55 protein-coding genes (2 of these 55 running past the window's edge) are annotated in these 55,432 nt (G+C 71.8%); 29 read left to right on the plus strand and 26 right to left on the minus strand.

The genetic code is table 11. The annotated features are described in order from the left end of the window. On the minus strand, positions 1–69 hold the start of the coding sequence (locus ACFYW7_RS28315) for a geranylgeranyl reductase family protein (protein WP_389507355.1). Its footprint begins 1,230 nt before the window's first position; the window shows 69 of its 1,299 coding nt (coding positions 1–69); the start codon lies at positions 67–69; the stop codon falls past the left edge of the window. Between the two features lie 176 nt (positions 70–245). Here ACFYW7_RS28315 and ACFYW7_RS28320 point away from each other — a divergent pair, with 176 nt between their 5' ends. Further along, positions 246–1,601, plus strand: coding sequence for a dipeptidase (locus tag ACFYW7_RS28320; RefSeq protein ID WP_389507357.1), 1,356 nt, complete (start codon positions 246–248; stop codon positions 1,599–1,601). 174 nt (positions 1,602–1,775) lie between these two features. Here the strand turns inward: ACFYW7_RS28320 and ACFYW7_RS28325 are convergent, their stop codons facing one another. The 3 genes from ACFYW7_RS28325 to ACFYW7_RS28335 all read right to left on the minus strand — a co-directional run bounded on the left by ACFYW7_RS28325 (position 1,776) and on the right by ACFYW7_RS28335 (position 4,981). After that, the gene (locus ACFYW7_RS28325; RefSeq protein WP_389507963.1) at positions 1,776–2,816 is read right to left on the minus strand and encodes an NUDIX domain-containing protein; all 1,041 of its coding nucleotides are present in this window, start codon (positions 2,814–2,816) and stop codon (positions 1,776–1,778) included. A gap of 131 nt (positions 2,817–2,947) precedes the next feature. Then, a complete protein-coding gene (locus ACFYW7_RS28330; protein WP_389507359.1) occupies positions 2,948–3,145 on the minus strand; it encodes a hypothetical protein in 198 nt (65 codons plus the stop codon). Positions 3,146–4,027: 882 nt separating this feature from the next. Further along, positions 4,028–4,981, minus strand: a complete 954-nt coding sequence (locus ACFYW7_RS28335) for an ROK family protein (protein WP_389507362.1) — start codon at positions 4,979–4,981, stop codon at positions 4,028–4,030. Positions 4,982–5,208: 227 nt separating this feature from the next. Here ACFYW7_RS28335 and ACFYW7_RS28340 point away from each other — a divergent pair, with 227 nt between their 5' ends. Then, positions 5,209–6,291, plus strand: a complete 1,083-nt coding sequence (locus ACFYW7_RS28340; RefSeq protein WP_389507364.1) for a LacI family DNA-binding transcriptional regulator — start codon at positions 5,209–5,211, stop codon at positions 6,289–6,291. A 373-nt stretch (positions 6,292–6,664) separates the two neighbouring features. Here the strand turns inward: ACFYW7_RS28340 and ACFYW7_RS28345 are convergent, their stop codons facing one another. Further along, positions 6,665–7,969, minus strand: a complete 1,305-nt coding sequence (locus ACFYW7_RS28345) for a DUF6986 family protein (RefSeq protein WP_389507366.1) — start codon at positions 7,967–7,969, stop codon at positions 6,665–6,667. A 281-nt stretch (positions 7,970–8,250) separates the two neighbouring features. On the opposite strand from ACFYW7_RS28345, the gene ACFYW7_RS28350 reads away from it, so the two are divergent. Then, entirely contained in the window at positions 8,251–9,138 is an 888-nt protein-coding gene (locus ACFYW7_RS28350) for an endonuclease/exonuclease/phosphatase family protein (protein ID WP_389507965.1), read from the plus strand. Between the two features lie 56 nt (positions 9,139–9,194). Here ACFYW7_RS28350 and ACFYW7_RS28355 read toward each other — a convergent pair whose 3' ends face one another. The 4 genes from ACFYW7_RS28355 to ACFYW7_RS28370 all read right to left on the minus strand — a co-directional run bounded on the left by ACFYW7_RS28355 (position 9,195) and on the right by ACFYW7_RS28370 (position 12,424). Continuing rightward, the gene (locus ACFYW7_RS28355) at positions 9,195–10,157 is read right to left on the minus strand and encodes an electron transfer flavoprotein subunit alpha/FixB family protein (protein ID WP_389507368.1); all 963 of its coding nucleotides are present in this window, start codon (positions 10,155–10,157) and stop codon (positions 9,195–9,197) included. A gap of 98 nt (positions 10,158–10,255) precedes the next feature. Continuing rightward, positions 10,256–11,041, minus strand: a complete 786-nt coding sequence (locus ACFYW7_RS28360) for an electron transfer flavoprotein subunit beta/FixA family protein (protein ID WP_389507371.1) — start codon at positions 11,039–11,041, stop codon at positions 10,256–10,258. A 217-nt stretch (positions 11,042–11,258) separates the two neighbouring features. Further along, positions 11,259–11,720, minus strand: a complete 462-nt coding sequence (locus tag ACFYW7_RS28365; protein WP_389507966.1) for a flavin reductase family protein — start codon at positions 11,718–11,720, stop codon at positions 11,259–11,261. 290 nt (positions 11,721–12,010) lie between these two features. Continuing rightward, positions 12,011–12,424: a TlpA family protein disulfide reductase gene (locus tag ACFYW7_RS28370; RefSeq protein WP_389507968.1), complete on the minus strand. Its 414-nt coding sequence runs from the start codon at positions 12,422–12,424 to the stop codon at positions 12,011–12,013. Between the two features lie 75 nt (positions 12,425–12,499). On the opposite strand from ACFYW7_RS28370, the gene ACFYW7_RS28375 reads away from it, so the two are divergent. Together ACFYW7_RS28375 and ACFYW7_RS28380 are read left to right on the plus strand one after the other, a co-directional pair. Further along, positions 12,500–12,916, plus strand: a complete 417-nt coding sequence (locus ACFYW7_RS28375; RefSeq protein WP_389507374.1) for a DUF4395 domain-containing protein — start codon at positions 12,500–12,502, stop codon at positions 12,914–12,916. Between the two features lie 186 nt (positions 12,917–13,102). Further along, positions 13,103–13,831: a lysophospholipid acyltransferase family protein gene (locus tag ACFYW7_RS28380; RefSeq protein ID WP_389507376.1), complete on the plus strand. Its 729-nt coding sequence runs from the start codon at positions 13,103–13,105 to the stop codon at positions 13,829–13,831. A 34-nt stretch (positions 13,832–13,865) separates the two neighbouring features. Here ACFYW7_RS28380 and ACFYW7_RS28385 read toward each other — a convergent pair whose 3' ends face one another. The 5 genes from ACFYW7_RS28385 to ACFYW7_RS28405 form a co-directional block, all read right to left on the minus strand. Beyond that, a complete protein-coding gene (locus ACFYW7_RS28385) occupies positions 13,866–14,558 on the minus strand; it encodes a B3/4 domain-containing protein (protein WP_389507378.1) in 693 nt (230 codons plus the stop codon). Between the two features lie 13 nt (positions 14,559–14,571). Continuing rightward, positions 14,572–15,144 (minus strand): transglutaminase domain-containing protein, encoded by a 573-nt coding sequence (locus ACFYW7_RS28390; RefSeq protein WP_389507380.1) that lies wholly within the window; start codon positions 15,142–15,144, stop codon positions 14,572–14,574. 104 nt (positions 15,145–15,248) lie between these two features. Beyond that, on the minus strand, positions 15,249–16,322 hold the full coding sequence (locus ACFYW7_RS28395) for a threonine aldolase family protein (protein ID WP_389507382.1): 1,074 nt from the start codon (positions 16,320–16,322) through the stop codon (positions 15,249–15,251). Continuing rightward, complete coding sequence (locus ACFYW7_RS28400; protein WP_389507970.1) at positions 16,319–17,074, minus strand: SDR family NAD(P)-dependent oxidoreductase; 756 nt, start codon at positions 17,072–17,074, stop codon at positions 16,319–16,321. The genes ACFYW7_RS28395 and ACFYW7_RS28400 overlap by 4 nt, the downstream gene beginning before the upstream one ends. Positions 17,075–17,115: 41 nt before the next feature. After that, complete coding sequence (locus tag ACFYW7_RS28405) at positions 17,116–18,513, minus strand: DUF6421 family protein (protein ID WP_389507384.1); 1,398 nt, start codon at positions 18,511–18,513, stop codon at positions 17,116–17,118. A gap of 497 nt (positions 18,514–19,010) precedes the next feature. Between ACFYW7_RS28405 and ACFYW7_RS28410 the strand changes: the two genes are divergently transcribed. Beyond that, positions 19,011–19,694, plus strand: a complete 684-nt coding sequence (locus ACFYW7_RS28410) for a glycerophosphodiester phosphodiesterase (RefSeq protein ID WP_389507387.1) — start codon at positions 19,011–19,013, stop codon at positions 19,692–19,694. A 252-nt stretch (positions 19,695–19,946) separates the two neighbouring features. Here the strand turns inward: ACFYW7_RS28410 and ACFYW7_RS28415 are convergent, their stop codons facing one another. Continuing rightward, the gene (locus ACFYW7_RS28415) at positions 19,947–20,489 is read right to left on the minus strand and encodes a GNAT family N-acetyltransferase (protein ID WP_389507389.1); all 543 of its coding nucleotides are present in this window, start codon (positions 20,487–20,489) and stop codon (positions 19,947–19,949) included. 69 nt (positions 20,490–20,558) lie between these two features. Between ACFYW7_RS28415 and ACFYW7_RS28420 the strand changes: the two genes are divergently transcribed. Together ACFYW7_RS28420 and ACFYW7_RS28425 are read left to right on the plus strand one after the other, a co-directional pair. After that, positions 20,559–20,945 (plus strand): VOC family protein, encoded by a 387-nt coding sequence (locus ACFYW7_RS28420; protein WP_389507391.1) that lies wholly within the window; start codon positions 20,559–20,561, stop codon positions 20,943–20,945. A gap of 142 nt (positions 20,946–21,087) precedes the next feature. Beyond that, complete coding sequence (locus tag ACFYW7_RS28425) at positions 21,088–21,852, plus strand: VOC family protein (protein WP_389507393.1); 765 nt, start codon at positions 21,088–21,090, stop codon at positions 21,850–21,852. 46 nt (positions 21,853–21,898) lie between these two features. Here ACFYW7_RS28425 and ACFYW7_RS28430 read toward each other — a convergent pair whose 3' ends face one another. Both ACFYW7_RS28430 and ACFYW7_RS28435 read right to left on the minus strand, forming a co-directional pair. After that, positions 21,899–22,450: a MarR family winged helix-turn-helix transcriptional regulator gene (locus tag ACFYW7_RS28430; protein WP_389507395.1), complete on the minus strand. Its 552-nt coding sequence runs from the start codon at positions 22,448–22,450 to the stop codon at positions 21,899–21,901. Then, a complete protein-coding gene (locus ACFYW7_RS28435) occupies positions 22,447–24,090 on the minus strand; it encodes an FUSC family protein (protein WP_389507397.1) in 1,644 nt (547 codons plus the stop codon). Before ACFYW7_RS28435 ends, ACFYW7_RS28430 begins: the two co-directional genes overlap by 4 nt. 237 nt (positions 24,091–24,327) lie before the next feature. On the opposite strand from ACFYW7_RS28435, the gene ACFYW7_RS28440 reads away from it, so the two are divergent. The 3 genes from ACFYW7_RS28440 to ACFYW7_RS28450 all read left to right on the plus strand — a co-directional run bounded on the left by ACFYW7_RS28440 (position 24,328) and on the right by ACFYW7_RS28450 (position 26,917). Next, the gene (locus tag ACFYW7_RS28440; protein ID WP_389507399.1) at positions 24,328–24,876 is read left to right on the plus strand and encodes a DUF5134 domain-containing protein; all 549 of its coding nucleotides are present in this window, start codon (positions 24,328–24,330) and stop codon (positions 24,874–24,876) included. Between the two features lie 227 nt (positions 24,877–25,103). Next, a complete protein-coding gene (locus ACFYW7_RS28445; protein WP_389507401.1) occupies positions 25,104–26,039 on the plus strand; it encodes a M56 family metallopeptidase in 936 nt (311 codons plus the stop codon). A 179-nt stretch (positions 26,040–26,218) separates the two neighbouring features. Then, positions 26,219–26,917 carry an HAD family hydrolase gene (locus ACFYW7_RS28450; RefSeq protein WP_389507403.1) on the plus strand — a complete coding sequence of 233 codons (699 nt, stop codon included), beginning with the start codon at positions 26,219–26,221 and terminating at the stop codon, positions 26,915–26,917. Between the two features lie 230 nt (positions 26,918–27,147). Here the strand turns inward: ACFYW7_RS28450 and ACFYW7_RS28455 are convergent, their stop codons facing one another. Next, positions 27,148–27,393, minus strand: coding sequence for a DUF2630 family protein (locus tag ACFYW7_RS28455; protein WP_389507405.1), 246 nt, complete (start codon positions 27,391–27,393; stop codon positions 27,148–27,150). Between the two features lie 349 nt (positions 27,394–27,742). Between ACFYW7_RS28455 and ACFYW7_RS28460 the strand changes: the two genes are divergently transcribed. Together ACFYW7_RS28460 and ACFYW7_RS28465 are read left to right on the plus strand one after the other, a co-directional pair. After that, positions 27,743–27,967 carry a hypothetical protein gene (locus ACFYW7_RS28460; RefSeq protein WP_389507407.1) on the plus strand — a complete coding sequence of 75 codons (225 nt, stop codon included), beginning with the start codon at positions 27,743–27,745 and terminating at the stop codon, positions 27,965–27,967. Positions 27,968–28,149: 182 nt separating this feature from the next. After that, positions 28,150–28,827: a TetR/AcrR family transcriptional regulator gene (locus ACFYW7_RS28465; protein WP_389507409.1), complete on the plus strand. Its 678-nt coding sequence runs from the start codon at positions 28,150–28,152 to the stop codon at positions 28,825–28,827. Here the strand turns inward: ACFYW7_RS28465 and ACFYW7_RS28470 are convergent. Beyond that, a complete protein-coding gene (locus ACFYW7_RS28470; protein WP_389507412.1) occupies positions 28,815–30,317 on the minus strand; it encodes an LVIVD repeat-containing protein in 1,503 nt (500 codons plus the stop codon). The genes ACFYW7_RS28465 and ACFYW7_RS28470 overlap by 13 nt on opposite strands. Positions 30,318–30,579: 262 nt before the next feature. Between ACFYW7_RS28470 and ACFYW7_RS28475 the strand changes: the two genes are divergently transcribed. Then, positions 30,580–31,161 carry a DUF305 domain-containing protein gene (locus ACFYW7_RS28475; protein WP_389507972.1) on the plus strand — a complete coding sequence of 194 codons (582 nt, stop codon included), beginning with the start codon at positions 30,580–30,582 and terminating at the stop codon, positions 31,159–31,161. A 117-nt stretch (positions 31,162–31,278) separates the two neighbouring features. On the opposite strand, the gene ACFYW7_RS28480 is transcribed toward ACFYW7_RS28475, so the two are convergent. Further along, positions 31,279–31,749, minus strand: coding sequence for a DUF6214 family protein (locus tag ACFYW7_RS28480; protein WP_389507974.1), 471 nt, complete (start codon positions 31,747–31,749; stop codon positions 31,279–31,281). A 213-nt stretch (positions 31,750–31,962) separates the two neighbouring features. Between ACFYW7_RS28480 and ACFYW7_RS28485 the strand changes: the two genes are divergently transcribed. Further along, complete coding sequence (locus ACFYW7_RS28485; RefSeq protein ID WP_389507414.1) at positions 31,963–33,315, plus strand: FAD-dependent oxidoreductase; 1,353 nt, start codon at positions 31,963–31,965, stop codon at positions 33,313–33,315. A 444-nt stretch (positions 33,316–33,759) separates the two neighbouring features. Here ACFYW7_RS28485 and helR read toward each other — a convergent pair whose 3' ends face one another. Next, the gene (gene helR, locus ACFYW7_RS28490) at positions 33,760–35,907 is read right to left on the minus strand and encodes an RNA polymerase recycling motor ATPase HelR (protein WP_389507416.1); all 2,148 of its coding nucleotides are present in this window, start codon (positions 35,905–35,907) and stop codon (positions 33,760–33,762) included. Between the two features lie 376 nt (positions 35,908–36,283). Next, the gene (locus ACFYW7_RS28495; RefSeq protein ID WP_389507418.1) at positions 36,284–36,640 is read right to left on the minus strand and encodes an ArsR/SmtB family transcription factor; all 357 of its coding nucleotides are present in this window, start codon (positions 36,638–36,640) and stop codon (positions 36,284–36,286) included. A 152-nt stretch (positions 36,641–36,792) separates the two neighbouring features. Here ACFYW7_RS28495 and ACFYW7_RS28500 point away from each other — a divergent pair, with 152 nt between their 5' ends. Then, the gene (locus tag ACFYW7_RS28500) at positions 36,793–37,875 is read left to right on the plus strand and encodes an NADH:flavin oxidoreductase/NADH oxidase (RefSeq protein ID WP_389507420.1); all 1,083 of its coding nucleotides are present in this window, start codon (positions 36,793–36,795) and stop codon (positions 37,873–37,875) included. 148 nt (positions 37,876–38,023) lie between these two features. Here ACFYW7_RS28500 and ACFYW7_RS28505 read toward each other — a convergent pair whose 3' ends face one another. Both ACFYW7_RS28505 and ACFYW7_RS28510 read right to left on the minus strand, forming a co-directional pair. Next, positions 38,024–38,677: a sigma-70 family RNA polymerase sigma factor gene (locus ACFYW7_RS28505; protein ID WP_389507422.1), complete on the minus strand. Its 654-nt coding sequence runs from the start codon at positions 38,675–38,677 to the stop codon at positions 38,024–38,026. Between the two features lie 132 nt (positions 38,678–38,809). Continuing rightward, positions 38,810–39,592, minus strand: a complete 783-nt coding sequence (locus ACFYW7_RS28510; RefSeq protein WP_389507424.1) for a hypothetical protein — start codon at positions 39,590–39,592, stop codon at positions 38,810–38,812. 270 nt (positions 39,593–39,862) lie between these two features. Between ACFYW7_RS28510 and ACFYW7_RS28515 the strand changes: the two genes are divergently transcribed. Together ACFYW7_RS28515 and ACFYW7_RS28520 are read left to right on the plus strand one after the other, a co-directional pair. Beyond that, positions 39,863–40,096 (plus strand): hypothetical protein, encoded by a 234-nt coding sequence (locus ACFYW7_RS28515; RefSeq protein ID WP_389507426.1) that lies wholly within the window; start codon positions 39,863–39,865, stop codon positions 40,094–40,096. Between the two features lie 425 nt (positions 40,097–40,521). Further along, positions 40,522–42,582, plus strand: coding sequence for a HEAT repeat domain-containing protein (locus ACFYW7_RS28520; RefSeq protein ID WP_389507428.1), 2,061 nt, complete (start codon positions 40,522–40,524; stop codon positions 42,580–42,582). A 52-nt stretch (positions 42,583–42,634) separates the two neighbouring features. Here the strand turns inward: ACFYW7_RS28520 and ACFYW7_RS28525 are convergent, their stop codons facing one another. Further along, positions 42,635–43,213 (minus strand): hypothetical protein, encoded by a 579-nt coding sequence (locus ACFYW7_RS28525; protein ID WP_389507430.1) that lies wholly within the window; start codon positions 43,211–43,213, stop codon positions 42,635–42,637. A gap of 237 nt (positions 43,214–43,450) precedes the next feature. On the opposite strand from ACFYW7_RS28525, the gene ACFYW7_RS28530 reads away from it, so the two are divergent. After that, positions 43,451–44,536, plus strand: a complete 1,086-nt coding sequence (locus ACFYW7_RS28530) for a WD40/YVTN/BNR-like repeat-containing protein (protein ID WP_389507432.1) — start codon at positions 43,451–43,453, stop codon at positions 44,534–44,536. Positions 44,537–44,626: 90 nt separating this feature from the next. Here ACFYW7_RS28530 and ACFYW7_RS28535 read toward each other — a convergent pair whose 3' ends face one another. Next, positions 44,627–45,955, minus strand: a complete 1,329-nt coding sequence (locus ACFYW7_RS28535; RefSeq protein ID WP_389507434.1) for a Rieske 2Fe-2S domain-containing protein — start codon at positions 45,953–45,955, stop codon at positions 44,627–44,629. A gap of 709 nt (positions 45,956–46,664) precedes the next feature. On the opposite strand from ACFYW7_RS28535, the gene ACFYW7_RS28540 reads away from it, so the two are divergent. From ACFYW7_RS28540 to ACFYW7_RS28585, 10 genes are all read left to right on the plus strand, one after another. Then, the gene (locus tag ACFYW7_RS28540) at positions 46,665–47,474 is read left to right on the plus strand and encodes a helix-turn-helix domain-containing protein (protein ID WP_389507436.1); all 810 of its coding nucleotides are present in this window, start codon (positions 46,665–46,667) and stop codon (positions 47,472–47,474) included. A 351-nt stretch (positions 47,475–47,825) separates the two neighbouring features. Then, positions 47,826–49,073: an ATP-grasp domain-containing protein gene (locus tag ACFYW7_RS28545; RefSeq protein WP_389507438.1), complete on the plus strand. Its 1,248-nt coding sequence runs from the start codon at positions 47,826–47,828 to the stop codon at positions 49,071–49,073. An 86-nt stretch (positions 49,074–49,159) separates the two neighbouring features. Continuing rightward, positions 49,160–50,422, plus strand: a complete 1,263-nt coding sequence (locus ACFYW7_RS28550) for an ATP-grasp domain-containing protein (RefSeq protein WP_389507440.1) — start codon at positions 49,160–49,162, stop codon at positions 50,420–50,422. Between the two features lie 74 nt (positions 50,423–50,496). After that, positions 50,497–51,156 (plus strand): 7-cyano-7-deazaguanine synthase, encoded by a 660-nt coding sequence (locus ACFYW7_RS28555; RefSeq protein ID WP_389507976.1) that lies wholly within the window; start codon positions 50,497–50,499, stop codon positions 51,154–51,156. Then, a complete protein-coding gene (locus tag ACFYW7_RS28560) occupies positions 51,153–51,518 on the plus strand; it encodes a 6-pyruvoyl tetrahydropterin synthase family protein (RefSeq protein ID WP_389507442.1) in 366 nt (121 codons plus the stop codon). Before ACFYW7_RS28555 ends, ACFYW7_RS28560 begins: the two co-directional genes overlap by 4 nt. Positions 51,519–51,642: 124 nt before the next feature. Further along, a complete protein-coding gene (locus ACFYW7_RS28565) occupies positions 51,643–52,293 on the plus strand; it encodes a 7-carboxy-7-deazaguanine synthase QueE (protein WP_389507444.1) in 651 nt (216 codons plus the stop codon). Positions 52,294–52,296: 3 nt separating this feature from the next. After that, positions 52,297–52,899, plus strand: coding sequence for a GTP cyclohydrolase I (folE, locus tag ACFYW7_RS28570; RefSeq protein ID WP_389507446.1), 603 nt, complete (start codon positions 52,297–52,299; stop codon positions 52,897–52,899). A 106-nt stretch (positions 52,900–53,005) separates the two neighbouring features. Beyond that, positions 53,006–54,022: an isopenicillin N synthase family dioxygenase gene (locus ACFYW7_RS28575; protein WP_389507448.1), complete on the plus strand. Its 1,017-nt coding sequence runs from the start codon at positions 53,006–53,008 to the stop codon at positions 54,020–54,022. A 52-nt stretch (positions 54,023–54,074) separates the two neighbouring features. After that, positions 54,075–55,328: an ATP-grasp domain-containing protein gene (locus tag ACFYW7_RS28580; protein WP_389507451.1), complete on the plus strand. Its 1,254-nt coding sequence runs from the start codon at positions 54,075–54,077 to the stop codon at positions 55,326–55,328. An 81-nt stretch (positions 55,329–55,409) separates the two neighbouring features. After that, positions 55,410–55,432: the start of an ArpA protein gene (locus ACFYW7_RS28585; RefSeq protein WP_389507454.1), read on the plus strand. It continues 751 nt past the right edge of the window; only the first 23 of its 774 coding nucleotides appear in the window; the start codon lies at positions 55,410–55,412; the stop codon falls past the right edge of the window.

Genomic DNA, 55,432 nt, shown 5'->3' on the forward strand with positions numbered 1-55,432 from the left:
GTCCCACACCCGCTGCCCGTCGTCCGCCGTACGCCGCCCGTCGTCCGCCGAAGAGTTCTCGCTGCTCACGTTGGTCTACTGCTCCCAGTCCAGCCGTCTGCCGCACCTGTCCCCCGCATCCTACGGCGGGCATCGCCGCGGTCCGCTGTGGGAGGATCGGCAGCGTATGCGTACTGCACATCAGTACGCATCACCCGATCATCTGTACACAGAAGTACAACGTCGCACCCACAAGGAGCGTGCCCATGTCGTCGAATCCGGTCGCCGAGACCGTCGCCTCGCTCATGCCCCGGGCGAAGGCGGAGCTCACCGAGCTGGTGGCCTTCAAGTCGGTGGCGGACTTCGACCAATATCCCCGGAGCGAGAGCGAGGGCGCGGCGAACTGGATCGCCGACGCGCTGCGTTCCGAGGGTTTCCAGGACGTGGCACTGCTCGACACCCCGGACGGCACGCAGTCGGTGTACGGGTTCCTGCCGGGACCCGAGGGCGCCAAGACCGTGCTGTTGTACGCGCACTACGACGTGCAGCCGCCGCTGGACGAATCGGCCTGGGCGACCCCGCCGTTCGAGCTGGTGGAGCGTGACGGCCGCTGGTACGGGCGGGGCAGCGCGGACTGCAAGGGCGGTGTCGTCATGCATCTGCTCGCCCTGCGCGCCCTGAAGGCGAACGGCGGCGTGCCGGTGCACGTCAAGGTGATCGTCGAGGGTTCGGAGGAGCAGGGCACCGGCGGTCTGGAGCGGTACGCCGAGGAGCACCCGGAGCTGCTGACCGCCGACGCCGTCGTCATCGGAGACTCCGGCAACTTCCGGGCGGGTCTGCCGACGGTGACCGCGACCCTGCGCGGCATGACCCTCGTACGGGTGCAGGTGGACACCCTCGAAGGGAACCTGCACTCGGGTCAGTTCGGCGGTGCGGCGCCCGACGCGCTGGCGGCGCTGATCCGCGTCCTGGACTCGCTGCGCGACGAGGACGGTTCGACGACGGTGGACGGCCTCGCGGGCGACTCCGCCTGGGACGGCCTGCAGTACGAGGAGCAGGCGTTCCGCAAGGACGCCAAGGTGCTCGACGGGGTGGAACTCATCGGCTCCGGCACCGTCGCCGACCGGGTCTGGGCGCGCCCGGCCGTCACGGTGCTCGGGATCGACTGCCCGCCGGTCGTCGGCGCGACGCCGTCGGTGCAGGCCGGTGCCCGTGCGCTGGTCAGCCTGCGGGTGCCGCCGGGCGTCGACGCCGCGCAGGCGACGAAGCTGCTCCAGGCGCACATCGAGGCGCACACGCCGTGGGGCGCCCGGGTGACCACCGAGCAGATCGGCCAGGGCCAGGCGTTCCGCGCCGACACCTCCAGCCCCGCGTACGCGTCGATGGCCGAGGCCATGGCGGTGGCCTACCCGGGCCAGGAGATGCAGTCGGCCGGTATGGGCGGCTCCATCCCGCTGTGCAACACGCTGGCCGCGCTGTACCCGGAGTCGGAGATCCTGCTCATCGGCCTGAGCGAGCCGGAGGCGCAGATCCACGCGGCGAACGAGAGCGTGTCGCCGGACGAGCTGGAGCGGCTGTCGGTCGCCGAGGCGCTGTTCCTGCGGAACTACGCGGCGAGCTGATCCGCCACCACACACGGCAGGGGCCCGCGTCGTCGGACGCGGGCCCCTGCCGTGTTCCATTCCACGGCGCGGCTACGCGGCGGACGTGCTCCCGCGGCACCTGTCGAGCAATCGCAGAGCACTTGTAGAGCACTTGTAGAGCACTCGGCGGACGAGGACGACGAGGCCGCGAGGTCAGCCGAGCGGTACGCCGGCCTCCAGATACAGGGCCGCGCCGCGCTCGCGGGCACGCAGGGCCCAGCGGAGCCTCTCGTAGCGCACGGGCGGGAGGAGGTCGGCCGCCTCCTGCTCGGTGACGAACCTCCAGCCGCGGAGTTCGGGCCCGGGAAGCAGGAGCCCCCGGACGGTCCGGTCGTCGAGGCGTCCGCCGTCGAACAGGAGCCGCAGCCCGCCGTAGCCCGGAGGCACCGGCGATTCCCAGTCGACGACGAGCAGACGGGGCACCTCGTCGAGGGTGATCCCGGTCTCCTCGGTGACCTCGCGCATTCCGGCGCGTGCGGGGGCCTCCCCGGCCTCGACGACACCGCCGGGGAACTCCCAGCCGGCCTTGTACGTCGGGTCGACCAGCAGGACCCGGTCGTCGGCGTCGAAGAGGAGCACTCCGGCCGCGACCGTCTCGGCGGTGGGTTCGGGGGTCTGCACGATGGCGCACACGGGCGCCTCCCCGGTGCGTACGGCCTCGGCGACGCGCACGGCGGTGTCGTACGGGGTGAGCGCGCTGGTGTCCACGGGGTGGGCGTCTGCCGTGAGCCAGGCGAGGGCGGCACGGTAGGGCTCGATGTGGTCGTAGGACCACTGGCGCACCCGCATGTCGCCGTCGGGCAGGTCCGGGGGCACCTCGCGCCCGGCTATTCGCTCACGCAGGATCGTTTCCGCCGGGGCGAGGAGCACATGGCGCACCGGGATCCGGCGCGCGGCCAGCCCGCCGAAGATCTCGTCCCGGTACTCCTGGCGGAGCAGGGTCATCGGGACGACGAGGACGCCACCGAGCTCGGCGAGCATGGCGGCCGCCGTGTCGACCACGAGCCGGCGCCAGATCGGCAGGTCCTGGAAGTCGCCGACCTCGGCGAGGTGTTTGGGCGGGAGCAGGTGCGTGAGTGCGCCCCCGATGACCTCGGGGTCGAAGAGCGTGCTGTTCGGGATCAGCTCGATCAGTTCCCGTGCGGTGGCGGTCTTTCCCGCACCGAACGCACCGTTGATCCAGACGATCACGATTCCCCCTCTTCTGTTGGCCCCCTGAGGCTTGCCCGCTCCACCCTGCCATGGAAACCAGCGGCTGATGAGGGCGCCTGCAGCGCGGCGCCGGTGCCCCCGTGGCGGGGACACCGGCGCAGGGTACGGATCCGTCAGCTCTCCTGGCCGCCGAGGGCGCCGTCGTCGACCGCGAGGCCGTCGGCGTCGATCGCGTGATCCATGGTGCTGAGCGTGTCCTTGACGTTCAGATCGCCCAGGGCGTCCACGTGCTCGGCATGGGACGGGGTGATCGCCGCGACGACGAACCCGGTGGCGAGGGAGGCGAGGGCGAGCATGCTGCGCTTCTTCATGCCCGGTTCAACTACGGAAGCCGGACGGAGTCACGGGTGGATCGAGCACCTTTCACATCCGGCCCGGTGCCGGCCCCGTCGGACGGGGTGCCCGACACGGGTGCCCGGGGAGCTGCGCCGGCGCGGGTGCCCGACGGGATGTGACCGGCACGGGGCCCGGCAGGATGCGTCCGACGCGGGGGCCCAAGGAATGCGCCCGACACGGGGGCGCCTGGCGCGAGTGCCCGAGGGAATGCGCCCGACGCTGATGTTCGGAACTGGAGGGCCCGGCACGGGGGCGGCACGGGGGCGTGGCGCAGGTGCCCAACGCGGTCGCCCCGCACGGATACCCGACCGGGATTGCCCAAGGAGGTGTCCCGGGCGAATGCCCTACGGGGGTGCCCGAGGCGGGTGCCCCACGGAGGTGCCCGAGGCGGGTGCCCCGACCGGAACACCCGCCGAAGGGCTGCCCCCACGCCCGGGCACCCTCGCGGCACCGCCGACCAGGCCGCCGCGCTCTGCCCCCGTCGCCCCCCACCCCGGCACCCCCACGAGGGCCCACCCCGAGGCGGACACCGCCCGGCCACGGAGGCACGCCCGTCCGAGGTGTGCGCGTCGCGAGCGGCGCACCCGCCGCCGGAGGCGCCCCCGGCAGGCAGGCCGGGCGTGCTCGACGCGGCAAGCGCCGCCCACCTCACCCCGGGCACGCCCGGGACGTACGGCGTGTCGGGGTGGGCCCGTCAGGTGCGGGCAGGATCGGCTCGGACGGGAGCGAGTCGGACCCCCGGAACAGGACCGACGCGGAACCACCCTGGCACCGGTGCGTCGCGGTCCCTCCGCCCCGAGGCCCCGTGGCCCCGCCACCCCGACGTACCGGGGCCCCGAGGCGCCGAGGCGCCGCCGTCAGACGCTGGCCGCGGGCGCCTTCGCCTTCCGGGAGAGTGCGGCGGCGGCCGCGCCGACCAGCCCGGCGTCCGTGCCCATCAGCGCGGGCGCGACGGTCAGCCGCTGGACGAAGGACAGCGTCGCGTAGTCGGCCAGCGCCCTGCGCAGCGGCGCGAAGAGCACGTCGCCCGCTTTGGCCACTCCCCCGCCGATCACGGCGATGTCGATCTCGACCAGGGTCGCGGTCGCCGCGATGCCCGCCGCGAGGGCCTGCGCGGCCCGCTCGAAGGAGGCCAGCGCGACCGGGTCGCCCGCGCGGGCCGCCTCGGCCACCGCCGCGGCGGAGCTGTCGCCGTCGGGGCCCGGCCGCCAGCCGTCCTCCGACGCCCTGCGGGCGATGTTCGGGCCGCTGGCGATGCGTTCGACGCAGCCACGGGAGCCACAGGGGCAGGGATCGCCGTCCAGGTCGACGCTGATGTGCCCGATGTGGCCCGCGTTGCCGCTGGGACCGGGGTGCAGTCGTCCGTTCAGGACCAGCCCACCGCCCACGCCGGTGGACACCACCATGCACAGCGCGTTGTCGTGGCCCCGGGCGGCGCCCTGCCAGTGCTCGGCCGCCGTGATGGCGACGCCGTCCCCGATCAGTTCCACGGGGAGTCCGCCCGTCGCCTTGGAGGCCCGCTCGACCAGGGGGTAGCCGCGCCAGCCGGGCACGTTCACCGGGCTCACCGTGCCCGCGGAGGCGTCCACCGGGCCCGCGCTGCCGATGCCGAGGGCCCCGGCCCTGCTCCAGAGCGGGGAGACCGTCAGCTCGCCGATCACGTCCTCGACGGCACGCATCACGGTGTCGCCGTCCTCCTGCGCGGGCGTCGCCCTCTGCGCGCGCAGCAGGATCCGGCCGTGGCCGTCCACCAGCGCTCCGGCGATCTTGGTGCCGCCGATGTCGAGCGCGGCCACGAGGTCGGTGTGCATCAGGTCAGGTCTCCCATGGAGTGTCTGGACGGGCCCGCCGCGCCGCGGGCCCGGGGTCCCCGGCCCGGGAACCGGCCCCTGCCGCACGCCACGCGGAGGAACCGGCGGACGACAAGGGCCGTGCGCCCTGGGGAAGGCGCAGGCCGGAGAATGCGGTGGACAGTGTCTCCCGCACCTGACAACGTTGTCCAGGCTCTATGCTCGACGCCACATCCTCATACAACCCCATGGACCTACGCATCCCCGTGGACGACAGGACAGGACAGCGCATCGTGGCCGAGACCGCCCGCCGATCCGAGAACCGCTACGGAAACCGTCCGACCATGAAGGACGTGGCGGCGCGTGCGGGAGTCGGCCTGAAGACGGTCTCCCGCGTGGTCAACGCCGAGCCCGGGGTCACCCCGGACACCGAGCGGCGGGTCCAGGAGGCCATCGAGGCGCTGGGCTTCCGCCGCAACGACAGTGCCCGCGTGCTGCGCAAGGGCCGCACCGCGAGCATCGGGCTGGTCCTGGAGGATCTCGCGGACCCGTTCTACGGTCCGCTGAGCCGCGCGGTGGAGGAGGTGGCCCGCGCGCACGGCGCCCTGTTGATCAACGGTTCCAGCGCGGAGGACCCGGAGCGCGAGCAGGAACTGGTGCTCGCGCTGTGCGCGCGTCGCGTGGACGGACTTGTCGTGATCCCCGCCGGTGACGACCACCGCTATCTGGAGCCGGAGCTGAAGGCGGGCGTCGCGACGGTCTTCGTGGACCGTCCGGCCGGGAAGATCGAGGCCGACGTCGTCCTGTCGGACAGCTTCGGCGGGGCCCGCGACGGCGTCGCCCACCTGATCGCCCACGGACACCGCCGGATCGGCTTCATCGGCGACATGCCGCGCATCCACACCGCCGCCGAGCGGCTGCGCGGCTACCGGGCCGCGATGGAGGACGCCGGCATACCTGTCGAGGACGGCTGGATGTCGCTCGGCGTCACCGATCCGACGCGGGTGCGCGAGGCGGCCGAGGACATGCTCTCCGGGCCTTCGCCGGTCACCGCCGTCTTCGCGGGCAACAACCGGGTCACCGTCACCGTGGTGCGGGTCATCGCCGAGCGCGGCCGTCCCGTGGCCCTCGTAGGGTTCGACGACATCGAGCTCGCCGACCTCCTGGAGCCCGGCGTCACCGTCGTCGCCCAGGACGCCGCCGCCCTCGGCCGTACCGCCGCCGAGCGTCTCTTCCGTCAGCTCGACGGCAACCTCACCACCCCGGAACGGATCGAACTCCCCACCCGGCTGATCACGCGCGGCTCGGGAGAACTGCCGCCGGCCCTCTGAGCCAGGGCCGTGGCGGCCGTCGCGGGCCCGGGGCGGCCTGCCTCGCCGGGACTCCACGGGTCCGTGCGCCGCATCTCCCAGGTCTCCGGCCGCCCTCTCCGGCTCCCCCGACCGCGGACGTGGTCCCGAACCGCCCACCGGGCGTTGTGGGTCCCGGTGGCCACCGGCCTTCCCGCGTCGCACGACGGCCGATCCCCGGCGCATCGGCGCCCGCGGCGGTCCGGAAGCCGAGCCGGGCGGATCGCCGGTCGCGGTGAGACGCGAGGAGGCCGACCCGGTCATGGAGATGCCGGGCGTGCGCGGCCGTACGGAGCCTTGTGGCCGCGCCGTTCGGGTGACGGCCGTGCCTCCCGGGGCGGGCGGGCGGCGCGCCCTACTGTCCCGAGGTCGTCAGATCCCCCCGGCGCGGCCTGGCGAAGTTCTCCAGGTCAGCTCGGGTCAGGCCCGTCGCGCGGGCCACCTCGGCGATGTCCAGGGCGCCGCAGTCGAGGCCGCGCAGGAGATAGCCGCTGAGGGCCTTGGCCGTGGCGGGTTCGTCCATCACGTCGCCGGACACGCGGCCGGCGTAGCGGGCGAGGCGGGCGGCGGCCTGTTCGAAGCCCTCGCGGTAGAAGGCGAAGACGGCCGCGTAACGGGTGGGGAGGTGGCCCGGGTGCATGTCCCAGCCCTGGTAGTAGGCGCGGGCCAGCGCGCGGCGGGTGAGGCCGTAGTGCAGGCGCCAGGCGGCGTGCACCTTCTCGGTGGGGCCGACGGGCAGGACGTTGGTGGAACCGTCCGAGAGGCGTACTCCGGTGCCGGCGGCCGCGACCTGCATGACCGCCTTGGCGTGGTCGGCGGCCGGGTGGTCGCTCGACTGGTGGGCCGCGGAGACGCCGAGGCAGGCGCTGTAGTCGAAGGTCCCGTAGTGCAGACCGGTGGCCCGGCCCTCCGCCGCCCCGATCATGCGGGCGACGGTGGCCGTGCCGTCCGGGCCGAGGACGGCCTGGCTCGTCTCGATCTGGATCTCGAAGCCGATCCTGCCGGGTTCCAGCCCGCGTGCCTTCTCGAACGCCTCCAGGAGCCGGACCATCGCGGTGACCTGTTCCGCGTACGTCACCTTGGGCAGGGTGAGGACGAGCCCCCCGGGCAGCCCGCCGGCCTCCGCCAGACCCGTCAGGAAGATGTCCAGGGTGCGGATGCCCCGGTCCCGCACCGGCGCCTCCATGCACTTCATGCGGATGCCCATGTACGGGGCCGCGGTGCCGTCCCGGTACGCCTCGGCGATCAGCCGGGCCGCGCGGGCCGCCGCGCCGTCCTCCTCGGGGTCCGGGCGCGGGCCGTAGCCGTCCTCGAAGTCGACCCGCAGGTCCTCGACCGGTTCGCGCTCCAGTTTGGCCCGGACACGGTCGTACACGGGCCCGGCGAGTTCGTCGGCGAGGCCGAGGACCGCGGCGAAGGACGCGGCGTCCGGGGCGTGTTCGTCCAGGGCGGCGAGGGCGCGGTCGCCCCAGGCCCGGACGGTGTCGGCGGCGAACGTGTCTCCGGGGACGTACACGGTGTGGACGGGCTGGCGGGTTCCGGGGTCTCCTGGGAAGCGACGTTCCAGTTCCGCGTCGACGGGGGCGAGTGAGGCACTGATCGCCTCACCGACGGCGCCGGCGAGGCTCGTCACCACCTGCTCCTGCCGATACTGACCCATCCCACACCCTCCTGTTTTCCGCAGTACGGAATCAACAATCCGTTGAACGAAGTTATCCGGCGGGCTTCCCGTGGGTCAACACCCTCTTGCGGCGCGGGACACCCTGCGGCCCCCGCTCGTCCACTCCCGCCCCGGCCCCCCGGACAAGCTGTTCCGGATCCCTCACCTCCCTCTCTTCCCTGTTCCCCCCTTCCCCCCTTCCCCTCCGATGGTGCGCACCCCCATCCTGACCAGCGACCGAAGGAGCACGCGTGCTCGATTCCAGCGGAGTGACCCGGCGCATGGGGCTCAGGACCGTGGTGGCCGCGGCGCTCGCCGTACCCCTGCTCACCACGGCCCGGGCCTCCGCCACCCGGCGCCCCCGTCCCCGGACCCGGCCCGGACCGCGTCCCCACCTGGACGTCATGACCTTCAACCTGCGGTACGCGAGCACGCGCGAGCCCAACAGCTGGGCGGTGCGCCGTCCGGTGATGCGCGAGCTGCTGCGCACCACGACACCGCACGTCATCGCCACCCAGGAGGGCCTCCACCGTCAACTGCTCGACATCGAGTCCGACCTCGCGCCGCACTACGAGTGGATCGGCACCGGCCGGGAGGGCGGCAGCCGGGACGAGTCCGTGGCGATCTACTACGACACGCGGCGCCTGGCCCCGGTCGAGCACGACACCCTCTGGCTCTCCGACACCCCCCGGGTGATCGGCTCGAACACCTGGGGCGCCGCGCTCCCCCGTATCGCCACCTGGGTGCGTTTCCGTGATCTCCGGGACGGCGGGCGGGAGTTCTTCCTGCTGAACACGCACCTGGACCACGTGAGCCAGTACGCGCGGACGCGGGCCGCCTCGCTCATCGCCGAGACGATCACGGCGTTCGACCCGTCCCTGCCGTGTCTGGTGACGGGTGACTTCAACGCGGCGGCGCACGACAACCCGGCGTACGACATCCTGCTGGGCGCCGGACTCGCCGACACCTGGGACACGGCCGCCGTGCGGAGCGCCCCCTACGCGACCTTCCACGGCTACCGGCCGCTGACGCCGGGCGGCGAGCGCATCGACTGGATCCTCGCCACCGCGGGCGTCACCTCGCACCAGGCGTCGGTCGACACCTTCTCGCGGGACGGCCGGTTCCCGAGCGACCACCTTCCGGTGCGGGCCACGCTGACCCTGGGATGAACGAAGGCCCCCGTGACCGGTGTCCGGTCACGGGGGCCTCGTACAACGCCGAGCGATCAGCCCTTGCGGGTGTTGATCTCCTCGGTGAGCTGCGGGACGACCTCGTGCAGGTCGCCGACCACGCCGTAGTCGACCAGGTCGAAGATCGGCGCCTCGGCGTCCTTGTTGATCGCCACGATCGTCTTCGACGTCTGCATGCCGGCGCGGTGCTGGATGGCGCCGGAGATGCCGGAGGCGATGTAGAGCTGCGGCGAGACGGACTTGCCGGTCTGGCCGACCTGGTTGGTGTGCGGGTACCAGCCGGCGTCGACCGCGGCACGCGAGGCGCCCACGGCGGCACCGAGCGAGTCGGCGAGAGCCTCGATGACCGAGAAGTTCTCGGCGCCGTTGACGCCACGGCCGCCGGAGACGACGATCGCGGCCTCGGTCAGCTCGGGGCGGCCGGTCGACTCGCGCGGCGTGCGGGCGGTGACCTTGGTGCCGGTGGCCTTCTCGGAGAAGGTGACCGCGAGGGCCTCCACGGCGCCGGCGGCCGGGGCGGCCTCCACGGCGGCCGAGTTCGGCTTGACCGTGATGACCGGGGTGCCCTTGGCGACACGCGACTTGGTGGTGAAGGAGGCGGCGAACGCGGACTGCGTGGCCACCGGACCCTCGTCACCGGCCTCCAGGTCGGTGGCGTCGGTGATGACGCCCGAGCCGATGCGGACCGCGAGGCGGGCCGCGATCTCCTTGCCCTCGGCGGAGGACGGGACGAGCACGGCGACCGGGGAGACGGCGTCGTACGCGGCCTGGAGCGCGTCGACCTTCGGCACGACGAGGTAGTCGGCGTACTCGGCGGCGTCGTGCGTGAGGACCTTCACCGCGCCGTGCTCGGCGAGCGCGGCGGCGGTGTTCTCGGCACCGGAGCCGAGGGCGACGGCGACGGGCTCGCCGATGCGGCGGGCGAGCGTCAGCAGCTCCAGCGTGGGCTTGCGGACGGCACCGTCCACGTGGTCGACGTAGACGAGAACTTCAGCCATGGGAATGCACTCCTGCGGATTGCGAAGTCTGAGGGGAGGTGAGCTGGTGGGTCACAGTCACTGCGCCGGTCCGGGGATGCACCCCGGCCCGTCGGCGGCTAGATGAACTTCTGGCCCGCGAGGAACTCAGCGAGCTGCTTGCCGCCCTCGCCCTCGTCCTTGACGATCGTGCCCGCCGTGCGCGCCGGACGCTCGGTGGCGGCGTCGACCTTGGTCCAGGCACCCTCGAGGCCGACCTCGTCCGCCTCGATCTCCAGGTCCTCGAGGTCCCAGGACTGAACCGGCTTCTTCTTGGCGGCCATGATGCCCTTGAAGGACGGGTAACGCGCCTCGCCCGACTGGTCGGTCACCGACACGACCGCGGGGAGGGAGGCCTCCAGCTGCTCGGAGGCGGAGTCGCCGTCGCGGCGGCCCTTGACCACACCGTCCTCGACGGAGACCTCGGAGAGCAGGGTGACCTGCGGGACACCGAGACGCTCGGCCAGCAGCGCCGGGACGATGCCCGCGGTGCCGTCGGTGGACGCCATGCCGGAGATGACCAGGTCGAAGCCGGCCTTCTCGATCGCCTTGGCCAGCACCAGCGAGGTGCCGATGGCGTCGGTGCCGTGCAGGTCGTCGTCCTCGACGTGAATGGCCTTGTCCGCGCCCATGGACAGCGCCTTGCGCAGCGCGTCCTTGGCGTCCTCGGGGCCGACGGTCAGCACGGTGATCTCCGCGTCGTCCGCCTCGTCCGCGATCTGCAGCGCCTGCTCGACGGCGTACTCGTCGAGTTCGGACAGCAGGCCGTCCACGTCGTCACGGTCGACGGTCAGGTCATCGGCGAAGTGCCGGTCGCCAGTGGCGTCGGGCACGTACTTCACAGTGACAACGATCCTCAAGCTCACGCCGGCTCTCCTACTGCATCGTCATTTCTGGGCTGCCTTCTTTCAGGCAGCATAGGCGCCTGAAGCGGCCGATCCCGGTCGGGGCGGCGCGCGCTCCGAACGAGATATTACTCGCCAGTACACCCATTGGGCGCCCACTAAGCAAGCGCTTTGGAATGTGACCTTCGCAACTCTGCGTAACCGGCGAGTAAAACTGACGAGTAGCCGGGCCGCGCCTTCAGTCGCGCAGGCCGCCGAAACGCCCCTGGTGGTACAGGAGTGGGCTGCCCACGCCCGTCGGATCACCCTGGACGACCTCCGCCAGGACGATCCGGTGGTCACCCGCCGGTACCCGCGCCACGACCCGGCACACCAGCCAGGCGAGCACGTCGTCGAGCACGGGAACTCCCTCGGGCCCGTTGCTCCAACGGGTGGGCGGGCCGAACCGGTCGGCGCCGCTGCGGGCGAAGGTGGCGGCCAGCTCCCGCTGGTGTTCGCCGAGCACGTGGACGCCGACATGACCGGCCTCGGACATCACGGGCCAGCTCGACGCGCCGGTGCCTATGCCGAACGAGACGACCGGGGGTTCGGCCGAGACCGAGGTGAGCGAGGTGGCGGTGAAACCGACGGGACCGCGGGCGTCCGAGGCGGTGATGACGGCGACCCCCGCCGCGTGCCGCCGGAACACGGAGCGCAGCAGATCCGGGGAGGCGGGCCGGGGTCCGCCGGGCCGCGGCCCGGCCGCCGCGGGGCCGTCCTTCCGCGCGGGCCGCTCCGGACCCGCGCCCGCGCGGGCCGGCCCCAGCGCGGGGAGCGGGCCCTGGCCGGTCAACAGCCCGGACGGCACGCGCTCGCGGCGCACGCCGGGTCCAGGTGGACGGGCTCGGGGAGAGGGAGTTCCGGGGACATACGGCCAGGCTGACGATCGGTGACGGGCGCAGTCAAGGGCGTACCGGCAGATGGGAGATGCCTCACCATGATCGCCACGGGTCAGACGGCCTCTCCGAGCGCGGCGACGACGTCCGCCTTGCGCGGCTGCCCCGCGGCCCGGCGCACGATCCGCCCGTCCGCGTCGAGCACCAGCACGGTGGGCGTCTTGAGGATGCCGAGTTCGCGTACGAGGTCCAGGTGGTCCTCCGCGTCGATCTCCACGTGGGCGACGCCGGGGACCATGCCGGCCACCTCGCCCAGAATCCGCCGGGTGGCCCGGCAGGGGGCGCAGAACGCGCTGGAGAACTGCACGAGCGTGGCCCGTTCACCGAGCCCCTCCCCCAACTCGGCCACGCCGAGCCGCTTTCCCTCGTCGCGCCCGCGCACCCTCACCCTCCCGCTCCGCCGCCGGTGCAGCATCCCGAAGGCGCTCGCCGCCGCGAGCACCACCACGCACACCACAAGTCCGTTCATCATGTGCACAAGCATTCATGAGACCGCAAAGATTCCCCGCCCCGTCCGGCGCCCAGCATGCGGAATGCTTGATTCATGGACATTGACGCGAGAGGACCGCGTTTCGGCGCGGTCGTGACGACGGTCGTACTGGCGGTGACGCTGATCACCGGGAGCGTCTGGCTGCTGGCCTGGCAGACCCTGGCGTTCGCGCTGGGCGCGGTCGGCGGCGTGGCGCGCTCGCCGTACGGCTGGGTGTTCAAGAAGGCGGTCCGGCCGCGGATCGGGCCGCCCACGGAGTTCGAGGCACCGGAGCCCCCGCGGTTCGCGCAGGCGGTCGGGCTGCTGTTCGCGGTGGTGGGACTGATCGGCTGGACCGCGGGGCCGCAGTGGCTGGGCACGGCGGCGACGGGGTGCGCGCTCGCGGCGGCGTTTCTCAATGCGGCGTTCGGGTACTGCCTCGGGTGTGAGATGTACCTGTTCGTGCGTCGCGCGAGGGTACGCACCGAGTAAAGGCGGGTTAAAACTCCGAGGTCGATCAAGGGGGCGACGTGACGAGGATCTCGCCGTTCCCCGGCACCAGGACTGGCCCCCCGTCCGTTCTTCGGGCACGATCTGCGCATTGCCGTAAACCTACGGCTGCGTAACTTTCCCGCCGGGAGACCCCTTCCCAGGCAGAGAGAAGGGTCCACCCCGTCCATGGCAGAGCTTGTCTACCGCCCCGTCGTCGGCCTCGCCCAAACGCTCTTCAAGGCGTGGGACCTCAAGATCGACTGCAAGGGGTCGGAGAACATCCCGCGCTCGGGCGGCGCCGTGCTGGTCAGCAACCACATCAGTTATCTGGACTTCATCTTCGACGGCCTGGCCGCCCTGCCCCAGAAGCGCCTGGTGCGTTTCATGGCGAAGGAATCGGTCTTCCGGCACAAGATCTCCGGTCCGCTGATGCGGGGCATGAAGCACATTCCCGTGGACCGTCAGCAGGGCGAGACGGCCTACCAGCACGCGCTGGAGTCGCTGCGTTCCGGTGAGATCGTCGGCGTCTTCCCCGAGGCGACCATCTCGCAGTCCTTCACACTGAAGAGCTTCAAGTCGGGTGCCGCGCGCATGGCCCAGGAGGCCGGCGTCCCGCTCATTCCCGTGGCCCTGTGGGGTACGCAGCGGCTGTGGACCAAGGGCCACCCGCGCAACTTCAAGCGCAGCCACACCCCGATCACCATCCGGGTCGGCGAGCCGATGGAGGCCCCGAAGGACCAGTACGCGGGGGCCATCACCCGGCGGCTGCGCGAGCGCGTCCAGGAGTTGCTCGAGGCCGCGCAGCGCTCCTACCCCGTACGCCCCAAGGGGCCGGACGACACCTGGTGGATGCCCGCCCACCTCGGCGGCACGGCACCGACCCCCGAAGAGGTACGCGCGGCCGAGACGCGCTGAACCGGCGCGCGGGGTGCCCCCGCGCGCCGCGCCGTCATTCCGGGGCGTGGACGGTGATCCGCGCCCCGGGGCTGAACTTCTGGAGCAGTTCGGCGAGTTCGGCGCCCGCGGCCTCGACCTCGGCGACCGGCATCGGGGCGAGGCTCTCCAGCAGGAAGAGCGCCGCGGTGGATTCCTCCGTGAGCCCCGTACGCGGCCCCTGGCGCCAGTTCCAGCGACGGCAGGTGACTCCCGCGTCGTCGCGCCACACCACCTCGCCCGCGTCGGGGTGTTCGACGACCTTCTCACCGCCCGCGACGGTGACGAACTCCTCGTCGCCCGTAGCGCGCACCAGGCGCATCGCGCCTCGGATGTGATCGGTGTCCTCGCCGCCGACCGGGATCAGGTGGGCCACGCTGATCGCGTTGTAGACGTCCACGAGGACGTTGATCCTCGGCAGGCCCGCCTCCGAGAGCGCGCGCCTGGCGAGCGCTTCGGCGGAGTTGCGGGTGCGTGAGGGCTTGGATCCGAACGCCGTGTACGCCGCCCGCCAGGCCGCCATGTGCGGGTCCTCGTGCGGAGCCCGCCCCGCCAGCCGTCCGGCCAGCCGCCGGGCCGCGTCGTCCAGGAGCGACGAAGTCCCTTCGGTGCTGGGGCCGTTGACCAGCCCGTCCGCCTCCACGGCGACATGCGTGGAGCCGGGCACGAGCGCGCGCACCTCGTCGGACACGGTGAGTCGGATCGTCATCGTCTGCCTCGCCTCAGAGTGCGGTGGGGAGCGTCCGCCACAGGGACGGACGGTCGGGGGCGGCTTTCAAGGCGCCCAGCACGGCCGGGTGCGGTTCAGCGTACAACACCGGGTAGTCCAACTCATTGGACTCCGGGTCGGTCGCGAAGGCCAGCCGTTCACCGTCCAGGGAGAACTGCGCGTCCACGCCGGGCTTGTTGCCGCGGGGGTCCTGCCGGTGCCAGGCCCCCCGGAAGCGCACGGCGACGAGTCCGTGGACCTCGCCGAACCGCTGGTAGCAGAACGCGGTCGGGATGTCCTCGGCGCGCAGCAGCGCGGCCAGCGCGTGGGCCTTGGCGTAGCAGATGCCCGTACGCCGCTCCAGGACGTCGGACGCGCGCCAGGTGACCCGGAGATCGCCGGAGTCGGCCGAGTGCGGGATGGTGTCACGCACGAATTCGAACGCGGCGCGTGCATAGGCATACGAGTCCGCGACGCCCTCCGCCAGGCGTCCGGCCGTCTCGCGGACCAGCGGATGGTGATGGTCGACCACCTCGTCGGCGGCCAGATAGGCGGAGAGGTCGTTGGTTTCCTGGATCAGCTCCATGCCCGCAGAGCATAGGAACGCGACCACCCGGGAGTCAATAAATTTCCGAGTGGTCGCATATCCATGCAATCGGTGGTGTGTGCCGGGCGGACCCGGCGCCGTGCCTACCGCTGGGCCATCTCCTCCTTGACCGCGGCGACGAAGTCGTCGACGTCGGCCTCGGTCGTGTCGAAGGCGCACATCCAGCGGACGTCACCGGCCGGCTCGTCCCAGAAGTAGAAGCGGTAGCGCTTCTGCAGCCGCTCGCTCACGTCGTGCGGGAGCCGGGCGAAGACCGCGTTGGCCTGGACCGGGTGGAGGATCTCCACTCCGTGCACCGCGCGGACGCCCTCGGCGAGACGCTGGGCCATCTCGTTGGCGTGCCGGGCGTTGCGCAGCCACAGGTCCTTGGCGAGCAGCGCCTCCAACTGCACCGAGACGAAGCGCATCTTGGAGGCCAGCTGCATCGACAGCTTGCGCAGGTGCTTCATGTGGCTGACGGCGTCCTGGTTCAGGACGACGACCGCCTCGCCGAACAGCGCGCCGTTCTTGGTGCCGCCCAGCGACAGGATGTCGACGCCGACCGCGTCGGTGAACGTCCGCATCGGGACGTCCAGGGAGGCGGCGGCGTTGGATATCCGGGACCCGTCCAGGTGCACCTTCATGCCGTGCGCGTGGGCGTGGTCGCAGATCGCGCGGATCTCGCCGGGCGTGTAGAGCGTGCCCAGTTCGGTGCTCTGGGTGATCGAGACGACCTGCGGCATCGCCCGGTGCTCGTCGTCCCAGCCGTACGCCTGCCGGTCGATCAGTTCGGGCGTGAGCTTGCCGTCGGGGGTGGGCACGGTGAGCAGCTTGAGACCGCCCATGCGCTCGGGGGCGCCGCCCTCGTCGACGTTGATGTGCGCGCTCTCCGCGCAGATCACCGCGCCCCAGCGGTCGGTGACCGCCTGGAGCGCGACCACGTTCGCGCCGGTGCCGTTGAAGACCGGGAAGGCCTCCGCGGTCGACCCGAAGTGGCTGCGGACGATCCCCTGGAGGTTCTCCGTGTAGTCGTCCTCGCCGTACGCGACCTGGTGCCCGCCGTTGGCCAGGGCCAGGGCGGCGAGCACCTCGGGGTGGGCTCCCGCGTAGTTGTCGCTGGCGAAGCCGCGGACGGCTGGGTCGTGATGACGCCGGGCGTCGGTCTTCGGAGGATTCACGGCTTCTCGGTCAGCCACAGGCGCTTTCCGTTCACTTCGGCGGCGGGCTTGTCCCAGACGCCGACGATGGACTCGGCCAGTTCCGTGACGTCCGTGAAACCCGCGAACTTCGCGTTGGGCCGCTCGGCGCGCATCGCGTCGTGCACCAACGCCTTCACCACCAGGATGGCGGCGGCGGACGTCGGGCCTTCGGCGCCCTCGGCGATCCCGGCCTTGCGGAAGTAGTCCGCCATGGCCAGCGTCCATGCCTCGGCCGCCGCCTTGGCCGCGGAGTAGGCCGCGTTCCCGGCGGTGGGATTGCTGGCACCGGCGGCGCTGATCAGGACGTACCGGCCGCGCTCGCTGCTCTGCAGTGCCTCGTGGAAGGCGAGCGTGGTGTGCTGGACCGTGCGGATCAGCAGCAGTTCGAGCAGGTCCCAGTCGTCGAGAACCGTCTTGGTGAAGGTCTCGCTGCCGCGCCAGCCGCCGACGAGGTGGACGAGCCCGTCCACCCGGCCGAAGTCCTTCTGGACGCGCGCGGCCCAGTCGCGGGTCGACTGGAGGTCGAGCAGGTCCACGGTGTCGCCGACGACGGTGGAGCCGCCGTGCGCGTAGCGGGCCGCGTCCACGGCCTCCGCCAGCCGCTCCGCGTCGTTGTCCGCGCCGATGACGGTGGCGCCCGCCTCGGCGAGCCTGAGCAGTGCCGCCCGGCCGGCGGGTCCACCCGCGCCCGCCACCGCGATCACCGCACCGCTGAGAGCCCCGTTCCCCATGGTCTTCGCCTCCTGAGCAATGTTCTCGCTACCGCGGTCGGTCACGCGGCGACCCGCTCGGAGCCGGCCGCGGTGATGCCCTTGGTGGAGGCGATCACGTGCTTCAGCTTCTTGGAGAGCGCCTCATAGAACATGCTCAGGGGAAACTCGTCCGGAAGCACGTCGTCGACCAGCTTGCGCGGCGGCTGGGACAGGTCGAGGGCGTCCGGACCCTTGGCCCAGCGGGAGCCCGGGTGCGGGGCGAGATAGGTGGAGACCAGCTCGTAGGCCTTGAACCAGTGGACGAGCTTGGGGCGGTCGATGCCGGACCGGTAGAGGTCCTCGATCTCGGCGCACAGCTGGTTGGTGACCAGCGGGGCGCGCTGCCAGTCGATGTGCAGCTTGTTGTCGGTCCAGCGGACGACGTCGTGCTTGTGCAGGTAGGCGAAGAGGAGCTGGCCGCCGAGACCGTCGTAGTTGCGGACGCGGTCGCCGGAGAGCGGGAAGCGGAACATCCGGTCGAAGAGCACGGCGTACTGCACGTCGCGGCCGTGCGCGTTGCCCTCGGACTCCAGCTTCACGGCCTCCTTGAAGGCGGTGAGGTCGCAGCGCAGCTCCTCCAGGCCGTACATCCAGAACGGCTGGCGCTGCTTGATCATGAACGGGTCGAAGGGCAGGTCGCCGTGGCTGTGGGTGCGGTCGTGGACCATGTCCCAGAGCACGAAGGCCTTCTCGCAGCGCTCCTGGTCGTGGACCATGGCGGCGATGTCCTCGGGCAGCTCGAGACCGAGGGTGTCCACGGCGGCGCCGGTGACGGCGCGGAAGCGGGCGGCCTCGCGGTCGCAGAAGATGCCGCCCCAGGTGAACCGCTCGGGCGCCTCGCGCACCGCGATCGTCTCCGGGAAGAGGACGGCCGAGTTGGTGTCGTAGCCCGCGGTGAAGTCCTCGAAGGTGATGCCGCAGAACAGCGGATTGTCGTAGCGGGTGCGCTCGAGCTCGGCCAGCCACTCCGGCCACACCATGCGCAGGACGACCGCCTCGAAGTTGCGGTTCGGGTTGCCGTTCTGCGTGTACATGGGGAAGACGACCAGGTGCTGGAGGCCGTCCTCGCGGCGCGCGGCGGGCTGGAAGGCCAGCAGCGAGTCGAGGAAGTCCGGCACCTGGAAGCCGCCGTCGGCCCAGCGGCGCAGGTCCCTCACGAGCGCCTCGTGGTAGGCGACGTCGTGGGGCAGCAGCGGGGAGAGGCTCTCGATCGCCTCCGCCGCCCGGCGCACGGCCAGATCGACGTCGGACGCGTCCGGGGCGCCGTCCGACTCGAAGTCTATGGAGCCGTCCTTGGACTGCCAGGGGCGGATCTCCTCCACGGCATCCTTGAGCACGGGCCATGCCGGATGCTCCACCACCCTGGCCACGGGAGGAACCCGCTCCTCCGTACCCACCTGCTCAAGAACTTCCGTCATGTCCCATCCTCCACAGGAAAAACTCGCGTATGGACACCGTATGTATACGAGGTTCCTTCCCGCAAGAGGAGACTCGGGAGATTATCCTGCGCACCCCTACCTTCACCGCTCTTTTTCCTGCCGGACACCATGTATGCAATGACATCCGCCACACTCACCCGACGGCCCGGCGGCGCCGAGGGGTTCCGGAGAGAGGTCCACGAGGGGTGCCGGGGACGGGACGGCCCGCGTCACGGCGCCTTCCTGGCGGCGGGAGCGACCCGGGCGGGCGACCTACGGGACGGCGGGTCCGGCGACACGGGTGATATGGGGCATATCTCCCCGGTTCGCTCCCTTTCCACACACCGATTGCCCCGAGTGAGCCCGACACTCCCATTGCCCCGCGCAGGAACGGGTACATCGCAGAGTCAGGCCATTAGGCTGCGGCCTTGCCGCGTGGACGCCCCCGTCGGAACCACGCGCGAGCCGAGCCGCCGTCGACGGAAGCGAGTCGCATCTTGAACTTCCTCACCATCGGTCACCGCGGAGTGATGGGCGTCGAGCCCGAGAACACCCTCCGTTCCTTCGTCGCCGCCCAGAACGCGGGCCTCGACCTGATCGAACTCGATCTGCACCTGAGCAAGGACGGCGCCCTCGTCGTCATGCACGACTTCGACGTGGACCGCACGACCGACGGCTCGGGGCCGATCGCCGAGAAGACGCTCGAGGAGCTGCGCGCGCTCGACGCGGGCCGCGGTGAGCGCGTCCCCGTCTTCGAGGAGGTCCTGGAGGCCGTCCGGACCCCGTTGCAGGCCGAGATCAAGGATGTCGCGGCGGCCAGGGCGCTGGCCGAGGTGATGCGGCGGCACGACCTGGTCGGGCGGGTCGAGGTGTCGTCGTTCCACGACGAGGCCGTCGCCGAGATCACCCGCCTGGTGCCGGGCGTCCGCACCGCGCTGATCGCCAGCCGCTACGGCGTCGACGTCGTGGACCGCGCCGTCGAGGTCGGCTCCGCGACCGTCTGCCTCAACATCCGCAGGCTGAGCCTGGAGGTCGTCGAGGCGGCCCGCAAGGCCGACCTCCGGATCATCGGCTGGGTGGTGAACACCCAGGACCACCTCCGGCTGGTGCGCGCCCTGGAACTGGACGGCGCCACGACCGACTACCCCGAGATCAAACGGACCGGCCGCTTCACGGCGTGACGGGGGGCGGGAAGGCCGCCGCACCACGGGGTCCGCTCGGCCGTGACCGGCCCGAGCGGACCCGATGCGGCCCGGCCCCCCGCGCGCACCGGGCCGTGGGCGACGCGTCGGGCCCGCCGAGCACCCGGAGGCTCCCCGGGCCCGGGAGGCGGAACCGTCGACCTGCCGTCCGGAGCCGGGAAGCGCGCCACGACACCGGCCCGGGGCGGGATGTGCGGCCGCTTCGGCGGGCCTGCCGCGTGATCGCCCGGATCAGACCTGGGCGAGCGGCTTGACCAGCAGTTCGAAGCGCAGGTCGTCCCGCTGCGGGATCCCGAAGCGCTCGTCGCCGTACGGGAACGGTGTCATCCGTCCCGTACGGCGGTAGCCGCGCCGCTCGTACCAGGCGATGAGGTCCTCGCGTACGGAGATCACGGTCATGTGCATCTCCGTGACACCCCAAGTCTCGCGGGCCGTCCGCTCCGCCTCGCCGATGATGACCTTGCCGAGCCCGCCGCCCTGGAGCGCGGGGCTGACCGCGAACATGCCGAAGTAAGCGTGGTCCCCTCGGTGCTCCAGCTGGCAGCAGGCCACGAGCGCGCCGTCCCGCTCGGCGATCAGGAGCCGGCTGTCGGGCGCCTCGACGACGGCGAGCACCGCTGCCGCGTCGGTCCGCTGCCCCTGGAGGATGTCCGCCTCCGTGGTCCAGCCGACCCGGCTGGAGTCCCCTCGGTACGCCGAGTCGACCAGCGCGACCAGGGGGTCCACATCCCTGTCGGTGGCGTCGCGGAAGGTCAGGCCGGTGGCGGTTTCCATGGAAGCGGTTCTCCGTTCGGTGGCGCGGCTGGGCACGCCGAGCGTAACCCTCCCCTAGACTCCGGCTGCATGGTGCATGTACTGAGCGGCCGGACGCTGTTGCGCCCGGCCGACCCGGAGCGCTCGCGTGCCTTCTACGGCGGGCAGCTCGGCCTCGACGTCTACCGCGAGTTCGGCACGGGACCCGAGCGCGGGACCGTGTACTTCCTCGGCGGCGGTTTCCTGGAGGTCGCCGGACGGTCCGAGACCCCGCCCTCGCCCGCGCTGAAACTGTGGCTCCAGGTCGCGGACATCACGGCGGCCCACGAGGAGCTGACGGCCGCCGGGGTCGAGGTGGTCCGCGAGCCGGTGCGGGAGCCCTGGGGACTGATCGAGATGTGGATCACGGACCCGGACGGAACCGAGATCGTGATCGTCGAGATCCCCGCCGACCATCCGCTGCGCCACCGGCCCTGAGCGCCTCCGAGACTCCGCTTCCCGTCCGGCACGGCGCGCCGGACGGGACGCGGCCGACCGGCGGGGCGGCGGGGCGGCCCGGATGGCCCCCGCTTCACGGCGGGCTTAGCGTGCTGAGGGGGCCCGCCGCGAAAGGACGCTCATGAAGCTCGACAGGCCGGTGACCGGCGGACCCTGCTGGACGGAGCTCGGTACGAGCGATCTGGAGAGCGCCAAGGGCTTCTACGCCGATCTGTTCGGCTGGCGCCCGGAGACGGACCCGCGTCAGGAGGCGGGCGGCTACACGGTCGCGCACCTCGGGGACGCGGCCGTCGCGGCGATCACCCCGATCTATCAGGAGTCGCAGCCCGTCGCCTGGAACGTGTCGTTCGCCGTCGACGACGTGGACGCGGCCGCGGCGGCCGTGCGGGCCGCGGGCGGAACGATCGTCCTCGACCCGATGGACGTGCTCGACATGGGCCGTTTCGCGGTCGCGTTCGACCCGGGCGGTGCCGCCTTCCAGATGTGGCAGGCCCGGGCCTTCTCCGGTGCGGGACTGTTCAACGCGCCGGGCGCGCTCGGCTGGGTCGAACTGCTGACCCGGGCCCCCGACGAGGTGACCGCGTTCTACACGTCGGTGTTCGGCTGGACGGTGAGAGCGTCGGAGCACTACCCGCAGTGGGGCGTCGACGGAGCCGACTTCGGCGGCATGATCACGATGGACGAGAACTTCCCGCACGAGGTCCCCTCGCACTGGCTGCCCTACTTCGCCGTCGAGGACGTGGACGCCACGGCGAACGCCGTTCTCATGGCGGACGGCCACCTGCTGATGGAACCCGTCTCGCAGCCCCACGGCCGGCGCATCGCCGTCGCGCGGGACCTCCAGGGCGCCGCGTTCGGGATCTACACGGAGGCCGGCATGTCCTGACCCGCGTGTCGCTGCCGACACCTCCCGCCACCCGTGGGAGGCGGTGTCAGACCCGCGGCAGCCTCAGCCGGCCCTCCAGCTGACCGAGCAACTCGCCCAGGATCACGGCCAGTTCGCGCTGGCGATCCCGGTCGATCCCGGACAGGACCCCGGCCTCGTAGGCGAGCTGGTCGGGGAGGACACCGTCGACCAGTTCGCGTCCTTCGTCGGTCAGCCGGACGTGCGCGACCCGGCGGTCCCGGGTGTCGCCGCGCCGCTCGACCAGACCGCGCTCCGTCAGCTGCTTGAGCCGCTTGGTGACGGCGGCGCCCGAGGAGAAGGTCTCGCGGGCGATCTCGCTCGGAGTCAGCTCGTGCCCGGTGCGGCGCAGCGTCCCGAGCACGTCGAACTCGGGGCGGGTGAGCCCGGCGCGACGCAGGGGCGCGTCCTCGGCCTGCTGGAGGAGCGCGGCACAGCGGTTGACCCGCCCGATGACCTCCATGGGTCCGGTGTCGAGGTCCGGTCGTACGGTCCCCCACTGGCGCACGACGGCCGCCACCGTGTCGGCGGGCACCGCCCGGTCGCCGTCCGCCGCGCCCCGTCCGTCCGCTGTCGTCATGCCCGTGCGTCCTCCCCGCAGTGCGGTTCCCGGCGTCGTACCGTCGCCGCGAGCGTACGGTGTCCGGCCTGTTCAGCTCGCATGACCCGCTCCTCCGGCAGGGCGCGCTGCCACCATTCGCCGGCCGCGGCGTCGGCGGCGGCGCGCAGGTCGACCACGGCGGCGGACAGACCGCGGCGGGCGGACTCCAGGGCTTCGGGCGCCGGGCGTTCCTCGGCCAGCAGTCCGGCGGCGTGTTCCCGGGCCCGGTCCACCGCGCCGAGCGCGCGTTCGATGCGGTCGCCGGCCCGGCGGTTGGTGACGGCCAGGGCGGCGGCGAAGCCGACCAGGGCGCCCACGAGGGTGTCCAGCACCCGGTCGGTGATCAGCTCTCCGGGCTGCTGGGCGCGCGCGAACTCGGTGATCAGCAGGGCCATGGGGGTCACGCAGACGCTGCCGAGCCAGTAGTTGCGGCCGATCAGCGCCTCGGCACCGAAGTTCAGGGCGAGGCAGCACAGGACGAGGGCCGCCTGGCCGACGTGCGCGAGGGGGGCGAGTACGGCGAACGCCAGGACGCCCAGGAGGTTGCCGACCACGCGCTGGACGCCCCGGCTCCAGGTGAGGCTGACGTTGGCCTGGTAGAGCGAGGCGGCGGTGACCAGCGCCCAGTAGGGGCGGCCGACACCGAGCGCGAGCGCGACGTATCCGGCCAGCGCGCAGCCGAGCGCGGTGCGCAGGGCGATCGGGGCGAGCGGGCCGAGGCGGCGGAGCGGCGACGGTTCGGCGAGGGCGAGCGCCGTCTCGACGCCGAGCAGTTCGTCGGCGGCGTCCCCGAGGCCGTCGGGGTCCGGGACGGGCCCGGTGCCGGCCAGGGCGCGGGCCCAGCCGCGCAGCCGCCGGGCGTCCGTGTCGGCGGGTGCGGCGAGCGCGACCTCGGCCCGCACGACCAGTCGTTCGAGGGCGCGCCGGGGTGCGGACCGGGCTCCGGTGGACAGCAGCGACTGCCAGGCGGCGTGCACGGCGGCCGCCGCGGCGGCGCGGGCACGGGCGTCGTCCGGGGTCTCCGCGACCACCGCCGCGGCGTTCAGGGCGTGCGCGGTGGCACGCCGTTCCGGGCCGTGCGGGCGCAGCAGTCCGGGGGCCATGCCGACGATCCAGGCCCAGGCCCCGGCCGCCGCGCCGAGCGCGAGGTGGCCCGGCACCTGACCGAGGCTCTGCGGTACGAACAGGGACGCGGAGGAGATGAAGGCGAGGACCACGTGTCCGGGCGGGCCGATGCGCGTGGCGTCGCACAGGGCCTTCTGCGCGGCGGCCAGCAACGCGCCGACGGTGACCAGCACGACGGCGTTCGTGGTGAGCGACGCCGTGACCAGCGCGACGCCGAGTCCGCCGAGCATCCCGGCCACCACCCGGGCCAGGACGCGGGCCCGGGCGGCGTAGGGACGGTTGTGGGCGTAGAGCGCGCAGAGCGATCCGGCCATGGTGTACATCGCCAGGTCCAGGCGGCCCAGCGCCAGCAGGGTCAGATTGGGCGGGGCGACCGCGGCGACGACGCTCAGCGCGGGTTTGAACCAGATGTCGGAGGGCCTGCCGAGGCGGAGCACTCCGGCCAGCGGAAGGCGGCGCGTACGTGAGGGGCCGGAACGGATCGCACTGCTCATGGAAATAACCTTAACAGGTGTTTTATCTATAAAACATTATCCCGCCGTCGGCTCTCACCTGCGGTGAACTCCCGCACGCTCCCCCGTGTACACCGGTGCGCTCGTATGCGCCCCGGCCGGCCGGGGCATGCCCTGACCGACCGTCCGATGTCCGGCACGGCGGCCCGCCCGGCGACCCGGCCCGGCGTCGCGCGCCGGCCATCGCGTGTCCGACGTCGTCGAGCGGGGAGGTACGCGGTGCACGGACCGGCTTCGCCCGGCTGGCTGCTCGTCGCGCTGTGCGTGGCGACCGGGGCCTACTGCCTGCTGCGGATGCGCAGCCCCGTCGAGGAACAGCGCCGTACGGCGGGCGGCGAGGCGCTCATGGGGTTCGGCATGGCCGCGATGGCGGTCCCGGCGGCCGTGGCGACCCCGCCCCGCTGGGCCTGGCTCGCCTGCACGGTCCTCTTCGGCGTCGCCGCGCTGCGCGCACTCCGCTCGGTCCGCCGCGGCCCGCACCATCTGCACCATCTGATGGGCGTCTTCGCGATGGTCTACATGGCGGCGGTGATGACCGCGGCTCCGCCCCACCATGTCCACGGCGGTGCCGGCGTCCCCCTCCTCACCGGAGTCCTGCTCCTCTACTTCACCGGCTACGTGCTCCGCTCGGGCGTCCGTCTCCTGCCCCTGGCCGTGGCGTCGGGCCCCGGGCCGCGCGCCGTCGGCTGGGGCGACCGCCCCGAACTCTCCCAGGCCTGCCGTCTGTCGATGGGGATCGCGACGCTGGCGATGCTGGTCACGCTGTGAGCCCCGGGGTCTCGCGGACCCCGGCCGGGCAGGTCGCCGGTGTCGCCCCGGACGCCTGTCCGACTCGACGCCTTCCGCGCCCGGAATCGCGCCGGACTCGATACCGGTCATGTCCGGAAACCGGCGGGGCGCGACACGGGTCGCGGCGCGCCCGACGAGCCCGTGGCGTACGTCACTTGGCGCCGCTGCCCGTATCCAGTGGCAACGCCCGCTCATAGGCTTCGCCCATGATGGTCCCCGCGGCACTGTTGCTGCTCGGCGCCCTGGCCGCCGTGGTCGCTCCGCGACTGCTCGCCCGGGCGGACTGGCCGGACCGGGAACCGGTGGTCGCCCTGTGGGTGTGGCAGTGCGTGGTGGCGGGCGTTCTCGTGTGCTGCGCCCTGTCGATGACGCTCAGCGCGTCCGCCGCCTCGGTGGTCGTACGCGGCCGGGTCTTCGGCGGAGCACCCGCGGCGGTCGTGGACGCCTACGCGATCAGCGCCGGAGGTCCCTGGGCCGCCGTCACGGCCGTGACGCTCGCGTGCGGCGCCCTCTGGACGGCAGCGATGCTGGCGCGCGAGATCTCCCGGACGCGGCTGCGCCGTCGGCGCGATCGCTCCGAACTCCTGCTGCGCTCCCCGCTGTTGCCCGGTGAGGAACCCGGACCCGATCGTCTCGTCGTCCTGGAGGGAGAGCGTCCTGACGCCTGGTGGCTGCCCGGCACTGCTCCCCGACTGGTCATCACCACAGCCGCGTTGCGCCGCCTCGAGGGACGACAACTGGACGCCGTGCTCGCGCACGAGCAGGGGCACGCCCGGGCCCGGCACGACTGGCTGCTGCACTGTTCGGCCGCGCTGGCCAACGGATTTCCGCAGGTACCGGTGTTCGCCGCGTTCCGCGACGAGATGCACCGGCTGGTCGAACTCGCCGCGGACGATGTGGCGTCGCGACGCTTCGGCCGGCTCACGATCGCCCTCGCGCTGGTCGAACTCAACGAGGACCGGGGCGTGTTCGGGCCCTGTCCCACTCCGGGCGGGCACGTCCCGCAGCGGGTCGACCGGCTCCTCATCCCCCGGAACCGGCTCACCGCCGCCCGCCGGCTGCGGCTGACGGCGGCGGCCGCGCTGGTGCCGGTGGTACCGATCCTGGTGGCGTTCGCGCCGGGGCTGCGGGCGTTGGGGTGACCGTCGGGTCACCCCGGGCGCGGATCGCCGTGCGGTGACGTCGGCGGGGTCGCGCCGGTGCGTCTCCCGGGGCTCGCGCGTCAGAGCGGCAGGAGCGTCGACCTCCGCCTCGATGCGAGAGCGCGGGTCGAGCGTGGCCTACTTGACCGGCCCGTGCGACGGCGCGAAGGATTCCCGTCATGACGATCAAAGGCGTGCTCTTCGACTTCTCCGGGACCCTCTTCCGTATCGAGCCCGCCGAGGCCTGGCTGCGCGCGACGCTCGCGGAGACCGGTCTGACACTCCCCGAGACGGAGTTGGTCCGCACGGCACGGGATCTGGAGTCGGCGGGTGCGCACCCGGGGAGCCGCCACCCCGCGCAACCGGTGCCGGAGCACCTCACGGCGCTGTGGGAGGCCCGCGACCGGAGTGCCGGGGAGCACAGGGCGGCGTTCACGGGTCTCTCCCGGCAGGTGCCGCTGCCGGACCCCGGCCTGCACGACGCTCTCTACGACCGCCATATGGCGCCCGCCGCGTGGACGCCCTATCCCGACGCGGCCGAGGTGCTCGGCGTGCTGCGCGAGCGGGGCTTCGCGGTCGGAGTCGTCAGCAACATCGGCTGGGACCTGCGGCCCGTCTTCCGCGAGCACGGCCTCGATCCCCAGGTCGGAACGTACGTCCTGTCGTACGAGCACGGCATCGAGAAACCGGATCCCCGGCTCTTCGCGATCGCCTGCTCCGAACTCGGCATCGCGCCGGAAGACACCCTCATGGTCGGCGACGACCGGAGGGCGGACGGCGGCGCCGCGGCCCTGGGCTGCGCGGTGCGCTTCGTGGACCACCTGCCGGTGGCGGACCGCCCGGACGGTCTGCGGCCGGTGCTCGACGCGGTCCTCTGACCCACGGCACCGGGAGCCGTACGCGCAGCGGGCGCCTCGGCCGGTGGGCACTTGGCGGGCACGGGACGTCGCGGGTGCCGTCCCGCCGGGAGGGCGACCGCGGGCGAGGGCCGTCGGATCGCCGCGCGCCGGCGCGCGGCAGCCTGTCGCCGGGGCCCCGTGCCAGGTGCGAACAGCTCGGCGGCGCCGGAGCCGGCCTGGAACGCGCGGCGCGCGGACCTCGGACGACGTCAGCTCTGGTAGCCCTCGACCTGCGACGTCGGACGCGCCCGCGCCTCGTCCGGGTTCTCACCGAACTCGGACTTCGCGCGCCGCTGGCGCAGCAGGTCCCAGCACTGGTCCAGGTCGCGTTCCAACTGCCCGAGCCGTGCCTGCTCCGTGGCGCCGTCGATCCGCCCGGCCGCCAGCGCGTCGCGCAGCCGCCGCTCGTCCTCCACCATCGCGGAGATCCTGGTCAGGATCTGTTCTTGATCCATGTCCGTCATCCTCCTCAGGGCTCCAGGCCACTCTATGAAGGACTCGCGTCGTCTGCGAGCGATGGGCAGTGCCCCGAGCGGCCGTCCGCGATGCGCGAGATCCCCGCGTCCGCTGGGACGGTGCCCGCGGTCGCCCGACGCGCGGGCGACGTACGAACATCCGCGGCCCTCCAGGAACAGTCGTTCGCGTCCAGGGATCACGACTCGCCCGGTATCCCGAAGCGGAACAGTTGACTTCCGGTCTCAAGCGGCCGGGCACGGTCAAGATGAGGCCAAGTGGGGGCAATCGCTCCCCAAAGCGACGGTAATGGCTAAGTTGGCGCCTCCGTCGCACACTCCGAGGTTCGCCATGAAGACAGCGCTCTGGATTCTCCTCGCCAGCCTGCTCACGTACGTCACGACAGCCGCCCTGTACAACACCGCCCGCAGCGACGACCGGGAGTCCCTGGTCGGCAACGCGCTCCTGAGCTGGTCGGTGGGCTGGTACATGGTGACCAGCTGGCGACGCGTCCGTCTCACGGCACGACGGCTCCCGCCCCACGAGGCGGACGCGGCACAGGAGGACGGTTCATGACCACGGCGGCCGGAGGGCGGGCGGGCAGCACTCGGCGGACGCGCGCCACCGCGCGTCCGACCTGAGGCGATCCCCCGCGTCGCCCCAGGTCGGCGGCAGCCCCGAACCCGACCCGCCAAGGGGCTTGGCCCGGACGCGTTGAGTATAGTTGGCTGGCAGCCAGTCAACGCAGGAGTTACAGCATGTCCCCGCGAAGCGCCTCGGTCAATGAAGAGTTGCGGCGACGTTCCCGGGAGCGGTTGCTGCAGGCCGCGGTGGAGCTGGTGAGCGAGCGCGGCTACGACGCCACGACGCTCGGGGACATCGCGGATCGCGCGGGATCGGCGCGCGGACTGGTGTCGTACTACTTCCCCGGGAAACGGCAGCTCCTGCAGTCCGCGGTGCACCGGCTGATGCACCGCACGCTGGAGGAGGCACTCGAACGCGAGCCGCGCACCGAGGACGGCAGGGAGCGCATGGCGCGGGCCATCGACGCGATCCTGGGACTCGCCCTGGACCAGCCGGTACTGATGCGGCAGCACATGGCAGGACTGCTCCAGGCCGAGGGATTCGTCCAGTGCCCCGAACAGCGGCGGCTCTCGGAACTGCTCGGGGACACCGTCGCGCGGTACGGCTCGCAGCAGGTCACGACCGACTACCCGATGCTGCGCGCGCTGCTCATGGGGGCGGTGTTCTCGGCGCTGGTGCCGGGTGTGCCGATGAGGGTCCCCGTACTGCGGGCCGAACTGTTCAAGCGCTACCGGCTGGACTGGGAGATGGGGGTGCCGCCGGACACCGAGGCGTCCGGCGGCACCCGCGAGACGGATCTGTCCCGCTTCTTCGCGACCGAACCGGGGCCGCGGGACGGTCAGTCGAAGTAGTCCGGCTGCGTCTGGACGTTCAGCTCGCGCAGGTGGACCCGCTTGGCCGGGTCCGTGCGCCGGTCCTTGAGCTTCAGGACGTCGAAGCCCTTGGCGATGTCGTTCGCGTAGATGTAGCCGTTGTAGTAGTACGCCGACCAGGCGCCGCCGACCTGGAGGGTGTCGGTGGACAGCGGCCCGCGCTCGAAGTAGGCGATCTCCTCGGGGTTCGAGGAGTCGGTGAAGTCCCAGACGGAGACGCCGCCCTGGTACCAGGCCTGGACCATGAGGTCCTTGCCCCGGACGGGGATCAGCGAGCCGTTGTGGGCCACGCAGTTCTCGGTGTCGGCCTGGTGGCGGGGAATCTTGTAGTAGCTCTTGAAGACGAGTTTGCGGTGGTCTCCCCTGCCGACGATGTCGTAGACGCCGTCGGCGCCGCGGTTCGGACCGATCGCCTCGTTGCAGGTGGCCGCGCCGCCGCCGCCCAGTTCATCCGTGAACACGACCTTGTCGGCCCTCTGGTTGAAGGTCGCCGAGTGCCAGAAGGCGAAGTTCACGTTGTCCTCGACCTGGTCGATGACCTTCGGGTGCTCCGGATCCTTGATGGAGAACAGGATGCCGTCGCCCATGCAGGCGCCCGCGGCCAGGTCCTTCGACGGCAGGACCGTGATGTCGTGGCAGCCGGTGGTCTTGGAGACGCCCGGGTTGGTGGGCCCGCCCGGGTTCCCGCCGCCGTCGGCGCCCTCACCCGGGAAGAGCACGGGGAAGCCGACCACGGCCGCCTTCTCCGGGGCCTTGCGCGGAACCTTGATCACCGAGATGCCGTCGTGCGGGGGCTGGCAGTCGGGGAAGGTGGCGTTCGGCGAGTACGAGGAGACGTAGACGTAGACGTTCCTGCGCTCGGGTACCAGCGAATGGGTGTGCGAGCCGCAGGCGGTCTCGACGGCGGCGACGTACTTCGGGTTCGCCTTGTCGCTGATGTCGAAGATCTTCATGCCCTCCCACGACGACTTCTCCGTCGCGGGCTGCGAGGTGCTGGCGCAGGAGTTGTCGCTGCGCGAGGAGTCGGTGGACAGGAAGAGCAGGTCACCGGAGACGGAGATGTCGTTCTGCGAGCCGGGGCAGAGGACCTGGGAGACGGTCTTCGGGGCCTTCGGGTCGCTGATGTCGAAGATGCGGAAGCCGTCGTAGTTGCCGGCGAAGGCGTACCTGCCCTGGAACGCCAGGTCCGAATTGAGGCCGGTGAAGGCTTCCTTGGGGACATTGGCGAGGTGTTCGACGTTGTCGGAGTGGACGATCTCGTCCTTCCCCGGTATCTCGCCGCTCGCTATGGCCGCCCGGGCCTCGGCGGCGTCGCTCCTGGAAATCTGCTCCCGAGTGGCGGGACCGTCCCCGGGATCGGGGATGGCGGACGCCGGTACTGCCGATAAGAGCGCGGCCAGGAGTCCGGCCGCGGCGACGGCGACTCCCAGTCGTCTGCGCCGCGTTCGGGGGTTGTTCAACAGGGTCACTGTGTTCTCCCTTGCAGCCGTTCGCGGTTGAACGGTTCACGGACCCCTGAAGTATCGTCCGCATCATGTGCACATCAACAGATGGCAACGTCATCGTCATGAACCTTTTTGATCAGTCATGTTCATGGATACGCCCGTGCGGTTATCAACACTCTTGATCCGTCCGCCGATTCGTGTGCCGCAGGAGGCCGCTGTGCTCGCTGGTCATAGGTCCCGTACGCCCCTGGTCACGGCCTTACTGGCCGCCGCCGCGCTCACGCTGATGGGCTGCGACTCCGACTCCGGCACCAAGTCCGCGGGGTCCGGCGAGCCTTCGGTGATCGCGCCCGGCAAGCCCGGCGAAGCGGCCGAGACTCTCTCCGCCGAGGACGCGGCCGGACGGCGGTCGGACGACGACTCCCCCAACTCCGCCGATCTCGCCTACGCGCGGATGATGATCGCGCACCACACCCAGGCCCTGGAGATGACCGAACTCGCCCCGGACCGGGCGAAGTCGGGGAAGGTGAAGGGGATCGCCGCGCGGATCGCGGCCGCGCAGGGACCGGAGATCACCACCATGAGGAGCTGGCTCGAGGCGCACGACCGCGCCTCGACCGCCGGCGGCCACGAGCACGCCACCATGCCCGGGATGGCGACGAAGGCCCAGCTGGGGAAGCTTCGCGCGGCGAGGGGAGACGCATTCGACCGGCTCTTCCTCCAGCTGATGATCACTCATCACGACGGGGCGGTCAGCATGGCCACGGACGTGAAGGCCCAGGGCAACAACATCCAGATCGAGGAGATGGCCGACGACGTGATCGCACAGCAGACGAGTGAGATCACCAGGATGCGCGCGATGTCCTGAACGGCCTCGCCGTCGACGGCGCCGCGGACAGGGACCCGAAGGGCCCGGGCCCCGGACCTGGTGCCGTCCTCACGACCGACACCGGCACGACCGACACCGGCACGACCGCCAACCGCTTCACCGGCGGACGTGGCGAGGCGTCAGGAGCCCGGCGTCACGCGCCCCCGCGATCAGTCTCAGGGACTCGCGGCGGCTGTGGCCGGTGGCGCCCATGACCGCGAGCACCGGGTCCGCGCCGTCCGCCTGCGCCGATCGGTACTCCTCCGCCACCAGCAGACTCCCCTCGGCGCCGCGCGGCCAGGCCGGCCGGGCCCGCCGCGCCCGGCTCTCCCGCTCCCGGCCGGCGCCGGCGCCGGCGTCGCTCCCGCACACCTCCGCCAGTGGCTCCTCGATCCACTCCGCGACCACCGCGAGGTCGTCCAGCGAGAGCGGCGGCTCGGCCCGTACGTCCTCGACCGACAGGCCCGCCTCCGTCAGCACGGCGAGCAGGTCGACCCGGGCCCCGTCGGCGAAGGCCAGTCGGACGTCGAGCCAGGTCACGCCGACCGCCCCGGACTCCCGCACTCGCCAGGCGGGGCGCACGGACACCGTGCCGTCCTCGCGGCAGCGGTCGGACAGATTGAGGAACGATGCTTCCAGCACATACGGAAAGTAACCGCATCATCACATTCCATACGAACGGACACGCGCGCACCTGGCACACACCGCACCCTGTCAGCGGAGCACCGGTGGTGCGATCCTGGAAGCACCAGCGATGTCCTGTCAGCGATCTTCCTGATCCCCCGGGTGAGGAGTTCCGCAGTGCTGCATGTCGCCGTCGTCGGCTCGGGACCCAGCGGGGTCTACAGCGCACAGGGTCTTGTCCAGCGGAGCGGGCCGCCCGACATCCGGGTCGACGTCCTGGACCGCCTGCCCTGCCCGTACGGTCTGGTGCGCTACGGAGTGGCACCCGACCACGAGAAGATCAAGTCGCTCCAGAACAACCTGCGGACCGTCCTGGAGGAGGAGCGGGTACGGTTCCTCGGCGGTGTCCAGGTGGGCCCGGGCGGCGTGCCGGTGGCACGGCTGCGGGAGCTCTACCACGCGGTCGTGTACTGCGTCGGCGCCGCCACCGACCGGCATCTCGGGGTGCCCGGAGAGGACCTGCCGGGCAGCTGGTCGGCGACCGAGTTCGTGTCCTGGTACAGCGCGCACCCCGACTCCGCGGCCCGGGGGTTCGTGCGCGACGCGCGCTCGGCGGTGGTCATCGGCGTCGGGAACGTCGCTGTCGACGTGACCCGGATCCTGGCCCGCGGCGCACCCGAGCTGAGCCCCACCGACATGCCGCAGGCGGCGCTCAGCGCGCTGGCCGCGAGCGAGGTCACCGAGATCAGCATGGTCGGGCGGCGCGGGCCCTCGCAGGCCCGCTTCACCACCAAGGAGCTGCGCGAACTGGGTTCCCTGTCCGAGGCCGAAGTCAGTGTCGAGGAAGCGGAGTTGGCGCTCGACCCGGCCTACCTCGACCCGTCCGGGCTACCCGCCGCGCAGCGCCGCAACGTGGAGGTCCTGCGGGGATGGGCGGCGGCCGGACCGCTGGGCCGCCCGCGTGTCATCCGTCCGCGCTTCTTCCTGCGTCCCGTCGAACTCCTCGCCGACGGGGGGCGGGTGGGCGCGGTCCGGTTCGAGCGTACGGTGCCGGACGGCGAGGGCGGGGTGTCGGGGACCGGCCGGTTCGAGGTGATCGAGGCCCAGTTGGTGCTGCGTTCGGTGGGCTATCGCGGGGTGCCGCTGGACGGCCTGCCGTTCGACCCCGGCAGCGGCACGGTGCCGCAGTCGGCGGGACGGGTCCTGCGGGACGGCGTGGTTTCCCCGGGCGAGTACGTGGCGGGCTGGATCAAGCGCGGTCCGACCGGCGTCATCGGGACCAACCGTCCGTGCGCCAAGGAGACGGTGGCCTCCCTGCTGGAGGACGCCCCCGCGCTCGCTCGGCGAGAGTTCGCCGGGGATCCGCTCACGGCGCTGCGGGCCGAAGGGGTACGGCCCGTCGAATGGGCCGGGTGGCAGGCGATCGAGCGGGCCGAGGCGGCCCTCGGCGCCGAACTGGGCCGTGGCGGCATGGTCAAGCTGCCCGACTGGGACGCGCTGTGGACGGCGGCCGGGACGGCGGGTCCCTGAGGGGACGGACGCCCGGACGCGTCGCCCGGAACCCTCGCCCCCGCCGCGCCGCCGGCCGGGCGAGCGGCACCGGTGGAAGGGCCGGTGCCGGAGCCGGAGCCGACGGAGCGCCGGTGGCCGGTGCCGGTGAAGGTGTCCGTGCCGGTGGAGGTGCAGGGGGCCGGTGCAGGGGGAGGTGCCCGCGCCGGTGGAGGTGCAGGAGGCCGGTGCAGGTGGAGGTGCAGGGGGCCGGTGGAGATGCAGGGGGCCGGTGCAGGTGGAGGTGCCCGCGCCGGTGTCCGGTGGAGGGGGATCCGGCCGGGTGAGCGGCCGTCCGGCGCGGCCCGTTCGCCCAGCGGCCGTTCGCCGGGCCCCCGCGAGGGCGAGGGACCGGGAGGGCAAGGGCCCGGGCCAGGGCCCCGCCGTAGTGGCCGCCTGCCGGCCTCCACGGCGGGGCGGCCGACGTCAGGAGCGCGTGAGAACGACGAGTCGCCGGGTCGCGCGGGTCATCGCGACATAGCGGTCGACCGCTCCTTCGGTGCCCTCCCCGAACGCCTCCGGGTCGACGAGGACGACCAGGTCGAACTCGAGGCCCTTCGACAGTTCCGGGGTCAGTGACCGGACGCGGGAGGTCGCCCGGAACGTGGGGTCGCCGATCACGCAGGCGACCCCCTCGGCATGCTCCAGAAGCCAGGAGTCGAGGATCGAGTCGCGGTCCTCGACACGGCCGTGCACGACGGGGACGCCGGAACTCCGCACGGACGTGGGCACGTTGGCGTCCGGGAGGGCGGCCCTGATGACCGACTCCGCTTCCTCCATGACCTCTTCCGGCGTCCGGTAGTTGATGGTCAGGGAGGCCACGTCGATCCGGTCGAACCCGACCCGCCCGAGCCGTTCCCGCCACGACTCGGCGAACCCGTGCCGGGCCTGGGCGCGGTCCCCGACGACGGTGAAGCTCCGGGACGGGCAGCGCGCCAGGAGCATCTGCCATTCCGCGTCGGTCAGTTCCTGGGCCTCGTCCACGACGATGTGCGCGAACGGACCGGCGAGCAGGTCCGGTTCGGCGACGGGCAGTCCGCTCTCGTCGATCAGGGTGTCCCGCAGGTCCCGGCCGCGCAGCATCGTCACCGCGCCCTCGCCGTCGTCGTCGGCCGCCAGCACGTTCTCGATGACTCCGGCCATGCGTTCGCGTTCGGCGGCGACGGACGCCTCGTGCCGACGCTTGCGCAGGGACGCCTCCGGGTCGCCGAGCCGCTGTCGTGCCGCGTCCAGGACCGGCAGGTCGGACACGGTCCAGGCCCGGGTGACCGGACGCTGGAGCCGGCGGACGTCGTCGGGGCCGAGCCAGGGAGCGCACATCCGCAGATAGGCGGGCACGGACCACAGGTCTCCGACGAGATCGGCCGCCTCCAGCAGCGGCCACGCGCGGTCGAGGGTCCCGACCAGCTCCCGGTCGTGCAGCAGCGCCCTGCGGAACAGGTCCGGCGGGACGTCACCGTCGTGCTTGTCCATCAGGATCGTGAGCAGCGCCTCCCGGACGAGGTCGCGTGCTTCGTTGTGCGGGACGCCCGGCTCGGCCGCTTCGAACGCCTCGGCCCAGTCGTCGGCGCTCAGCCACAGATCGCCCCAGGGGGTGGTGACCGTCATCCCCTGGGCGGGCGGCTCCTCGTAGAACCTGACGGCCTTCTCGATCGCCTTCACGATGTTCGCGGACGACTTCAGGAGGGCCACGGCAGGGTCGGGCTCGGTCTCCGCCGAGGCTCCCTCGGTGACGAGGTCGCGCAGGGTGCAGGTCCGCACGCCCTCCTCGCCGAGGCTCGGCAGGACGTCGGCGACATAGGCCAGGTACGGCTGGTGGGGACCGACGAACAGCACCCCGCCGCGCCGGTGGCCGAGGCGCGGGTCCGAGTAGAGGAGGTAGGCGGAGCGGTGCAGGGCCACGACCGTCTTCCCCGTACCCGGACCGCCGTCGACGACGAGCGCGCCGCGGGATCCCGCCCGGATGACGGCGTCCTGGTCGGACTGGATCGTGGCGAGCACGTCGCGCATCCGGGCCGACCGGTTGCCGCCCAGACTGGCGATGAAGGCGGACTGGTCGTCGAGCGCGGCGTGCCGCTCCAGCCCGTCGGCGGTGAACACCTCGTCCCAGTAGTCGCTGATCCGGCCGCCGGTCCAGCGGTACCTGCGGCGGCTCTTCAGGCCCATCGGGTCGGCGTGGGTCGCCGCGAAGAACGGTTCGGCGGCGGGAGAGCGCCAGTCGGTCAGCAGCCGACGGCCCTCGCTGTCGGTGAGGCCGAGTCGTCCGATGTACACAGGCTCGGTGTCGTCCGCGCCGACGATGTGTCCGAGGCACAGATCCAGACCGAAGCGACGCAGGGCGCGCAGCCGACCGGTCAGCCGGTGGATCTCCAGGTCCCGCTCCATCGCCTCCCGGCCGACGCCGCCGGGCGCCCTGCGCTCGGCGTCCAGGCGGTCGGACAGTTCGCCGATCGCCTGTTCCAGGCTTTCCGCGATGGCCGTGAAATGCCGTTCGTCACCGGCGATCAGCGCGGGGTCGGCCTTGGGCCGGAGATGGCCGGGAAGGTGGAACGCACTGGTGGTCAGGGGGCTCATGTCAGCGGCTCCGATCCGGGGTCGCGCCCGCGCGGGCCGGCGGCGCGCCGGCCCCCGCCGGAGCACCGGATGCCCGCGACCGGCGCGCGACACCTCCGGCCGACGCTCCCTGACCGCACGACCTGTACACCGACGACAGCACACGCACTTGGTGGATCTCCCCGTTTCCGCAGGTTCTGGCCTCGGCCGGTGATTCTGCGGCATCACCGGGGCCTTGCCGCAAGCCCCCTGGTGCGCTATAAGTTGAGAGTGGCAAAGGGTGTCGGTTCCCCTTTGCCTTCTTCTTTTGGGCCACCACGTCACCCGTGCCCTGCGCCCGCGACGGTCGGGCGGAGCACCCGCGAGACGTCCGATCAGAGTCGGCTGTCGCGCCCTGTCACGATTCCGGCCGCCCGGCCTGTCGGGCGGCCGCCTCCAGGACCCGGTCGAGAAGGCCGGGGAACAACGCGTCGAGGTCGTCCGCGCGCAGACCGTTCAACTTCGCCGTGCCGCGGTACACCTGCCGGATCACCCCGCTCTCACGGAGCACCCGGAAGTGGTGCGTCGTCGTGGACTTGGTGACCGGCAGCACGAAGTCCGAGCAGGAGAGTTCGTCGCCGCCGGCGGCGAGTTCGCGCACAATCCGCAGCCGCATGGGGTCCGACAGCGCGTGCAGCACCGACTCCAGCCGGATCTCCTCACGCGCGGGATGCGGCAGATCACGGCCGGCGGCGGGGGTGGCTGCGGGGGTCACGGCGGCTCCACTTCTTCGGGGACGTCCGGCCGCGTCCCGGGGGCTTCGTCCGGCTCGCACATCGTACGAGACCTATCGTAGTTTGACACTCACCGTACTACGATGCCTATCGTACGAGACGTACACCGGTCCCGCGACGATTGGAGTCGGCCGTGAGCGCGCTCTTCGAGCCCTACGTCCTGCGCGAAGTCACCATCCCCAACCGGGTGTGGATGCCCCCGATGTGCCAGTACTCGGCCCTGCCCGAGGGTCCGTCGGCGGGCGCCCCGCACGACTGGCACTTCGCCCACTACGCGGCCCGCGCCACCGGCGGAACGGGACTGATCATCGTCGAGGCGACCGCCGTGTCGCCCGAGGGCCGGATCTCCCCGTACGACCTGGGCCTCTGGAACGACACCCAGGTCGAGGCGTTCCGCCGCATCACGGCTTTCCTCACCGCGCAGGGCACGGTCCCGGCCGTCCAGCTCGGGCACGGCGGGCGCAAGTCCTCGACCGACCGCCCCTGGAAGGGCGGCGCGCCCGTGGGCCCGGACGCCCACGGCTGGCGGGCGCTCGCCCCGAGCCCGGTGCCCTTCGCCGACGGGCACCCGGTTCCCGACGAGCTGACGGCCGCCGGCATCCAGGAGATCGTGGGGCAGTTCGCGGACGCGGCCCGTCGCGCGCTGGCCGCCGGTTTCGAGATCGTCGAGATCCACGGCGCCCACGGCTACCTCATCAACGAGTTCCTCTCCCCCCACTCCAACCACCGCACCGACTCCTACGGCGGCTCGTACGAGAACCGCATCCGGTTCGCCCTCGAAGTCGTCGACGCCGTACGGGAGGTCTGGCCGGAGGAGAAGCCGCTCTTCTTCCGCGTCTCCGCCACCGACTGGCTGGAGGACGGGGGATGGAGCGCGGACGACACCGTCCGTTTCGCCGCCCGGCTGCGCGAGCACGGGGTGGATCTCCTCGATGTCTCCACGGGCGGCAACGTCTCCGGCGGCGGGCACATCCCCGTCGGCCCCGGCTACCAGGTCCCTTTCGCCACCCGGGTGAGGAACGAGACCTCGCTGCCCGTCGCCGCCGTCGGTCTCATCACCGAGACCGGGCAGGCCGAGAAGATCATCGCCAACGGCGAGGCCGACGCGGTGCTGCTGGGCCGCGAGTTGCTGCGCAACCCGTCCTTCGCCCGGCTCGCGGCGCGCGAACTCGGAGCCGAGGTGCACGTGCCGGAGCAGTACCACCGGTCCGTGTAGGGCGTCGGGACAGGCCGGCCCGGATACGTGCGCGCGGGCACCGCGGCGGATTCCGGCCCTCGGGGTGAACTCCCTTGAGGACCCACGGCGTCGGGACAGGCCGAGGGGCCGGTGTCCGCCGATTCCGGCGGACACCGGCCCCTCGGGCTCAGGCGGCGGACCGCAGGTCCGTCGCCCGGACGCGGGCCTGGGCCTCCGCCTCGGCCAGCAGCGCGATCAGGGTCGCGCGGGCGCGCGCCACGCGGGAGCGGACCGTTCCGACGGGGCAGTCGCCGATCAGGGCGGCCTCCGCGTAGGACAGGCCCATCATCTGGGTGAGGACGAAGGCTTCTCGCCGGTCACCGGGGAGCGCGGCCAGCAGGTCGAGCAACGCGACGCCGTCGTCGAAGCCCGGCAGGCCGCGGGGCTGGGCGAGTTCCACCGCGCTCCGCCAGTCCGCGGCCTCGCTCGCCCGCGGCCGGGCGGCCGCGTGCCGAAGGCTGTCGATCACCGCACGGCGGGCGATGGCCAGCAGCCATGTCCGGGCCGAGGAGCGCCCCTCGAACCGGTGCAGACTGCCGAGCGCCCGGAGGAACGTGTCCTGGGCGAGGTCGTCGGCGGCCTGCGGATCGGCGGACAGATGGGCGACATAGCGCACGACATCGCGGTGCAGCGCGCGGACGAAACGGTCGACGGCGGCGGGGTCGCCGCCCCGGGCCGCCAGCGCCCAGGCGGTTATCGACTCGTCGGCCGACGCCGCCCTGTCGCCGTGGTGCCGCTCCTCGCCGCCGGGGCGCGAAGCGGTCAGGACAGGAATGATCACCAGGTGTCCTTCTCGGGTCATCCGTGATCCGGACCGGTGCGAGGGCACCGGTCCGGTGCTGGGGGTACGGCCGTACGAGAGGTACGGCCGATGCCCGCGGCGCACGGGAGGCGCCGCGGGGAGCCGGCTGTCTCAGGCGACAGCGGTCCCCACGGGCGGACCCCGGGAAGTGATCGCGTGGGCGAGGAGGAGACGGCGCGGGACCCGGTCCGAGGAACCTCGGCGCACGCGCACCCTCGGCCGGTGCGGCGGCGTCGGCAGGGCGAGCAACAGCCGCAGCGGGGCGGCCAGTCGGCCGGCCAGTGCCCGCAACGTGCGGAACACGGCACGCTCGCCGTGGGCGAGCCAGAGGCCGCACAGCAGCGCCGCGAGGACGTGGGCGGCGACCATGCCGAACGAGGACGGGGAGCCGGCCCCGTCACCCATGGGGAGCAGGTGGGCCAGGCCACCGGACCCCATGGAGCCCATGTCCATGGCACCCATCGCGTGCGTGTCCGCGGAGCCCATGTCCATGGGGGCCATGTCCAGGGAGGCCATATGCGGAGAACCTACGTGCGGGGAGCCCATGTCGTGCCCCGTGGCGCCCATGGGCATGCCGCCCATGAAGTGCGCGCCGGGCCGCCCCCGCCCCGAAGCGGGACCCGTGCCCGCGTCCGCGGTCAGCGACCGCGTGATCGAGAACGCCGTGTGCAGCAGGCCCTGGGCGGCCATCACGACGGACACGACGAGGGGAAGTCCGCGCTCGCGGCCGGCCAGGCACCAGCCCGCGCCGGCCGTGACCACTCCGGCGCCGGCCATCGCCCACCAGGGCACCGGAGAACCGGACATCGTCACGTGGCCGAGGGCGGCGAGCACCACGCAGACGGCGGCGAACATCGCGGCCCGTCCCGTGCGCGTACACCACCCAGCAGTCATGACGGCCCTCATCCTCGCATCCGGGGTTCGGACGGCATGGAGGGATACGCGAACCGGCCGGGGCCCGGCGGGTGGAACGCCCGTGATCCGGATCACGACCCGCCCTGTTTCCGCCGCCCGTCGTCGGACTCGTCCGGGTACCGGTCGGAACACGGTGGGAACACGGCCCGGACAGGGCTCCCCACAGTGGGTAGGGTCCCGGCGGTGAACGTCATGCATCAGGGGGACTCCGTGAGGGAACGAGACACCGGGCGAACGGGACGCGGGCCGATGTCCGTGCTGGCGCTGCTCGTCCCGAGCCTCGGGATCGCCGCGCTGGGCGTGTACCACCTGTGCGGGTTCGACCTGCACGCACTGCACGGGCGCCCGCACCTCGGCGACGGACTGACCGTGGCCGGGGTGATCACGGCCCTGGTGGCCGCGGGCGCGGCCCTGGGAGACCTCCTGTGGTGGGCGGCCACACGCGACCGCCCGCTGCGAAACGGGCCCCGCGGACAGGCGTGAAGCCGACCACCGGGCCCTGATTCCCCGCACCCGCCGGCCCTGAGACTCCCTGCGCACGGGCCGCGTCGCGCTCCCGAGCTCCGCGGCCGGCGCCGGCCCGGCGGCTCCCCCAGGGGCGCCGCCGCTGCCGTAGAGGCACACCGCCCTGCCCGAACGGGTACACACAGTCGTACGGGCGCGGGGCCGCGCGGGTCCCGCCCTCCGGGATCGCCGGACGTCCCCGACCGCGTTCGGCGGCTCATTCCGGGCTCCCCGCTCCCCCGTCCGGGTCATCTCGCCCGCATCGCCCGGGTCCGACGTCGTAAAACGGCCGTTCGCATCGCAGTTGGCCGGGTTGTCACCATCGACGGGACGGCTCGCGGGCGTCACTGTCAGTGGTGTGGTGCACACTCACGATCAATGACCGCACGCCTGGGGAGGGCACCGTGTTCAGGGGGATCGACGAGGTCGACTGGGCCTCGATGGAGCATGCCTACGGAAGCGCGGCGGACGTGCCGGAGCTGCTGCGGGGCCTCGCCTCGCCGTACCCCCAGGAGCGGGAGACCGCGCTCGACGGGATGTACGGGGCGGTGCACCACCAGGGCGATGTGTACGACTCGACGCTGGCGGCCGTCCCCTTCCTCCTCGCACTCGCCGGCGACGCCGAACTCCCCGACCGGGGCGGGATCGTTGAGCTGCTGACCAGCATCGGAGGTTCCGGCGCGGGCGACGACTTCGGGGAGCCGGGCGAGGACGACGGGGCCGACGTCGTAGCGGCCCGGGACGCGGAGGACCACCGGGACGACAACCACGCCATGGCGCGTACCGCGATCCGGGCGGGCGCCGCCGTCTTTCTCGGCCTCATGACGGACGGCGACGCGGAGGTGCGCCGCGCCGCCCCGGCGGCGCTCGTCCGGTTCCACGGCGAACCTCCGCGCGTACTGGCCCTGTTGAGGGAGCGGCTGGCGGACGAGCCGGAGGACGGCGTCCGGCTGGCCCTGGTCGAGGGCCTCGGGCTGTTCGCCCGGCTGCACCCCGGATCCGCGGCCCCGGCGGTGGACTGCCTCGTCTCGCTGTGCGCCGCCCCCCACGAGCCGGGACTGCGTCTCGCGGCGCTCGGACAGCTCGCCTCGTGCGCCCCGGACCGACTGCCCGCGGACCTCGTCCCCACCGTCGTGTCCCTGCTCCGCACCAGGTCACAGCGGGTCCGCTCGTCCGTCGAACCCGTCCGGACCTCCACCGACACCCTCATCGGCCGGCTGCGCCGCATGCGTCCCGCCGATGAGGAGGGCGCCCAGCTGCTCCGGACCCTGCACCGGGCGCTGGGCGGTCGCACGGCGGACCGGATCGCCCTGCTGGAGGGGCAGTTGGGCAGCGAGGACACGGCCGACCGGTGCAACGCCGTGTGGATGTCGGCGGGGCTGTTCCGCGAATGGCGTGCCGCGTACGAGGCGCCGGTCGCGCTGATCGGTGAACAACTCGGCTCGGACGAGGCGCGGTTGCGTCGCGCCGCGGTGTCCGTCCTGGAGTTCCTCTTCACCCTCGCGGCGCCCGCGGCCGACCGGCTCGCCGCCCTCGTGGAGTCGGACCCGGACTCCTGGGGTCGCGGTACTTCGACACTGGGCCGCCCGCTGAAGGCACTCGCGGGATGCGGGGACGCGCGGGCGGTGCCGGCCCTCGCGGAGGTGCTGCGCCACCCGGTGGTACCGAACGGGACCGGGTACACGATCGGGCACCTGGGCCCGGCGGCGGCTCCGCTGGCCCCGCTGCTGCGCGAACGGCTGGGCGAGGTCCCCCTGGACGACCCGGAGACGTACGGCCGGGCCGCGCCCCTGCTGTCCGGGCTCGGCGCGCTGCGGTACGCCGCCGCCGTGCCCGAGGTGCTGCGGCTCCTGCACGGCACCCCACCGGACCTTCGGCTTCGGGGCACCCTGGTGAGGGCGCTGGCCGGGGCGCTCGGCGCGTTCGGGGCGGGGGCGCGTGAGGCGATACCGGCGCTGCGGGAGCTGCTGGCCGGCGAGAACGCGGCCGCGGCGGCCGGCGCGCTCTGGTCCGTGGAGGGGGACGCCGAGGCGGTCCTGCCGGCCCTGACTCGGGCGCTGACCGCGTCGGCGGACGCGGGTGGCCGCCGGGTGGCGGCCGAGGCCCTCGGCCGGATGGGGGCCTCCGCCGCATCCGCGCTCCCCGGGCTGCTTCACCTGGCCGGTTCCGCCGAGGTGTGGGAGCGGACGGCCGCCGTCCGCGCCCTGTGGGACATCACCGGGGAGGCGGGACCGGTTCTGCCGGTGTTCCGCGACGCCTGGCGCGAGAACCCGTACACCCGGGGCACGATCGCCGCGTGTCTCGTCCGGATGGGGAGCGCCGGCGCACCCGCCCACGACCTGCTCCGCGCCGAACTCGCCTCGCCACGGCGACACCGGGCCCGGTCCGACGGCCACGGCAGCCACGACGTCCTGGAGGACGAACGCCTCCTGCGGGACTGCCGTACGGCCCTGGACGGCCCGTAGCGACGCCGGGCGCGCGTACCGGGGCGCGCGTACCGGGCCCTGGAGCGTCCGCTCAGCTCGTCGTCCACCGCCACATCGGACCGAACCGCTCCCACTCCTCGTCCCACCGGTCCATGCGCAGGCCGTCCAGACGGCGTCGCAGGAGCCATCCGACGGCCAGGGGGACTCCGGCCGCTCCCCCGCCCACCAGGGCCCCGACCAGCAGGGCCCGCACGCGGGCCTCGGCCACGCCGGTGGGCCGGGTGACGGGACGGCCCTCGGGATCGGTCCACACCATGACCGGCGTGCCCACCGGCGTACCGGCGTAGACCCTGACCTGGCCGGATCGAGCCGTGCCGTCCGGCGCGCTCCAGCCGACCTTCGCCCACACGACGCCCACCCCGGACTCCGTCGCGCCGCTGACCGGCGCGTCCTCGGTCAGCCGGGCGGGAACGGCGTGCCACTGCGTGCGCTGCCGGGCGAGACCCTGTTCCACGGTCTCGGCGGCCACCAGGCCCGCGCCCGTGCCCGCGAGGACGGTGAACACCCAGACCGCGAGCATGATCCAGGCCTCCAGGACATCGCTGCGCCGCCGTAGCGGGTTCCGCCGCCACCGCCACAGCCAGACCTTCGGACCTCGGAATGCCGCCATCGAGGCATCCTCCTCACCACCCGCGCGGACACACCACTTCCCCCTCCCTTACGCGCCCGCTCCGCGTGATGCTCACCCTGTGTGGTTCCACTCGTCCGGAGCGGGTGGCGCAAAGTGCTGCGCTCCGCCGACGCGACCCGTCCGAGCCGGGGAAGCGCGAGTCCCGGAGGTGACTGTCAGTGCCGGGGTGCAGACTGGCCCGTATCGCAGACAACGACGTCGCGGAGGTGGCCAGCCATGGCCGACGTACTGCTCACCGTAGGAACCCGCAAGGGCCTCTTCATCGGACGACGGCGCGGTGGCGCCTGGGAATTCGACGAGAATCCGGCCTTCAACGCCCAGGCGGTGTACTCGGTCGCGATCGACACCCGGGGCGACCGGCCGCGCCTGCTGGCCGGCGGGGACAGCGCGCACTGGGGCCCGTCCGTCTTCCACTCCGACGACCTGGGCCTGACCTGGACCGAACCGGCGAAGCCCGCCGTCAGGTTCCCCAAGGAGACGGGAGCCTCGCTGGAGCGGGTCTGGCAGTTGCACCCGGCGGCCGCCGAGCCCGACGTGGTGTACGCGGGGACGGAGCCCGCCGCGCTGTACCGCTCCCGGGACCGGGGTGAGTCCTTCGAACTCGTCCGGCCCCTGTGGGAACACCCGACCCGCTCGAAGTGGGTCCCCGGCGGAGGCGGGGAGGGGCTGCACACCGTCCTCACCGACGAACGCGATCCGCGGGCCGTGACGGTCGCCGTCTCCACGGCCGGGGTCTTCCGCACCGAGGACGGCGGCGCGAGCTGGGAGCCCGCCAACTCCGGTGTCTCGGCGGTGTTCCTGCCGGATCCGAACCCGGAATTCGGGCAGTGCGTGCACAAGGTCGCGCGCGACGCGGCGGACCCGGACCGGCTCTACCTGCAGAATCACTGGGGGGTGTACCGCAGTGACGACTCGGGCGGGCGGTGGACCGACATCGGCGCGGGCCTGCCGTCCACGTTCGGGTTCGCGGTGGCCACGCATCCGCACCGCGGTGACACGGCGTACGTCTTCCCGATCAACGCGGACTCGGACCGGGTCCCGGCCGACCGGCGGTGCCGCGTCTTTCGCACGGCGGACGCCGGCCGGAGCTGGGAGCCGCTGTCGGCCGGGCTGCCCTCCGGGGACCACTACGGCACGGTGCTGCGCGACGCGCTGTGCACGGACGACGCGGACCCGGCAGGCGTGTACTTCGGCAATCGCAACGGTGAGGTGTACGCGTCGGCGGACGACGGGGACAGCTGGCAGCAGCTGGCCTCGCATCTGCCGGACGTCCTGTGCGTCCGCGCGGCGGTAGTGGGCTGAGGCTCCGGGGACTCGGGTCCCCGGTCTCCGTACCGGCGGCCCCGGCCTCGCGGTGAGGCCGGGGTCTGGCACACGCCTCGTGCCCGTAAGTCAATCGGCGTCGGCCGCCGGGGTCCGGCCGACGCCGGCCATCTCGTCGTACTCCTTCTGGAGGTGGTCCGGACGCCCCGCCTGGACCGTCAGGAATCCTCCGATCCCGAACAGGCCGCTGTTCTTCCGGGCCGCGAGCTTCTCCTCGAAGACCTGCCGCGGCATCCCCTCGGTGTAGAGGGACTTGCCCATGAGCGGAAGCGGGATCTTCACGTTGGCCTCGGGGTCACGCACGGTGCCCGGCGGGTCCTCGCCCTTCTCGACCTGCCGCATCGCCTCGAAGTACCTGCGCCGCAACAGGGTGATGCCCTTGTCGCTGCGCCCCAGGCTCTCCGTGGTCCGGTCCGCGACGACGCCCTGGCCGACCCAGGCGGCGAAGTCCTGGTTCCCGGTGTGCGAGGTGAGGATCTCGCCACTCACCGGGTCGGTGAGCGGGCCGTACCAGAACGGAATGCTGTCCTGTCCCTGCGTTCCGGCGGGCACGTCGTCCGGCAGCACCGAGTACTGCCACGTGATGTTGAGCGTGCGCCGGTCGTCCATCGGGACGCGGAACTCGATCGTGTTCCCCGAGGCGAGTGTGTAGGGCCAGAGGCAGAGGATGCCTCCCTCGCTCACATCGTTCGTGCCCGCGTACGTTCCCTTGGGCGGAACGACGGGAGTCTCCACGACCCGGCCGTTGACGAAGCCGTGCTCGAACTCCATGAAGTCGATGGACAGATGCGTGGGCACGTACTCCGGATCGTCCGGGTCGCTGCGTACGGCGTTGCCGTTCAGGTGCAGCCACTCGAAGTGCACGGGGTCCATGCCGTTCTCGTGGCACTGGAACCAGTTGCAGGGAAGCTCGGTCATGATGATCTCGACGAAGCCGTGGGCCCAGCTGAAGAGCTCGAAGTCGGGCAGCAGCGGCGCCTGGTCCGGACCCATGTAGGCCCAGACGAGACCGCCGAGCGTGGCCGTGGGATAGGCGGTGAGGCCGGCCTTGTCGCGGAACCCTCCGGACGGGCCCGCCTCTTCGAACGGCTGGCCGGCGCACCGGCCGTCGGAGTCGAACGCCCAGCCGTGGTACGAGCACCGCATGACGTCACCGTCGACCCATCCGACGCTCAGGTCGGTGCCCCGGTGGGGACAGCGCCGGGCGATCAGGCCGTGGCTTCCGTCCGCCTTGCGGAACAGCACGAGGTCTTCGCCCAGCAGCTTGACGGGTTTGACCCTTCGCTGGGTCAGTTCCAGGATCGGCGCGACCGGATGCCAGTACCGGCGCAGCAGTTCGCCCATCGGCGTACCGGGTCCCACTTCCGACAGGATCTGGTTCTTCTCGGCTGAGAGCATGTTGGTCCCTTCACCTTGCGGAGTGCGGTCGCGCGGAGACTCCGGACAGTCCGCTCCGTGGGAAGGGACGGTCGCACCGAGGAATGTCGTGCCGTCACCACTGCGCCCAGGAGACGGTTTCCGAGCCACGTCCGGCAGGAGACACACGGCCATGGACGACGCCCCGCCGTCGAGGCGTGCCCCGGGGCGACCGGTCCCGAAGCCCGCGGAATCAGGTCACGCTCGTGATCCCGACGCAGCCATCATGCTGCGACCGGTACCGCTTTATCCACCCACAGCTTTTCGGCCCATGAACGGCATGCTTTATTGAACTTGTGCTGGTGAGCGGCCATTTGCCGTGGAAACGCCGGAAAATGTGGGAGTCGACTCGACCTGGCCACCGGTCGTGCAAGGTCGGTCACACGTACACGCAAAGCGATCCTCAAGCCTCCCTCAAGTGATCACACTATGAGATCGTTGCATCGCACAATGGCCACGAACTGGCACCACCATGACGGCGTCGAACACCGGGGCGTGACATCCCCCACGGCGTCACCAACGGCACGGAACCCCGCCTGACCAGCGATTCCGCAAGTAGAGACGGACCAGAACGCCGCACCACGACGTCCCACGTCCGAACCATGCGCCGAGCACCACCGCACACCACGACTCACGGGGGTCGGTAACACATGTGGAACTTACGATGAACGCCAAAGCACTGAAAGCGCTCTTGACAAAGCGACGAGCCTCGGTGGCGCCGGAGGCCCACGGGCTCAGGCGCCCCAGCGGCAAGGGCCGGCGCGCGGCCGGACTCGCCCAGCATCAAGTCGATCTCTTGCTCAATCGCGGCCCGGGAACCTACCAGCGCCTCGAATCGGGGAAGTACAGGAACCCTCCCGTCGACCTGCTGCACGACCTCGCCCGTCTCCTGGGCCTCTCCGAGCTGGAATGGATCACCCTGTGCCGTTACGCCGGCATCGGTGATCCGCCCTGTCCCCTCACCCCGCAGTCCGGCGAGCAGGTTCCCCATCTCTGGAACGACGCCGTCGAGGGCATCTCCCACGCGGCGTGCGTCATGGGCGCCTCGTGGAACATCCTCGCCCACAACCAGCCGTTCGAAGACATCTTCCCTCCCGGGAACCTCCCCACCAACATGCTGCAGTGGAAGCTCTTCGACGGTCGGCATCTGCTCTCCAACTGGGCCACCGCCTGGGCCCCCCACCTCCTGTCCCTGCTGCGCGCCGATCTGGCCGCCCGCCCCGAGGACGAGGTCCTGCGCCGGCTCGAGTCGGCCGTGCTCGCGGACCCCACCGCCGGGCGGCTCTACGAATCGGTCGGGGCCGTCGTCCACCCCTATGAGGTGGAGCGCCCCCTGCTGCACGCACGGCTCGGCCCGGGATCGATCAACATGTGCGTGGCCCAACCCCTGTCGTCCCCCGGAGCACGCCTGTGCATCCTCATCTTCACACCCGCCGGCCCGGCTCCCAGAAGCCAGGGGTCGGCCATCCCTCGCATTGAGCAGGTGACGGTACCCGCCTGAGAACGGCGTACCCCTTCGGCTTCGGCCAGGCGCGGCGATACGACTCCTCACCACCGGGAACCGTATCGCCGCGCCTTCTTGTCATTGCTCCGTCGGGCGGCGAATAACCCGGCTGCCTTTTGGGAGTAAAAGACGGCAGTGGATAACACCGCACCCGTCACGTGATGATGACGGGGGCGAACGCGCCGGGCAGTCCCCGACGGGCCGGTGGCCGGAAGTACGCCCTGCCGCAGCGGATTCGGCTACGACGGAATCCTTTTCGCTCGGGAGTCGCGGCCGTCACCCCCGCGTCGAAATCCCCGGCGCGGCCTCACTTCTCGCCGCCAATGTTTCCCAACGAAGGGCCTGCTGATGCGAACCTCCGCGGTCAAGAGCGTACTTTTCGTCGGAGGGAAGCGGACCGAGGCACTCGAGGCGGCCCGGAACTCCGGTCTGCGGGTCATCTACGCGGGCCCCAAGGCCGATATGACCGAGCGGCATCACGAACTGGTCGACGCGGCGTTCCTGTTCCCCGAGTTCTCTCCCGAACTCGCCCTTCGTGCCGCGACAGCACTGCGGGATGTCGTTCCGTTCGACCTCGCGTACACCGCGGGCGACCAGTACCTCGAGACCGTCGCACGGATCAACCATCAACTGGGCCTGAAATCGAATCCCCTGCGCACGGTCTCCGCCGTCGACGACAAGGCTCTCATGCGGGAAGTCCTGCGCGGCACAGGCGTTCGCCAGGTCGCGTCCGCGACAATCCGCCATCTGTCCGACCTCGAGGAATTCGTCACGTCGAACGGCTTCCCGCTCATTCTCAAGCCGAGTCGGGGCAGCGCGAGCAAGGACATCCACATCATCTCCGACGCCGCCGAACTCGCCGCCGTGGCCGTCGGGCCGGCATTCACCGGGAACGCCCCGGCCGGCGGCGCGGCGTCCTGGGTCGCCGAAGAGTTCCTGGAGGGCAGGGAATTCAGCGTCGAGACGCACAGCGCCGCCGGTCGGCACCAGATCCTCGCCGTCACCGAGAAGTTCAAGACCGAGGGCTTCGTCGAGATCGGCCACGTGGTGCCCGCGCGGATCACCGCCGCGGAACACACCCTGCTCACCGACGAGACGCGGGCCGTCCTGACCGCCCTCGGCGTGGAGGAAGGGCCGGCCCACACCGAACTGATCCTCACGGCCAAGGGCCCCGCGCTCGTCGAGACGCACACCCGTCCCGGCGGCGACGCGATCGTGGAACTGATCCGGATCGTGGCGGGATACGACATCCACGAGATGACGTTCTCCTGGCTGTCCGGGGAACCCGCGGACGTGTCGCACGAGCCACTGGCCGGGGGCGCCGCCATCTGGTTCCTCACGGCCGAGCAGGGACGGGTGACGGCCGTCGCGGGCGAGCCGGAGGCCCGATCGTCCGAGGGAGTCCGGTTCGCCTCGCTCTCGGCGGCCGTGGGCGACGTGATCTCCGAGGTCCGCAGCTCCGCCGACCGGCACGGCGAAGCGCTCGCCGTCGGCGAGGACGCGGACAGCGCCCTGCGGAACGCGCGGGAAGCCGTGGCCCGGTTCCTGGTCACGGTCGAGCCGCTCGACCCCGCGGGAGACCCGGTTCACGGCTGACACCAGGAGTGCCGGCACGCCCCGCCCGAGTCCGGGCCGGCCTCATGACGTCCCGCCCGACACGAGAACCAAGGAAACGAGCAGACATGACGACGAACACCACACCCGCCGGCGCGCCGGCGTCCGAGAAGCCGCTCCTGCTCCTGGTGGGCAGCGGAGGCCGGACATGGCGCGAGTACGTGCTGCGGGCCATCGTGACCAGGTATCGGCTGCACCTCCTGTGCCCCGCGCCGCCCTCCTGGGAGAAGCCGTACATCGACGGGTACACCGTGGTCGACACGCTGGACGCCCCGGCGATGGCCGACATCGCCCGGGCCCGGGCCGAGGGCTTCGCCGGTGTGCTGACCTATGAGGAGACACGCGTCGAGTCCGCCGCCGAGCTGGCCACCACGCTGGGACTGCGGACCAGTCCGCGAGCGGCCGTGCACGCCTGCCGGGACAAGTACCTCGGGCGGCAGGCTCTCAAGGAGCGCGGGGTCCCGCAGGCCGAGTCCGTCGCCGTCACCGATCTGGCGGAGGCCCGGGAGGCAGCCGAGCGGATCGGCTACCCCGTGGTGGTCAAGCCCCGTGCGCTCTCGGCCAGTTGCGGAGTGACCTTCGTACCCGGGCCGCAGCAACTGGAGGAGGCCTACCGGGAGGCGGGCAGGATCTGGTTCGACGAGGTGCCCCGCTCCGAAGCGCCCATCCTCATCGAGGAGTTCCTCGACGGGCCGGAGATCAGCGTGGAGGCCCTGTGCCGCGACGGACAGGTCACCGCCCTGTTCGTGGCGCGCAAGGAGCTCGGCTACGCCCCCGGATTCGAGGAGGTCGGCCACACCGTCCGGGCGGACGACCCGCTCCTGCACGACGAGACGCTGCTCAAGGTCCTCCAGGACGCCCACACCGCGGTGGGCCTCACCGACACGGTGACCCACACCGAACTCCGGCTGACCGCGACCGGACCGAAGGTGGTGGAGATCAACGCCCGGATCGGCGGCGACCGGATCCCCTACCTGGGCGGACTCGTCACCGGGACGGAGATCGGACTGGTGGCCGCGGACCTGGCCGCCGACGTGGTGCCGGACATCCCCCGGACCACCGGCACGTCGACCGCCGGCGTCCGCTTCCTCTACCCCGAGCGGGATCTGAGGCTCGAGTCCATCGAGATCGACGAGGCCCGGCTGCCCGCGTCGGTCCACGAGGTGACGCCCCTGGCGGACCCGGGCAGGGAGCTCTGGCTCCCGCCCGTCGACAACGCGCGCTCGCGCTACGCGCTGGTCATCGCCGTGACCGAGACCGAGAAGGACTGCGCGGCCGCACTGGACGAGGCGGCGGCAGCGGTGACCGCGACGGGCGTCCCGCTGTCCTGACACCCGTGGCAGCGGCTCACGCCGCCCACCATCGAACCCTGGGGGAAAGCACAGTGCCGAGAATCATCGCCATCGTGTCCGGTGGCATGGACTCAGTGACCATGGCCCACCAGCTCAAGGAGCAGGGCAACGACGTCCACCTGCTCTCGGTCGACTACGGCCAGCGCCACCGCAAGGAGCACGACTTCGCGGCGGCGGCGGCGAAGCGGCTCGGAGCGGCGCACCAGATCGCGGACCTGAGCGCCGTGGGCGCCATGTTCCGCGGCTCCTCGCTCACCGACCCGACGGTCGACGTGCCCGAACAGACCTGGGACGGCTACGGCGAGAGCCCCAACATCGTGCCGAACCGCAACGCGCTGCTGCTCGCCGTCGCGTTCGCGATCGCGGTCGTGGAGAAGGCCGAGGCGGTGGCGATCGGCATCATGGCCGGCGACGCCACGTCGGTCCCCGACAGCACCCCGGCCTTCCTGGAGTCCTTCATCGCCATGGAGCGACTCGCGACCAAGGGGTACGCACATCCCGACCTCGCCCTGCTCGCTCCGCTGGCGGGGCTGCAGAAGAGCGATGTCGTCCTGCTCGGCGAACAGCTCCGTGTCCCGTGGACACGGACCTGGACCTGCCTGCGCGGCGAAGAGGCGCACTGCGGCCGCTGCGCGGCCTGCTGGGAGCGCCAGGAAGCCTTCACCGACGCCGGAGTGGACGACCCGACCGCCTACCAAGGGAACAGAGGATGACTCTCCGCATCACCAAGCAGTTCGCCTTCTCGGCCAGCCACCAGCTGGAGGGCCTGCCCGAGGGGCACCAGTGCGGTCGCCTGCACGGCCACAACTACCAGGTGGAGTTGGAGCTGAGCGCCCGGCGGGACCAGCTCACGGCACCCGGATTCGTGCGCGACTACGGCGAACTGGCCGGGTTCAAGGGGTGGATGGACGAATTCCTCGACCACCGGCACCTGAACGACGTCGTGAAGGAAGAGAATCCGTCGGCCGAGAATCTCGCCGTCTGGATCTACGAGCAGTGGTACACGGTCTATCCGGAACTCACGGCCGTCCGTGTCTCCGAGACGCCGAAGACCTGGGCCGAATACCGCCCCTGAGTTCCCACCACACACGTCACCTGCAACAGAGTTCAGCGAAGGGGGTGGTGCCTTGTGGAACCGGAGCTCGTGGTCAATGAGATCTTCGGCCCCACCTAGCGCCTTTCAAGGCGAAGGGCGCTCGATGGGCCGCCTGTGCGCGTTCGTGCGGCTGGGCGGCTGCAATCTCTCGTGCCGATGGTGCGACACTCCGTACACCTGGGACTGGACCGGATCCAGTGATACGGGAATCAAGTTCGACCCCAAGGAAGAACTCCACCGGATGCCGGTCGGGGCGGTCGCGGAGAAACTGCTCGCCTACGGTGTCGACCTGATCGTCATTTCGGGCGGGGAGCCTCTCAACCAGCAGAACCGGCTCGTCCCGCTCGTCGAGGAACTGACGCGGCACGGAGTCGAGATCGAGATCGAGACCAATGGCACGCGCGTTCCCGACGGGCGTCTGGTCGAAGCCGGCGTGCGTTTCAACGTCTCCCCGAAGCTTTCGCACGCGGGAGACCCGGTGGAACGGCGCATCGTTCCCGATGCCCTGCGGAGCCTGGCCCGGCTTCCCTCCAGCACCTTCAAATTCGTCTGCCGGGAGTTGGCGGACCTGGACGAAGTGGCCGAAGTGGTCGACGCGTTCGGCGTCACCTCGGTCTGGATCATGCCGGAGGGGCAGAGCAGCGAAGAAGTGAACAACCACATGCAAAAGCTGGTGTCCACCGTCATCGACCGTGGCTGGAACACCACGACCAGGCTGCACACCTTGGTCTGGGGACAGAAGAGGGGGGTCTGAGGGATGCTCGACAGGAAGACCGAGGACGAGGCGACCGTCCGTCCCGGTATCGCCGCAGAGGCCGTGCCGGATCCGCTCGAAGCCCTTGCCCAGGCGCTTCTCACGGAGATCGGCGAGGACCCGGACCGCGAGGGGCTCCGGGACACGCCGGCACGCTACGCGCGTTGGTGGCGCGAGTTCACCACCTACGACCCCGGCACGATCGACACGCTCTTCGAGACGACGTCCTCGGGGCAGATGGTGGTGGTCTCGGACATCAAGGTGTGGTCGCTGTGCGAGCACCACCTGCTGCCCTTCAACTGCTCGCTGACCATCGCCTACCGCTCCGCCAAGCAGCTGCTCGGACTGTCGAAGTTCGCCCGGATCGCGCACCAGCACGCCCACCGGCTGCAGGTCCAGGAGCGTCTGGTGTCGGGCATCGCGGAAGACGTCATGCGCATCACCGAAGCGCCGGACGTCGCCGTCATCGGCCAGGGCGAGCACCTGTGCATGACCATGCGCGGGATCAAGACCGTCGGCCTGATGACCTCCACCTCGTTCCACGGGGTGTTCGCCGAGGACAGCTCCGCCCGGTCCGAGCTGCTGTCCCTCGCGCGCGGGGCCTGAGTTCCCGGCAGCGACCGGCCGCCGCGGGACTCCCGGGCCCGGCCGGTCCTGCTTTCGGCCCGCGCAACGTCAGTTCGTCGTCGCGTCAAGAGAGCGGAACCCCTTCATGTCAGACACGTTTCCTGTGCTCGATCTCCGGGACGCCGAGCGCGGCCCCGAGGCACGGGCCGAGTTCCTGGACCGTCTCCGAGAGGCCGTCCACGACATCGGCTTCTTCCAGCTGGTGGGGCACGGCGTGACCGGTGCGGCCGAACTGCTGGACCTGTCCCGACGGTTCTTCGCGCTGCCGGATCAGGACCGCCACGAGCTGGACATCCTCAACTCCCCCCACTTCCGCGGCTACTCCGAGCTCGGACGGGAGCGGACGCGGGGTGTGCCCGATCAGCGGCAGCAGCTCGACATCGGGCCCGAACGGCCCGCCGGACACCCGGCCCCGGGTGAGGCGGCGTACCGCTGGCTGGTCGGCCCCAACCAGTGGCCGGCCGCCCTGCCGGCCCTGCGGCCCGCCGTCATCGACTGGATGGACCAGCTGACGGACGTCTCCCACCGGCTGCTCGGCCTCGTTCTCGAATCACTGGACACCTCGGCGGACTTCCTGGACACGGTCGTCGCACCCGATCCGCAGGTCCACTTCAAGCTGCTGCACTACCCGGGTCCCGCCGCGTCGGCGGACATCGACCCCGCGGACCAGGGAGCGGGCGTCCACAAGGACCTCGGACTGCTCACCCTGCTGGTCCAGGACGAGGTGGGCGGGCTCCAAGTGGCCGTCGAGGACGACCACTTCGTGGACGTGCCGGTGGTCCCGGACGCGTTCGTGGTGAACCTCGGCGAACTCCTCGAGGTCGCCACGCGCGGCTATCTCCGGGCCACCGTCCACCGGGTCGTCCGCCCGGCGCCGGGGGTCGACCGGTACTCCATGCCGTTCTTCTACAGCCCGCGTCTGGAGGCGTCGATGCGGCCGCTCCCGAGCCGCCGCGTCAGCGAGGCGGGCGGTGTGGTCGTCGACCCGGACAATCCGCTGTTCGCGTGCTACGGCGACAACGTGATGAAGGGCCTGACCCGGGGGTTCCCGGAGCTGATCGCCCGCCACCACCCCGATCTGCTGACCGCGACCGGTCGGTGAGGGCCGGGCGGCCCCCGCACCGGCAGCACTCTCTCCCGAAGGAGCAACACAGGTGAGCAACCGCAGACCGGCCGTCCTCCTGGTCGACCCCGTATCGGTCGGAGCGGGCTACAAGCAGGCGGTCCGGGACATGGGCATGGACGTCGTGTCCCTCTTCACCAACGAGCCGGCGGACCTGAAGGCGACCTGGCCGGACCACTCCAAGAACGACGACGTCTCCCTGTACGCCACCGAGGCGGCGGAGGTCCTGACCGCGCTCACGGGTCTCGACCAGGAGATCAAGGCCGTCGTCCCGGGCTCGGAGTCCGGGGTGCACCTCGCGGGTGTCATCGCGCACGAACTGGGCCTGCCCTGCAATGACGTCGAGCTGGCCCGGGCCAGGCACGACAAGGCGCTCATGCGCGACCACGCGGCCGCGCGAGGGCTCCGCATCCCGGCCTACCGCCTGGTGCGCGACCCCTCCGAGGTCCGTGAGGCCGCCGACGCCATCGGCTACCCGGTCATCGTCAAGCAGCGCGAGGGCGCCGGCTCCATCGGGGCCACCCTGGTGCCCGACGCCGCGAGCGCCGAGAACTTCGAAGTCGTCGACAGGACGAACTACTTCGGCTGGACGGTCGACGCCTGGCTGGTCGAGGAGTACATCCGGGGACGTGAGTTCGCGGTCAACGCCTTCAGCAGCGACGGCGACCACCGGGTCATCGACATGTGGGAGTACCGCAGGCCCGACGACCGGGACTACGACTTCCCGCTGTGGGACAACGTCCAGGCCGTGCCCGACGATCCCGACTGGGCGAGGATCGAGGAGTACGTCGTCCGGGTGCTCACCGCGTTCGGGGTGCACCGCGGTCCCAGCCACACCGAGGTGAAGGTCAACGAGGACGGCGTCTTCCTGATGGAGGTGGCCGCCCGGCTCCCCGGCGGCCCCGCCACCGACCAGTGGTCGGAGTTCACGGACATCCGTCCGTTCCACGACACCCTGGAGTGCTACCTCGGGCGGCGCCCCGCCGTCATGGACCAGCCGGTCAACAGCCGTGCCATGTTCGGGGCGATCGCCATCCACAACGAGACCGGCCCCGGCACCCTCGTGGCCATGCACGGCCTGGAGGAGGTCAGGAACCACCCCGGTGTCGACAAGGTCCTGGTCTCGTACCAGCCGGGCGATCATGTGCCGCTCACCCGCGACATCCTGTCGATCCCGCTGGGCGCCTGGGTCTCCGGCCCGGACCAGGAGTCGGTCGTACGGGTGCTCGCGGAGATCAGGGCCATGGTCGACCTGGAGATCACGCCGGAGACGCCGGCCGGCTGACCGGTCCGCACCGATCCCGTCCGCCCCTGCCCGGGCGGTTCTCGCGACCCCATCCCATCAGCAGCGGAAGAAGGATTCAGCATGGACATCAGCAAGATCGACGA

It is taken from the genome of Streptomyces sp. NPDC002580 (assembly GCF_042889485.1).
In the GTDB taxonomy this organism is placed as follows: Bacteria; Actinomycetota; Actinomycetes; order Streptomycetales; family Streptomycetaceae; genus Streptomyces.

Coding starts and splice junctions, on each gene's coding strand:
- ACFYW7_RS28320 (WP_389507357.1), top strand. CDS start 246: ATGTCGTCGAATCCGGTCGCCGAGACCGTCGCCTCGCTCATGCCCCGG.
- ACFYW7_RS28330 (WP_389507359.1), bottom strand. CDS start 3,145: ATGAAGAAGCGCAGCATGCTCGCCCTCGCCTCCCTCGCCACCGGGTTC.
- ACFYW7_RS28335 (WP_389507362.1), bottom strand. CDS start 4,981: ATGCACACCGACCTCGTGGCCGCGCTCGACATCGGCGGCACCAAGATC.
- ACFYW7_RS28340 (WP_389507364.1), top strand. CDS start 5,209: ATGGACCTACGCATCCCCGTGGACGACAGGACAGGACAGCGCATCGTG.
- ACFYW7_RS28345 (WP_389507366.1), bottom strand. CDS start 7,969: ATGGGTCAGTATCGGCAGGAGCAGGTGGTGACGAGCCTCGCCGGCGCC.
- ACFYW7_RS28350 (WP_389507965.1), top strand. CDS start 8,251: ATGGGGCTCAGGACCGTGGTGGCCGCGGCGCTCGCCGTACCCCTGCTC.
- ACFYW7_RS28355 (WP_389507368.1), bottom strand. CDS start 10,157: ATGGCTGAAGTTCTCGTCTACGTCGACCACGTGGACGGTGCCGTCCGC.
- ACFYW7_RS28370 (WP_389507968.1), bottom strand. CDS start 12,424: ATGAACGGACTTGTGGTGTGCGTGGTGGTGCTCGCGGCGGCGAGCGCC.
- ACFYW7_RS28375 (WP_389507374.1), top strand. CDS start 12,500: ATGGACATTGACGCGAGAGGACCGCGTTTCGGCGCGGTCGTGACGACG.
- ACFYW7_RS28380 (WP_389507376.1), top strand. CDS start 13,103: ATGGCAGAGCTTGTCTACCGCCCCGTCGTCGGCCTCGCCCAAACGCTC.
- ACFYW7_RS28385 (WP_389507378.1), bottom strand. CDS start 14,558: ATGACGATCCGACTCACCGTGTCCGACGAGGTGCGCGCGCTCGTGCCC.
- ACFYW7_RS28390 (WP_389507380.1), bottom strand. CDS start 15,144: ATGGAGCTGATCCAGGAAACCAACGACCTCTCCGCCTATCTGGCCGCC.
- ACFYW7_RS28400 (WP_389507970.1), bottom strand. CDS start 17,074: ATGGGGAACGGGGCTCTCAGCGGTGCGGTGATCGCGGTGGCGGGCGCG.
- ACFYW7_RS28405 (WP_389507384.1), bottom strand. CDS start 18,513: ATGACGGAAGTTCTTGAGCAGGTGGGTACGGAGGAGCGGGTTCCTCCC.
- ACFYW7_RS28415 (WP_389507389.1), bottom strand. CDS start 20,489: ATGGAAACCGCCACCGGCCTGACCTTCCGCGACGCCACCGACAGGGAT.
- ACFYW7_RS28420 (WP_389507391.1), top strand. CDS start 20,559: ATGGTGCATGTACTGAGCGGCCGGACGCTGTTGCGCCCGGCCGACCCG.
- ACFYW7_RS28425 (WP_389507393.1), top strand. CDS start 21,088: ATGAAGCTCGACAGGCCGGTGACCGGCGGACCCTGCTGGACGGAGCTC.
- ACFYW7_RS28430 (WP_389507395.1), bottom strand. CDS start 22,450: ATGACGACAGCGGACGGACGGGGCGCGGCGGACGGCGACCGGGCGGTG.
- ACFYW7_RS28435 (WP_389507397.1), bottom strand. CDS start 24,090: ATGAGCAGTGCGATCCGTTCCGGCCCCTCACGTACGCGCCGCCTTCCG.
- ACFYW7_RS28445 (WP_389507401.1), top strand. CDS start 25,104: ATGATGGTCCCCGCGGCACTGTTGCTGCTCGGCGCCCTGGCCGCCGTG.
- ACFYW7_RS28450 (WP_389507403.1), top strand. CDS start 26,219: ATGACGATCAAAGGCGTGCTCTTCGACTTCTCCGGGACCCTCTTCCGT.
- ACFYW7_RS28455 (WP_389507405.1), bottom strand. CDS start 27,393: ATGGATCAAGAACAGATCCTGACCAGGATCTCCGCGATGGTGGAGGAC.
- ACFYW7_RS28460 (WP_389507407.1), top strand. CDS start 27,743: ATGAAGACAGCGCTCTGGATTCTCCTCGCCAGCCTGCTCACGTACGTC.
- ACFYW7_RS28465 (WP_389507409.1), top strand. CDS start 28,150: ATGTCCCCGCGAAGCGCCTCGGTCAATGAAGAGTTGCGGCGACGTTCC.
- ACFYW7_RS28475 (WP_389507972.1), top strand. CDS start 30,580: ATGGGCTGCGACTCCGACTCCGGCACCAAGTCCGCGGGGTCCGGCGAG.
- helR (WP_389507416.1), bottom strand. CDS start 35,907: ATGAGCCCCCTGACCACCAGTGCGTTCCACCTTCCCGGCCATCTCCGG.
- ACFYW7_RS28510 (WP_389507424.1), bottom strand. CDS start 39,592: ATGACTGCTGGGTGGTGTACGCGCACGGGACGGGCCGCGATGTTCGCC.
- ACFYW7_RS28515 (WP_389507426.1), top strand. CDS start 39,863: ATGTCCGTGCTGGCGCTGCTCGTCCCGAGCCTCGGGATCGCCGCGCTG.
- ACFYW7_RS28525 (WP_389507430.1), bottom strand. CDS start 43,213: ATGGCGGCATTCCGAGGTCCGAAGGTCTGGCTGTGGCGGTGGCGGCGG.
- ACFYW7_RS28530 (WP_389507432.1), top strand. CDS start 43,451: ATGGCCGACGTACTGCTCACCGTAGGAACCCGCAAGGGCCTCTTCATC.
- ACFYW7_RS28535 (WP_389507434.1), bottom strand. CDS start 45,955: ATGCTCTCAGCCGAGAAGAACCAGATCCTGTCGGAAGTGGGACCCGGT.
- ACFYW7_RS28545 (WP_389507438.1), top strand. CDS start 47,826: ATGCGAACCTCCGCGGTCAAGAGCGTACTTTTCGTCGGAGGGAAGCGG.
- ACFYW7_RS28550 (WP_389507440.1), top strand. CDS start 49,160: ATGACGACGAACACCACACCCGCCGGCGCGCCGGCGTCCGAGAAGCCG.
- ACFYW7_RS28560 (WP_389507442.1), top strand. CDS start 51,153: ATGACTCTCCGCATCACCAAGCAGTTCGCCTTCTCGGCCAGCCACCAG.
- ACFYW7_RS28565 (WP_389507444.1), top strand. CDS start 51,643: ATGGGCCGCCTGTGCGCGTTCGTGCGGCTGGGCGGCTGCAATCTCTCG.
- folE (WP_389507446.1), top strand. CDS start 52,297: ATGCTCGACAGGAAGACCGAGGACGAGGCGACCGTCCGTCCCGGTATC.
- ACFYW7_RS28575 (WP_389507448.1), top strand. CDS start 53,006: ATGTCAGACACGTTTCCTGTGCTCGATCTCCGGGACGCCGAGCGCGGC.